The sequence below is a fragment of the Pseudoxanthomonas sp. GW835-FHT14C01 genome, assembly GCF_058793715.1.
Genome location: NZ_JBXAGB010000002.1, coordinates 1,100,635 through 1,157,122, shown reverse-complemented (window position 1 = coordinate 1,157,122; position 56,488 = coordinate 1,100,635). Strand labels below are relative to the sequence as shown.

Sequence of the window (56,488 nt, the reverse complement as noted above, 5' to 3'; positions counted from 1 at the left end):
AGGTCCAGCAGCGTGGACAGGTCGGGTTCTGGAGCCACCACCGCACCGCGTTCGCGCAGCACGCGGCGCAGTGCGAGCAGCACGTAGAACATCACGCCGACGCCGGCCAGCATCTTGCTGGGGAACGGATCGCCGCGCAGGTTCGGATTGACGATCACATCCGCCGGGGGCAACTGGTCGCCGGGCAGGTGGTGGTCGGTGACCAGGACCTGCCAGCCGCGCGCCTTCGCCGCCGCGATGCCGGCATGGCAGGCGATGCCGTGGTCCACCGTCACCAGCAGATCCGGTTGCAGCGCAGCGAGTTCGTCCACCAGCGACGGCGACAGGCCGTAGCCGTGGACCATGCGGTTGGGGACCGCCGGCGTGACCCGGCGGGCGCCCAGCAGGCACAGCCCACGCACGCCCACCGCGCAGGCGGTGGCGCCGTCGCAGTCGAAGTCGCCGACGATGACGATATGCCGGTCCTGCGCGATCGCATCGGCGAGCAGTGCGGTGGCGGCATCCAGCCCACCCAGCGAATCGGGAGGCAACAGGTGCGCGAGCCGCGGCTGTGCCTGGTCGATCGACAGCGCGCCGCGCGCCTCGTAGATGCGGCGCAGCAGCGGCGGCACGTTGTCCGGCCATTGCCCGTTCGCGGCGATGGCGCGGCGGCGGATCCGCGGTGACGACATCATGCCGGGACGTGGTCCGGGCGCACCGTATCCAGTCGTTGCAGGGGCGCGCGCCACAGGCGCCAGCGCTGTTCACGACGAAGGGAGAACAGCGCGCCGTCTTCGAAATCGAGGTTCAGCGCGTCGAGCTCGCGCTTGCGCAACGCTTCGAGCAAGGGACGCAGCGCGTCGCTGCCCAGCAGATCCAGGTTGCGCAGGTGGCGCAGGTCGATCAGCGCATCCACGCCGCCTTCGCCATTGGCATGCCCGGCCTCGACGCCGGCGACCTGGGCCAGCGACTGCAACAGCACGTCGTTGCCCTTCACCTGGCGGAAGCCGGTGCGTACGGCGTCCGGCAGCACGCCACCACCCCAGAACCACAGCGAGTTCACCGGCGGCTTGCCCTGCATCGCGCGCTGCGCGTTCCACGGATGGTTGTGCAGCAGCACCTGCGCCTCGCTGAGCAGGGCACGCCAGCGCCGACCCACATCGCCTTCGGGAAGATGGGCGAACAGATCGTCGCCCAGCACCTCGCTGGCAGGCGCGAATGCGGGCAACTTCGCCTCCACGGGAAGGCGCAGGTACCAGCGCGACGGGTTAGGCGCATCGATCAACATGCCGGCATCGCCGAACAGCGGCTTCAAGACCGGCAGCAGCTGCGCCGTGTCCTCATCGGTGAGCGCGAGCGCTTCGCCATAGGCCAGCATGCGGGCACCAGTCATGTCGGGCGATACGCGCGCCGGATCGGCGCGCAGCCAGGTGGCGCCGGCGGCGTCACGCGCATCGTGTTGCCGCGTCAGCGCGGCGACCGACCAATGGTCGGGTACCAGCTGGAACTGGCGCCGCAGCTGGGCTCGCTCGCCGGCGTCGCCCTGGCTGCGATCGGCGCGCCCGAGCGCCTTCGCGATATCGGGCGGCAGCACCTGCCCGACGAGGCGGGTGCGTGCGGGCAGCAGCAGCGTGGCCTGGGCCATCAGGGCCGTCAGTCGGCGTAAGAGACGCTGACGATTTCGTACTCGCGCTGGCCGGCTGGCGCATCGATGGTGACGCTGTCGCCCTCGTGCTTGCCGATCAGGGCACGGGCCAGCGGCGAGGAGATCGCGATCAGTCCGAGCTTGATGTCGGCCTCCAGGTCGCCGACGACCTGATAGCGCTTCTCTTCGTCGGTATCCACGTCGGCCAGCACCACCTTGGCGCCGAACACGATGCGCGAACCGGCATTTAGCTTGCTGACGTCGATGATCTCCGAATGCGACAGCTCGCCTTCCAGCTGCTTGATGCGGCCTTCGATGAAGCCCTGCTGCTCGCGCGCGGCGTGGTACTCGGCGTTTTCCTTGAGGTCGCCGTGCGCACGCGCTTCGGCGATGGCGGCGATCACTTCCGGACGCTTGACCGTCTTCAGCAGGTCCAGTTCCTGGCGCAGGCGCTGCGCGCCTTGCATGGTCAATGGGGCTCTCACCCTTGAAGCTCCTTGTGCAGTTCCTGCAACGCCAGCACCGGGCCCGTGCCGCGGTATTCCAGCGAATGCACCAGCGCCTTGGCGCCGGCGACGGTGGTTGAATAGGTGACGCGGTGCTGCAGGGCCTCGCGCCGGATCGAGAAGGAGTCGGCGATCGCCTGGCGTCCTTCCGTGGTGTTGACGATATACACGATTTCGCCGTTCTTGATCAGGTCGACGACGTGCGGACGGCCTTCCAGCACCTTGTTGATCTGTTCGCAGGCGATGCCGTGCTCGCCCAGCCATGCGGCCGTGCCCGCCGTGGCCACGATGCTGTAGCCGCGGCCGACCAGTTCCTGGGCCACCGGCAGCACGCGCTTCTTGTCCGGGTCGCGCACCGAGATGAATACCTTGCCCACCGGCGGCGCCTTGATGCCGCCGGCCTCCTGCGCACGCGCCATCGCCGCGCCGAAGCTGCGGCCCACCCCCATCACCTCGCCGGTGGAGCGCATCTCCGGGCCGAGGATCGGATCCACGCCCTGGAACTTCGCGAACGGGAAGATCGCTTCCTTGACCGAGTAGTAGTCCGGCACGATCTCCTTCGTCGCGCCCTGCCCGGCCAGCGTCTTGCCGGCCATGCAGCGGGCCGCGATCTTGGCCAGCGGCATGCCGGTGGCCTTGGACACGAACGGCACGGTACGCGACGCGCGCGGATTCACTTCCAGCAGGTAGACGATGTCGTCGCTGCCGTCCTCGCTCGCCTGGATGGCGAACTGGGTGTTCATCAGACCGACGACCTTCAGCGCCTTGGCCAGCTCGACCACCTGGCGGCGCAGCTCGTCCTGCGTCTTCGCCGACAGCGAGTACGGCGGCAGCGAACACGAGGAGTCGCCGGAATGCACGCCCGCTTCCTCGATGTGTTCCATCACGCCGCCGATCAGGACGTTCCCCTCGGCGTCGGCGATGATGTCGACGTCCACTTCCACCGCATTGTCCAGGAAGCGGTCCAGCAGCACCGGCGAATCGTTGGAGACCTTGACCGCATCGCGCACGTAGCGCGCCAGGTCGGATTCGCCGTACACGATCTCCATCGCCCGGCCGCCCAGCACGTAGGACGGACGCACGACCAGCGGATAGCCGATCTCGCGCGCCAGCAGCAGCGCTTCCTGGTCGTTGCGGGCGATGCGGTTCGGCGGCTGCTTCAGACCCAGCGAATCGACCAGCTGCTGGAAGCGCTCGCGGTCTTCGGCCAGGTCGATGGAGTCCGGGCTGGTACCGATCACCGGCACGCCATTGGCTTCCAGCGCACGTGCCAGCTTCAGCGGCGTCTGGCCGCCGTATTGCACGATGACGCCCTTCGGCTGCTCCAGTTCGACGATCTCCAGCACGTCTTCCAGCGTCAGCGGCTCGAAGTACAGGCGGTCGGAGGTGTCGTAGTCGGTGGAGACGGTTTCCGGGTTGCAGTTGACCATGATGGTCTCGAACCCGTCCTCGCGCAACGCCAGCGCGGCGTGCACGCAGCAGTAGTCGAACTCGATGCCCTGGCCGATGCGGTTGGGACCGCCGCCGAGGATCATGATCTTCTCGCGGCCGGTCGGCTGCGCCTCGCATTCGTCCTCGTACGTCGAGTACAGATAGGCGGTGCTGGTGGCGAACTCGGCCGCGCAGGAGTCCACGCGCTTGTAGACCGGCTTCACGCCGAGCGCCTTGCGCAGCACGCGCACCGCGGTTTCGTTGGTGTTCGCCAGCTGCGCCAGGCGCGCGTCGGAGAAGCCCATGCGCTTCAGGCGGCGCATGCGCGCCTTGTCGAGCGAGCCCATACCGTCGGCGGCGAGTTGCTGCTCGGCGGCGATGATCTCTTCCATCTGGTCGAGGAACCACGGATCGATGAACGACAGCGCATGCACCTGCTCGACCGTCATGCCGGCGCGGAACGCATCGGCGACGTAGAACAGGCGCTCCGGACCCGGCGCCTTCAGCTCGCGGCGCAGCGTGGCCAGGTCGTCTTCATCGGCCAGGTCCAGGCCGGTCGGATCGAGTCCGACCTTGCCGGTCTCGAGGCCGCGCAGCGCCTTCTGCAGCGATTCCTGGAAGGTGCGGCCCATCGCCATCACCTCGCCCACCGACTTCATCTGTGTAGTCAGGCGCGCATCGGCCTGCGGGAACTTCTCGAACGCGAAACGCGGGATCTTGGTGACCACGTAGTCGATCGCCGGCTCGAACGAGGCCGGCGTCAGGCCGCCGGTGATCTCGTTCTTCAGTTCGTCCAGCGTATAGCCGACCGCCAGCTTGGCCGCGACCTTGGCGATCGGGAAGCCGGTGGCCTTCGACGCCAGCGCGGACGAGCGCGACACGCGCGGGTTCATCTCGATGACGACGACGCGGCCGGTCTGCGCATTGATGCCGAACTGCACGTTCGAACCGCCGGTATCCACGCCGATCTTGCGCAGCACCGCGATGGAGGCGTCACGCAGGCGCTGGTACTCCTTGTCGGTCAGGGTCTGCGCCGGTGCCACGGTGATGCTGTCGCCGGTGTGCACGCCCATCGGATCAAGGTTCTCGATCGAGCAGACGATGATGCAGTTGTCCGCGGTGTCGCGGACCACTTCCATCTCGAACTCCTTCCAGCCCAGCACCGACTCTTCCACCAGCACTTCGGTGGTCGGCGACAGTTCCAGGCCGCGCGTCACGATGTCGACCAGTTCCTCGCGGTTGTAGGCGATGCCACCGCCGCTACCGCCCAAGGTGAAGCTGGGGCGGATGATGGTGGGATAGCCGACACGGGTCTGGATCTCCAGCGCTTCCTCCAGCGTATGGGCGACCGCGGCCTTCGGGCATTCCAGGCCGATTTCGCCCATCGCCACGCGGAACAGCTCGCGATCCTCGGCCATGCGGATGGCCTCGCGCTTGGCGCCGATCAGCTCGACGCCGTACTTCTCCAGCACGCCGTGGTCGGCCAGGTCGAGCGCGCAGTTCAGTGCGGTCTGCCCGCCCATCGTCGGCAACAGCGCATCGGGCTTTTCCTTGGCGATGATCTTCTCGACCGTCTGCCAGTTGATCGGCTCGATGTATACCGCGTCCGCCATGTCCGGGTCGGTCATGATGGTCGCGGGATTGCTGTTGACCAGCACCACCCGGTACCCCTCTTCGCGCAACGCCTTGCAGGCCTGCGCGCCGGAGTAGTCGAACTCGCAGGCCTGGCCGATGACGATCGGGCCTGCGCCGATGATCAGGATGGTTTTTAGGTCGTTACGCTTGGGCATGCTGTCCTCGGTCTGCTGCTTGGCCGACGCGCGCGACGCGCAGCGGAAGGCCGGTATTCGGGTGGGGCGGTGTCGTCGCGCGCTGTCTCAGCGCGCGGCTTCCATCGAAGCGACGAACCGGTCGAACAGGGGCGCCACATCGTGCGGACCCGGTGACGCCTCCGGATGTCCCTGGAACGAGAACGCCGGCGCGTCGGTCAGCTCGATGCCCTGGTTGGTGCCATCGAACAGCGAGCGGTGGATCACGCGTACGTTGGCCGGCAGCGAGGCCTCGTCCACGGCGAAGCCATGGTTCTGCGAGGTGATCATGACGCGGCCGGTGTCGATGTCCTGCACCGGATGGTTCGCGCCGTGGTGGCCGTGGCCCATCTTCATGGTCTGCGCGCCGGCGGCGAGCGCCAGCAGCTGGTGGCCCAGGCAGATGCCGAAGGTCGGGACCTTCTTCGCAATGAACTCGCGGATGGCGTCGATCGCGTAGTCGCACGGCGCGGGATCGCCCGGGCCGTTGGAGAGGAACACGCCATCCGGCTGCAGCGCCAGCGCGTCGGCGGCGCTGGTCTGCGCGGGCACGACGGTGACGTCGCAGCCGCGCTCGGCCAGCATGCGCAGGATGTTGTGCTTCACGCCGAAGTCGTACGCCACGACCTTGAACTTGGCAGGCGCCTGCACGAAAGCATTGCGGTCCAGGTCGAGCTGTCCATCGCGCCATGCATAAGACGTGCCGGTGGTGACCACCTTGGCCAGGTCCATGCCCTTCAGGCCGGGGAACTTGCGCGCCGCTTCCAGCGCCTTGTCGACATCGAGGCCGTCGCCGGCCATCAGCGCGCCGTTCTGGGCGCCGCGCTCGCGCAGGATGCGGGTGAGCTTGCGGGTATCGATGCCGGCGATGGCGACGATGCCGCGCGTGGACAGCCACTCCGGCAGGGCCTGCTGGTTGCGCCAGCTGCTCGGGCGGCGCGGCACGTCGCGCACGATCAGGCCGGCGCACCAGACCTGGGCGGCTTCGTCGTCCTGCCCGGTGCAGCCGGTGTTGCCGATATGGGGATAGGTCAGGGTGACCAGTTGGCGGGCGTACGACGGGTCGGTCAGGATTTCCTGGTAGCCGGTCATCGCGGTGTTGAACACCACTTCGCCGACCGAAAGGCCGTCTGCGCCTACGGATTCGCCCTCGAATACGGTGCCGTCTTCGAGTACGAGAATTGCGGGTCGAGTCACGGGGTTCGCCTTGGGGTGAAGGAACCCTGTCCCACCGGCTTGCGGCTGCAAGAAACCGCGAACGCGGCATTGATCCGGTCCGTAGCGATGGGTAACAGGCGAGCGGGAATTGTACGGAAACGGCCTGTTCAGCGCCACCGTTTTTTTCCTCGCCAGACCATTGGCAGACCGCTGGCGGCGCGTGTTCAGGTTTCGGCGCGACATCGCGCGCCCTCGTGCCTTCAGTCCAGCAGGTCGCGCACCCGGTAGTCGCCGGCGGGCCGGTCGACGAGTTTCCGCGCCACATGCAGGGCGCCGCGGGCGAACACATCGCGATGCGTCGCACGGTGGACCAGTTCGACGCGCTCGCCGAGACCGGTGAACTGCACCGTGTGCTCGCCGACGATGTCGCCTGCACGCAGGCTGGCGTAGTGCACCTGCGCGCCCGCACCGGCCGCCGCCTGCCCCAGGGTCAGGGCGGTGCCGGACGGCGCATCCTTCTTGTGCACGTGGTGCGATTCGACGACATCGATGTCCCAGCCCGGCAGCGCCGATGCCGCACGCTCCACCAGTTCCGCGAGCACGGCGACGCCCAGGCTGAAGTTCGTCGCCCACACCAGCGGGATGCGGGTGGCCGCCTGCGCCAGTGCCGTCGTCTGGCCCTCCGAAATGCCGGTGGTCCCCGACACCAGAGGAACGCCGCGCTCGACACACAACGCGAGGATCGGGTCGAAGCCGTCCGGCAGGCTGAAATCGATGGCGACATCGAACGCCGGCACGCCCGCCAGTTCAGTGGCGGCGAAGCACGGCACGCCATCCACCACGCGCGGCGACGGTGTACGGCGCGTCACCGCCGCAACGACCCGGTAACGCTCGGGCTGTTCGGCCGCGAGACGGAGCAACGCCTGGCCCATGCGGCCGGACGCACCATGGATGAGGAGACGGAGAGCGTTCATGGCCGCATGGTAGCCGCCGGCCAGCAGCCGCGCGACTGTCGGACCCCGCCCTGCTCAGGAGACCTGCGGTTTGCCCAGGTAGTACCCCTGCGCGAACGGCACGCCGAGCGCTTTGAGCGTCTGCAACTGCGCTTCGGTTTCGACTCCTTCGGCAACCAGTTCGGCATGCGTGCCACGGGCGAACGTCAGCAGCGCCGCGATCAGCGCCTGCATGCGGGGACGGTGGTCGACCTCGCGCACCAGCGTGCAGTCGAGCTTGATGATGTCGGGCGCCAACCGCAGCACGTGGCGCAGGCTGGCGAAGCCGGCGCCGGTGTCGTCCACCGCGATGCGCACGCCCAGCGCCTGCAGCGCGGAAAGGCACGCGTTGAGCTGGCCGTAGTCCTCGACGGCATTGTGCTCGGTGATTTCCAGGACCAGCCGATGGGGCGCGTGGCCCGCCAGCAGGGGCGGCAACGCGCCGCTGCACGCCGTCTCGGGCGAGACATTGAGCGCCAGGTAAGCGTTCTCCGGCACATGGCGCAGCTGCGCGAGTCCGGCTTCCAGGGCCGCCAGTTCCAGCGGCACGCTCATGCCATGCCGGGCCGCATCTTCGAACCAGCGGGCGGTCGACAGGTCGTATTCCACCGGGAAGCGGGCCAGCGCCTCGTAACCCACGATGGCGCCATCGGCGAGCCGCACGACCGGCTGCAGCGCAGCGGTCACGCTGGCGCCGCGCAACACTTCCTCGATGCGTGCACGCACGTCGCTCGAGCTTTGGCGGTCGCGCTCCCCATGGCCCTTGCGCGTCTCCAGCGCCGCGCGCATCTGCGCATGCTCGATGGCCTTGTACAGGCTGGCGGCGACCAGCGTGCTGAGCTGCTCCAGCGTGCGGCAGTCGGTGTCCTGGTAGGCGGAAGGAAACGTCGAGACGACTTTGAGCACGCCGACGGCCTGGTTGCGGAAGTTGAGGGGCGCCACCAGCATCGAACGCAGGCCGACGTTGCGGCAGGCTTCGCGGTTGACGCGCGGGTCGGTCTCGCTGTCGTCGCAGCGCATCACCCGACCTTCGCTGATGCAGCGCCCCGACAGGCTGCCCTGCACGGGCAACGCCAGGCCGACCTGGTTGCGGGCGATACCGCTGGCCGACCAGTAGCGCATCGTGTCGCCATCGCGGATTTCGAGCACGGCGCCCGACGAACGGGTCAATTCCTGCGCACGATGGGTGATCGCGTCGACGACATCCTGCGGGTCCGGTCCCGCCGCCGCGATCTCGCTCTGCGCCGCCACGATCTTCGTCAATAGCGCCACCGCATCCTCGTCGGCCACCGCAGGTAGCTGCCGCGCCGAGGAAAGCGAAACCAGTCTGTTGTCGCGAGTCATCTCCCGTCACTCCTTGCGGACGATGAGGGATGCGGATCATGCGTGCACCCCGGTGACCGGATGCTAGGCCGCTCATCTCACACTTGTCGAGTAAACGGGTTTACGTGCTGGCCGCTTGTCCAGAATCGCTTACCAACATCAGTCGAGGGGACGGCCAAGCCCCTGTTCGACGATGTCGAGGACCGCCTTCTGGAGGGCGGCAGGATCGGCGTCATCGAACCCGATCCGGAAGTGGACCTCGCCGTCGGGCGTGCGCGAGGAGTGGATCGACGACAGGCTCACTGCGTGCCGTTCGAAGACATGCAGCAAGGCACGCAGCGCGCCAGGACGATCGTCCGGCAGATGCACGCTCAGCGAGCGCCCCGCCGCGAGATCGGCGAGCAGGTAGCCGATCCGTTCGTAGCCGTAGTTGCCGTCGGCCAGTGCGGCCGTTCCCATGGCCTCGCGGTTATCGCGCAGGAATTCCTGGCGGAATGCCGCACGCGCCGTATCGCTACCCTCTCCCACCAGCGTCGCCATCCGGCTGATCTGCTCGCCCAGCGCGTGGAGGATCTCGCCCGCGTGGGGATTGCCGAACTGGATGTCTTCGTAGATTGCCGGATTCAACGACAGGATGCGCGCGATGATGGCGGCGTCCATCTCGAAGGACGCGGACCGGAACGGCATCACCGCCGCGAGATCGCCCACGTGACCCGCCTGCCCCCTCATCACACCCGCCTGCGCCAGATGCGTCGCATGGACCATGGCCTGCACCAGCGCCATCACCCGATCGTGCTGGCCGGGCGAGGCGTGCACGCACTCGGCTTCCAGCGCGGCGAGGAAGCCCTCCAGCCAGCCGCGCCAGCGGTCCAGGCGCGCCTCGCACACCACCATCACCCGGCCCTTTAGGGTCGGCGCCTTGGGTGGCGCGGTCATCGGATGCAGGCCGACGACCTCTGCGCGTGAGCGCAGCATCGCCGCCACCGGCAGCGACTTGATCGACGTGACGTCCAGCCACAGCCTGCCGGCGTCGCGTTCATCCGCCAGCGCGACGTAGTGCTCGATCAGCGCCACGGTGTGGCGGATCGGCGCGGAAAACACCAGCACATCGGCGCGACGCACCAGTTCCGACGCGTCGACGGACGAGGCGTCGGCCGGATCGTGGCCAATGACCTCCAGGCCCATCCGCTCACGGAAGAATCGCTGCAGCCAGCGGCCATAGGCGCCGGCGCTGCCGACGATACCGATCAGGGGTCCGGACACGAAGAGGGCTCCACGAAGGAGCCCTATTCTAGAAGCATGCTCGGCTGGTCGGCCTCAGGACGTCATGCGGTCCCAGAATCCCTTGACCCCGTCGAGGAAGGTCGCCGACTTCGGCGAATGCTTGCGCGCTTCCTCGCCGCTGAAGGTCGCCTCGAACTTCTCCAGCAACTCGCGCTGCTCGGCCGTGAGGTTGACCGGCGTCTCCACCACCACGCGGCAGTACAGGTCGCCTTCGCTGCGGCTGCGCACGGATTTCACGCCCTTGCCGCGCAGGCGGAACAGCTTGCCCGTCTGCGTTTCGGCCGGAATGCGGATCTCGGCTTCGCCTTTCAGCGTCGGTACGCGCACGGTGTCGCCCAGTGCGGCCTGCGAGATGCGGATCGGCACCTCGCAGTGCAGGTCGTCGCCGTCGCGCTGGAAGATATCGTGCTCGCGCACGCGAACTTCCACGTACAGGTCGCCCGGCGGCGTGCCCGGCGGGCCGGCTTCGCCTTCGCCGGTCAGGCGGATGCGATCGCCGTTGTCCACGCCGGCCGGAATCTTGACCGACAGGACCTTCTCTTCTTCCACGCGGCCCGCGCCATGGCACTCGGCGCACGGATTCTTGATGGTCTGGCCGCGACCGCCGCAGGTCGGGCAGGCCTGCTGCATCGCGAAGATGCCACGCTGCATGCGCACGTTGCCGCGACCGCCGCAGGTACCGCACGTATCGACCTTGCCGTCCGCCGAACCAGAGCCCTTGCAGGGCTCGCAGGCCACCAGCGACGGAATCTCGATGCGCTTCTCGATGCCGGCGACCGCTTCTTCCAGGTCCAGCTCCATCACATAGCCGACATCGGCGCCGCGGCGGGCCGCGCGTGCACCGCCGCCACCGAAAATGTTGCCGAAGATGTCCCCGAAGATGTCGCCCATGTCCGGGCCGCCCGGACCGCCTCCGCCCATTCCGTGCTCGAAGGCAGCATGGCCGTGCGCGTCGTAGGTACGGCGCTTGGCGCCGTCCGACAGGACTTCGTAGGCTTCCTTGCATTCCTTGAAGGCCGCCTCCGCCGCCGCGTCGCCCGGATTGCGGTCCGGGTGATGCTTCATCGCGCAGCGGCGATACGCCTTCTTCAGATCTTCATCGCTGGCGTCCCGGGCCACGCCCAGGACTTCGTAGTAATCGCGCTTGCTCATGTGTCGTCAGGCTGGTCTCGCAGGGTCGCCGGATGGCAAAACGGGAGGCCGTGGCAGGCCACGTCTCCCGTTCGCCGCATCCCGTGGGCCGGGATTACTTCTTGTCGTCCTTTACTTCGGTGAACTCGGCATCGACCACGTCGTCGGCAGGCGCCGACGCGCCGCCGGGCTGGCCGGCACCGGCCTGGTCGGTCGCGGCCGCCGCTGCGTACAGCGCCTGGCCCGCCTCTTCCAGCACCTTGGCCTTGGCTTCGATCTGCGCCTTGTCGTCGCCCTTCATCGCGGTCTCCAGGTCGGCCAGCGCCGCCTCGACCTTGCCGATCACGTCGCCCGAAACCTTGCTGCCGTGCTCGGTGATGGCGCTGCGGGTGGCATGGATCAGGCCGTCGGCATGGTTGCGGGCCTGCACCAGTTCCTGGAACTTCTTGTCTTCCTCGCGGTGCGCTTCGGCGTCGGCGACCATGCGCGCGATCTCGTCCTCGGACAGGCCGGAGCTGCCCTTGATCTCGATGCGCTGCTCCTTGTTGGTCTTCTTGTCCTTGGCCGTCACGTGGATGATGCCGTTGGCATCGATATCGAAGCTCACCTCGATCTGCGGCATGCCGCGCGGCGCGGCTTCGATACCCGACAGGTCGAACTTGCCCAGCGACTTGTTGAAGCGCGCCTGGTCGCGTTCGCCCTGCAGCACATGGACGGTGACCGCCGTCTGGTTGTCCTCGTAGGTCGAGAACGTCTGCGAGGCCTTGGTCGGGACCGTGGTGTTCTTCTCGATGATCTTGGTGAACACGCCACCCGCCGTCTCGATGCCCAGCGACAGCGGGGTCACGTCGAGCAGCAGCACGTCCTTGACGTCGCCGGCCAGCACGCCGCCCTGGATCGCGGCGCCGAGGGCGACGGCCTCATCCGGATTGACGTCCTTGCGCGGCTCCTTGCCGAAGAACTCGGCCACCGCCTGCTGCACCTTCGGCATGCGGGTCTGGCCACCGACCAGGATGACCTCGCCGATGTCGCTGGCGCGCAGGCCGGCATCGTTCAGCGCGATGCGGCACGGCTCGATGGTCTTCTTCACCAGGTCTTCGACCAGCGCTTCCAGCTTGGCGCGGGTCAGCTTGATGTTGAGGTGCTTCGGGCCCGACGCATCGGCCGTCACGTACGGCAGGTTCACTTCGGTCTGCTGCGAGCTGGACAACTCGATCTTGGCGCGCTCCGCCGCATCCTTCAGGCGCTGCAGCGCCAGCGGATCCTTGCGCAGGTCGATGCCCTGGTCCTTCTGGAACTCCTCGACGAGATAATCGATGACGCGCTTGTCGAAGTCTTCGCCGCCCAGGAAGGTGTCGCCGTTGGTCGCCAGCACTTCGAACTGCTTCTCGCCGTCGACGTTGGCGATCTCGATGATCGACACGTCGAACGTACCGCCGCCCAGGTCGTAGACGACGATCTTGCGGTCGGCACCGCCTTCACCCTTGTCCAGGCCGTAGGCCAGCGCGGCGGCAGTGGGCTCGTTGATGATGCGCTTGACGTCCAGGCCGGCGATCTTGCCCGCGTCCTTGGTCGCCTGGCGCTGGCTGTCGTTGAAGTAGGCCGGCACGGTGATGACGGCTTCGGTGACGGTCTCGCCGAGGAAGGCTTCGGCCGTCTTCTTCATCTTTTCCAGGATGCGCGCGGAGATCTCCTGCGCCGACAGCTTCTTGCCGTCGCTGGTCTGCACCCAGGCGTCGCCGTTCTCATGCGCGATGATGTCGTACGGGACCAGGTCCAGGTCCTTCTTCACTTCCGCATCGGTGAACTTGCGGCCGATCAGGCGCTTCACCGCGTAGAAGGTGTTCTTCGGATTGGTCACGGCCTGGCGCTTGGCCGAGGCGCCAACCAGCACTTCACCGTCCTTCGTGTAAGCCACAATGGAGGGCGTGGTGCGGTCGCCTTCCGAGTTTTCGATGACGCGGGCCTTGCCGCCGTCCATGATCGCCACGCACGAGTTCGTCGTGCCCAGGTCGATGCCGATGATCTTGCCCATGATGGATCTCGCTCCCTAGCAAATGCTGATGTTGGACCCGGCGGTCAGCCGGGCGATGGTCCCGATATAGGGGTGCGATGGCGCCGTTCAAGCGCCTTCGCCGAGGCGTTCAGTCGTGCTTCGCGACCACGACCAGGGCGGGCCGCAACAGGCGTCCGTTGAGCACGTAGCCCTTCTGGAATACCTGCACCACGCTGCCGGGTTCGGCGCCGGGCGCGTCGGCCTGGCTGATGGCCTGGTGGTGCTCGGGGTTGAACGCTTCGCCGGCCGGATCGAGGAGGCTCAGCCCGTTGTCGCCGGCCACCTTGAGCAACTGCTTGAACGTCAGCTCCAGGCCGTCCTTGAGGGGGCTGGGCTCCGTGCCCGCGGCGGCCAGGCCGGCATCCAGGCTGTCGAACACCGGCAGCAGGTCGCCCAGCAGGCGCTCGTTGGCGAACCTGCGGGCCTGCTCGATGTCGCGGGCGACGCGCTTGCGCTGGTTCTCCAGGTCCGCGCGCTCCAGCAGCGTGGTCGCGCGCAGCTGGTCCAGCTCGTTGCGCAGCGTTTCCAGTTCGGCCAGCAGGGCGGCATCGGTGTCGGAAGCCTCGGGCGACGGGCCCGGGGGAAGGTCGTGTTCGTGCTGTTCGTTCATTTCGGTTCCCTGGCGGCAGGTCCAGCCGCCCAACCCGGGAACCTATGGGGCCGTGGATTCGGGATTCAAGGCCGCGCCCAGCACATCGGCCGCCGCCTGCACCACCGGAATGACGCGGTCATAGGCCATCCGCGTGGGGCCGATCACGCCCAGCACCCCCAGCACCTGCCCGCCCGCCATGTAAGGCGCGGTCACCACCGACACGCCATCGTGCGGCGCCAGCCCGGTGTCTTCGCCGATGAAGATGCGCACGCCGGGCGCGCGGATCGTCCGCTCCAGCAGTTGCAGGATCTCGCGTTTGCGGGCGAAGGCTTCGAACAGATCGCGCAACCGTTCGAGGTCCGACAGCTCCTGCACGCCCATCAGCCGGGTCTGTCCGGCCAGCACCACATCGTCGCCCGGCGGCGTCAGCGCCTGTTCGGCCAGCTCGATGGATTCGGCCAGCAGCCCTTCCATCTCCGTCTGCGCCCGGCGCAGGTCGCGCAGCAGGTTGGTCCGGATCTCGGACAGCGGACGGCCGGCGAACTGGGTGTTCAGGTAGTTGGCGATGCGCTCCAGTTCGGAGCGCTCGTAGGGGCGCCGCGTCTCGATGACCCGGTTCTGCACGTCGTTGTCGGCGAACACCAGGATGGCCATCACCCGCTGGCCGTCCAGCGGCACGAAGTCGATGTAGCGGAAGGCGAACTGCTCGCGCCGGGGCACGCTGACCACGCCGACGAAATGGGTCATCGCCGACAGCAGCTCGGAGGCGTTCCCCAGCAAAGCCTGGGTGCCGGCGCCGGCCGACAGCTCGGCGCGCAGCCTGGCGACTTCGCCGTCGCCCAGCGACTTCACCTGCACCAGGCTGTCGACGAACACCCGGTAGCCCTGCGCGGTCGGGATGCGGCCGGCGGAGGTATGCGGCGAGCTCAACAGCCCGACCTCTTCCAGTTCGGACAGGATGTTGCGGATGGTCGCCGGACTGACTTCCAGCCCGGCGTGCCGGGCCAGGGTCTGAGACCCCACCGGTTCGCCGTCACGGATGTACCGCGAGATCAGCGTGCGCAGCAGTTGGCGGGCGCGCGGATCCAGCGGGGGGGATGGCGAGTTCATGCCTGCTAGATAACGTCGTGTCCGGACCTTTGCAAGCCGGCCCTGCCGGTGTCTCAGTCGGTGAGCCGGCTCCGCTTACAATCCGCCGCATGCTCAGACATCTCGCCCTGAAGGATTTCGCGGTCGTCCGCGCTGCCGAACTGGAATTCGGCGACGGCATGACCGTCATTTCCGGTGAAACCGGTGCCGGCAAGTCGCTGCTGGTGGACGCGCTCGGCTTCCTGTCCGGCCTGCGCGCGGACAGTGGCGTCGTCCGTCACGGCGCCGAGCGCGCCGAACTGTCCGCCGAATTCGCCGCCGCCCCCGGATCGCCGGCGCAGGCCTGGCTGGCGGACAACGAACTGGACGACGACGGCCAATGCCAGCTGCGCCGGGTGATCCGCGCCGACGGTGGCTCGCGCGCCTGGATCAATGGACGCAGTGTCACGCTGTCGCAGCTGACCGACCTGGCCGGCCGTCTGGTCGAAATCCACGGTCAGCACGAGCACCAGGCCCTGCTCGCCCGCAACAGCCAACTGGACCTGCTCGACGCGTTCGCCCGCAACGACCGCGAGCGCAGCGCGGTACGCGAGGCCGCCCGCCGCTGGACGGCACTGCTGCGCGAACGCGACCAGCTGTCAGGCCAGGGCGATGTCTCCGACAGGATCAATTACCTGGAACACCAATTGGCGGAACTGCAGCGCGAAGATCTGGCGCCGGCCGCGCTCGAAGCGCTGGTGGCCAGCCACCGCCGGCAGGCCCATGCCGCCAGCCTGATCCAGGCCTGCGATGCCGCGCTGGGCGAACTGGCCGGCGACGACACCCCTTCGCTGACGCGGCAGCTGCAGCAGGTCCGCGTCGACCTCACTCGCCAGGCCGAGCACGAGCCGCGCCTGCGCGACGTGGACGCGCTGCTGGACGGCGCTTCGATCCAGATCGAGGAAGCGCTCTCCCTGCTGGGCCAGGTCCGCGACGATCTCGATGGCGAGCCGCTGCAGTTCGATGCGCTGGAACGAAAGCTCGCCCGCGTGCACGACCTCGCGCGCAAGCACCGGGTGCCGCTGGAGGGCCTGCAGGAGCAGCATGACCGCCTCGCGGCCGAACTGGACGCGTTGCGCGGCGCCGGCGAACGGCTGCTCCTGCTCAATGGCGAGATCAACCGCGCCAGGGAACAGTGGCGCAATGCCGCTGCCGCGCTGACGCGCACGCGCCAGCGCGCCGCGAAGACGCTGGGCGACACCACTACGGCGCTGATCGCCGAGTTGGGCATGGGCGGCGGCCGGTTCGACATCGCACTGGAGGCGCAGGACGGCGAACGTCCCGATCCTGCAGGTGCCGAACGCGTCGAATTCCTGGTCTCCGCCAACGCCGGCCAACCTCCGCGCGCCCTGCGCAAGGTCGCCTCGGGCGGCGAACTGGCTCGCATCTCGCTGGCCATCGAAGTCGCCGCGCTCGGCCTGGATGCCGTGCCGACCATGATCTTCGACGAGGTGGACACCGGCATCGGCGGCGCCGTGGCCGAGATCGTCGGCCAGAAACTGCGCGCGCTGGGCGCGCAGCGGCAGGTCCTCTGCGTCACCCATCTGCCGCAGGTCGCGGCACAGGGCCATGCCCATTACCGGGTCAGCAAGGCCCCGGTGGACGGCATGACGCAGAGTGCAGTCGAAAAGCTCGGGGCGAAGCAACGCGAGGAAGAGCTCGCCCGCATGCTGGGCGGCGTGGAAGTCAGCAAGGAAGCGCATGCGGCGGCCAAGCGGCTGCTGGCCAACGCGGTCTGAAGCCAGAAGCACCCTGCCTGTGGGAGCGACGTAAGTCGCGAAGGGACATCGCCGACCCTGTCTCGCGACTTACGTCGCTCCCACACTTATGACCACGGATCTCCGGCTGTCAGCGCTTTTTGCGCACGTAGAGCACCAGCGAGTGCTCTTCCAGCTCATACCCGTGTTTGGCGGCGATCTCGCGTTGAAGCTTCTCGATCTCGGCGCTTTCGAACTCGATGATCTTGCCGGTGTCCACATCGACCATGTGATCGTGGTGGCCACCGCGATCGAGTTCGTAGACGGCCTGGCCGCCTTCGAAGTTGTGCTTCAGCACCAGGCCCGCCGCCTCGAACTGTGTCAGCACGCGGTACACCGTGGCCAGACCAATCTCGTCGCCATGGTCCAGCAACTGCCGGTAAATGTCTTCCGCGCTGAAATGGTGCTGGTGGTTCTTCTGTTCCAGCAATTCCAGGATGCGCATGCGCGGGTGGGTGACCTTGAGGCCGACTTTGCGAAGGTCCTGCGATTCCATGGCGTCTCCGTTCACTCTCGGTTTAGCGCCAGCTGCCTGAAGCGCGGTTGCGGCGGTCTGCGGGAGTGTATCATCGGCCCGGTTTCCCACCGTACCTGTCCCAATGCGCAAATTCCTGCTGGTTGCCGCCCTCGCTTCCGCCACCGCCGGCTGCGGCATCCTGTACAAGCAGCCGATCTACCAGGGCAACCTGATCGAGAAGACGGCCGTGGACCAGTTGCAGGCGGGACAGAGCAAGCAGCAGGTGCAGTCGTTGCTCGGCAGCCCGTCGATCGCCGATCCGTTCCACGCCGACCGCTGGGACTACACCGCCAGCAACCGTACCAACCGCCGCGGCACCACCGAGATCAAGAACCTTACCCTGATCTTCAATGGCGGCGTGCTGGCCAGCTGGGAAGGCGAATACTTCCCCGAGGCCGACTCGCAGCTGGCGCGCGACGTGCGCAAGTTCGGTCCGAACCTCGCCAAGGACAAGAAGAAGGGCGGCGGTCGCCGCCGCTGATCGCGGGCGTTCAACCGCGCGCCCGACGCCGGCGCGCTTCCTTGGGATCGATCAGCAGCGGCCGCAACACCTCTACGCGGTCGCCTTCGCTCAGTACCGTACCCCCCGTGGCATTGACGCCATGGATCGCGACGGCTGCACGCTCTTCACCCGCGAAGCCACTGGCCGCCAGCGCGTCGGCCACGGTGGCGCCCTCGGGCAGATCCAGCCGCACGGACTCGAACCGGTGCGGCCAGGCGCGGATCACTTCCACCTTCACCTCATTCTCCGCGGTCGGCGGCGCGCACGAAGTCGTCGACCATGCGATCCGCCAGCCCCTGGAAGCCCAGCGCCATCGCCGGCGCCAGCAGGCGGCTCGACGGCTCGAACTCCAGCGTCAGCGTCACTTTGCAGGCGGACTCGTCCAGCGCGTGGAAATCCCAGCGCCCGTGCAGCTTGCGGAACGGACCATCGACCAGGTCCATGTCGATGCGGTGCGGGCGGTCCAGCGTGTTCTCGGTGGTGAACCAGGTGCGCAGCGAGCCGAGGCCCAGATCCAGCCGGGCGACCAGTCTCGCTTCGCCCTGCTCGATCAGTTCGGCCGCGCTGCACCAGTCGAACCGGCGTGGGTAGGCCGCCACGTCGTTGACCAGGTCGAACATCCGGGTGGCCGAGTGTTCGACCAGGGCGCTGCGGCGGATCGTGTGCATGTGGCTCGCGTAGGGTTCCGCCTTCGGCGACAATAGGACGGATGGCAAAGAAACCGGACAAGAATAAAGCAACGGGCACGATCGCGCTGAACAAGCGCGCCCGGCACGAATACCACTTCGAGGAGCGCTACGAGGCGGGCCTTGCCTTGCAGGGATGGGAACTGAAGGCGATCCGCGCCGGCCGCGCCAACATCACCGAGGCCTACGCGATCGTCCGCCATGGCGAAATCTTCCTGTTCGGCGCGCAGATCACGCCGCTGATCCAGGCCTCCAGTCATGTGGTGGCCGACGACCGTCGCACCCGCAAGCTGCTGCTGCACCGGAACGAGATCGACAGCCTGATCGGCAAGGTCGAGCGCGACGGCTACACGCTCGTACCGACCTCGCTCTACTGGAAGGGCAACAAGGTGAAGGCCGAGATCGCCCTGGCCAAGGGCAAGCAGACCCACGACAAGCGTGCGAGCGAGAAGGACCGCGACTGGGCGCGCGAGAAGTCGCGCGTGATGCGGCGGCACAACAAGGATGCGTGAGGCCTCGAGGTGCCGGCTGTGGGAGCGACGCAAGTCGCGATCGCTGTTTCCGGCAGCCCCTTGGAAGCGGAAGCGCGGTGAAATGCAGGGCCCTCGTCGGAGAGCTCGCGACTTACGTCGCTCCCACATCAAGCATCCCGAGGTGAAGCACGGTTGACCCCGGCGCACCGCGAACCTTGTCACCTGCCTACCCCGCCCCTACACTGGCCTTTGTCAGGACGTTTCTGACTCCCGGGGGTGCACTGGCTTCGACGGGGGTTGCGAAGTTGCCTGGTGCATGCCGAGGGGGCAGCTTTCCTCGTAAATCCAGCGGCAAAACTCTAGTTGCCAACGACGACAACTACGCTCTCGCCGCTTAAGGCGTAAGCCCTGAAACTGCTTGTGTCCGTGCTCGCAGCGTAAGGTCATTATCACGGAATCGCCGGGAGTGGCTGCCTGTCAGCACCCGGTCAACCTGAAACAGGCTGGTCCTGCGGTGCGCTTCGCCCACCGTGCTGTCGCAGGACGAGATCCAACGGTGGGATAAGCATGTAGTACCGGGGATGGAGTACCTTCGGACGGCGGTTCAATTCCGCCCACCTCCACCATTTGAAGAGAAGCCGGAACCGCGAGGTTCCGGCTTTTTCTTTGCCCGGCGCCGGATCGTCGGCTCAGATTGGCGGCGAGGCGGACCAGTGGGCTTGGCGCTTCCTGTAAAATCGCCGTCTTTTTTGAGCTTCAGCGTGGCATTAGCGCAATCCCGGGTGGCCGTGTCGGCCCCCGCCTTCGTCCGGCGCCTCGCACGGCTCGGCGACCTCCACATCCCGTCCGCAGGCCCCGGCCTGTCCGAACGGCTGGGCCAGTGGGTCGACTGGAACCGGGCCATCGCGCTGTCGCGCGCGCTGGACGGAGCGCCGGCGGCCGGTGCGGCGGGGATTCCGGTCGAGGGCGAAGAAGCCGCCTGTGCCCGCGTGCGCGCCACCCTGCAGGCCGCCATCTTCCGCACCGACACCTTGGACGCGCTGACCGGCGATGACACCGCCCCCTTCCGTCGTCATTGCCTGGACTTGCAGCGGTCAATGCAGGCCGCCACCGGCCAGTTGCGTGGACGGCTGCGCGATGCGCTGGCCACCGGCTCGCCGGCGCAGGCGCGGCTGGCCGAGGTCGACGCCGTCATGGAAATGACGCTCAGTCCGCGCGAACAGGCGTTGCTCGCGGCCACGCCCGCCCTGCTCTGCACGCACTTCGACCGGCTGAAGCTGGCCTACGCCGACGACCCGGACGCCGCCTGGCTGGCCGGCTTCCGCCGCGACCTGCGGGACGTACTCCTTGCCGAGCTCGACGTCCGCTTCCATCCCATCGAGGGGCTGCTCGCCGCGCTCCGTTCTCCGCCTGTCTCCGGAACACCATGAACCGACACCTGCTTCCCTCCGCCCTGTTCCTGCTGGGCCTCGCCATCGTCATCTGGATCGGCGCGGGCTACGTCGGCACACATGCGCTGGGCGTGGCGGTCACCCTGGTGATCGGTACGTGCTACATCGCCGGCGCGCTGGAACTGCATCGCTACCGGCAGGCCACCGACACGCTGCTGCGTGCCGTCGCCGATACCTCGAGCGCGAACACGGGCCTGGCGGCCTGGGTGTCGTCGCTGCACCCGAGCCTGCGCCCCTCGGTCCGCCAGCGCATCGAAGGCGAGCGCGTGGCGCTGCCCGCGCCGGCACTCACGCCCTATCTGGTCGGCCTGCTGGTGCTGCTCGGCATGCTGGGCACGCTGCTGGGCATGATGGCGACGCTGCGCGGCACCGGCCTGGCGCTCGAGAGCGCTACCGACATCGACGCGATCCGCGGCTCATTGGCCGCCCCGGTGAAGGGCCTCGGCTTCGCCTTCGGCACGTCGATCGCCGGCATAGCCACCTCCGCGGTGCTCGGCCTGCTGGCCGCGCTGTGCCGGCGCGAGCGCCAGCACGCCGTGCACCTGCTGGACGCCGAGATCGCAACTTCCCTGCATATCCACTCGCGGTCGTTCCAGCGCGAAGAGTCCTTCCGCCTGCTGCAGCAGCAGGCCGCGCTGATGCCCGACCTGGTCGAGCGCCTGCAGGCGATGGTGGCGTCGATCGAGCACCAGAACACCGCCGCCGGTGAGCGCCTGGTCGCCAGCCAGAACGCCTTCCACGAGCGCACGGAAGCGACGCAGACGCAACTGGCCGCGTCGCTGGAAGGCGTGCTGAAGCACGGTGTCGATGCGAGCGCACGTGCGGTGGTCGCCGCGCTACAGCCCTCCACCGAGGCGACCCTTGCCGGACTCGCTCGGCAGGCCGCCGCGATACACGACACGGTCAACCAGGCGGTGCAACGCCAACTGGATGGCCTGAATGCCGGTTTCGGCGCAGCCGCCGCGGCCGCGGCCGCCAGTTGGACGGCAGCCGTTGAGCAGCAGCAGCGCTCGAACGCCACGCTCACGGGCGACATGCAGGCGCTGACCGAGCGCCTGGCCAGCGCGTTCGACGCGCGCGCGTCCGTGCTGGTCGAGAGCGTGTCGTCGCAGCTCGAGCGCAATGCCGCGACACTGTCGGAGCGCTGGGACCAGGTACTCGCACGGCACGAGATCTCCAGTGCCGGTATCGCCGCGCGCAACGAGCAAGCCCTGGCCGCCAGCGCCGCCGACACGCAGCGCCACGCCGCCACGCTCCTCGACGCGATCTCCGCATCGCATACCGGCCTGCAACAGGCGCTCGCCGCGCAGGACGAACGGCGCCTCGCCGCCTGGGCCGAACGGCTGACGGCGACCGGTGCCATCCTGCAGGCGCAATGGGAACAGGCCGGTGCGCGCACCGCGACCCTGCAGCAGGAGATCTGCGAGGCGCTGGCGCGCAGCGCGCAGGACATCACCGCGCAGGCGCAGGCGCATTCCACGCAGACCATCGCCGAGATCTCGCAACTGGTGCAGGCGGCCTCGGAAGCACCGCGCGCGGCGGCCGACGTCATCGCCGAACTGCGCCAGACGCTGTCCGACAGCATGGTCCGCGACACCGCCATGCTGGAAGAACGCAACCAGCTGATGGAAACGCTGCAGACCCTGCTCGATGCGGTGAACCATGCGTCCACCGAACAGCGCGGCGCCATCGATGCGCTGGTCGCCACGTCGGCCGACCTGCTGGACCGCGTCGGCACCCGCTTCACCGACCATGTCGAAGCCGAGACCGGCAAGCTCGGCGGCATCGCCGCGCAGGTCGCGGCGGGCGCCACCGAGGTCGCCAGCCTCGGCGACGCGCTCGGCACGGCCGTGCAGCTGTTCGGCCAGTCGAACGAGGCGCTGCTGGTGCGTCTGCAAGCCATCGAAGGCGCGCTGGACCGCTCGCTGGCGCGCAGCGATGACCAGCTTGCGTACTACGTGGCGCAGGCGCGCGAGGTGATCGACCTGAGCCTGTCGGCGCAGCGGCAGATCACCCTCGACCTGCAGCAGTTGGGCGGCATGCCGCCGGCGGTAGCCGCGTGAGCGTCGAGACCGGAGACGACGCGGACCTCGGCGCGCCCGTCTGGGCGAGCTTCGGCGATCTGATGTCGGTATTGCTCGGCGCGTTCGTGCTCGTGCTGGTCGGCGTGATCGCCGTGCAGGCGCAGCTGTCGCAGCGGCTGGACGAAGAAGTGAAGCGGCGCGAGCTGGAAGCGCAGCAGCGCAAGGCGCTGGAGGAAGCGCTGGCCGAACCGCTGGCCGAAGGCCGCGTCACCCTGGTCGATGGGCGCATCGGTATCCGCGGCAACGTGCTGTTCGCGCTGAACTCCGACCAGTTGCAACCCGAAGGCCGCGAATTGCTGAAGGGTCTCGCTGCGCCGCTGGCCGGTTACCTGCGCACCCGCGACGAGATCCTGATGGTCAGCGGCTTCACCGACGACCGCCAGGTCAGCGGCAACAACCGCCTGTTCGCCGACAACTGGGAACTGTCGGCGCAACGGTCGCTGACCGTCACCCGCACGCTGATCGCCGATGGCGTACCGTCGTCGTCGGTGTTCGCCGCGGCATTCGGCGCCGAGCAGCCGGTCAGCGCGAACGACAGCGAAGAGGGCCGCGCCCGCAACCGCCGCGTCGAGATCGCACCGATCCCGCGTCCCGCCAAGCGCGATGCCGCTGCCGATGGACGGTGACGCGCTGGCCGCACCCGCGCAGCTGCAGGCCTGGCGTGCGCACGGCGCCGACCGCATGGATCCGGTGCGTTTCGCCTTCATCGACGCGCTGGCAGCGCGCGCACAAGCGCATGCAGGCGACGCGCGGCGCCTGCTGGACGCGCGCCTGGCCACCCTGATCGCCACGTACGCTGGCGATCTCGCCGGCTGGACGCCGCCTCTCCCGCAAGGCGAGGCCCGATCCGTCGATGCCAGCGCGTTGCGCGCGCTGGCCGCCGCATTGCAACGGTGCACACCGGTGCAGACAGGAACCGCACCGGCGACGGATGCGCCTGCGCATCCGTCGCCGGCAGCACTCGAGGAGGCGCGCCGCGTGTGGACGCAGGTACGCACCGACAGCCAGCTGCGCGCGTCGCTCGACGACCTGCCCGCCGACGCCGGGCCGCTCAATTCCGGCAAGCTGATCCACCGCGCCCTGCACTTCATGCGTGAGGTGTCGCCGGGCTACCTTCAGCACTTCATCGCCTATACCGACACGCTTTCGTCGCTGGAGCGCCTGCAGCAGGGCCTTCATCCGGCCACGGTGGGCGCCGAGAACAGCAGGCCTGCCGGACGCAGCCGGACCCGCAAACGCCGTGCCTGACGTCCCGCACTAGCCGCCACCGCCGTGCCGATGGTCGCGATGAACCGTGCCGGACAGCCGATTTCCCTGTACGTCACGCCTATCGCCCGACCTCCGGATACAGCAGATGGCGCTGCCTCATCGCCCGGAACTGTTCGAGCGCCGGCGTCCAGCGCGCCTCGATAGCGTCGACCGTGTCGCCGCGCGCAATGGCATCGCGAAGCCAGGGCACACCGGCGAGCCGATCGAAGAACGGCGGCTCGCCGGCAAGGAAAGCGAAGTCCGTCGGATGCTGGTCGTGCAACGCCTTCAGTACCGCGATGCCGGTGCGGACCGGGCGGAACGCGGCGCGGTCGTTGACATGCAGCTGCACGCCGGCGCACGCCTTTCCTGCATGTTTGGAGAACGTCGGCGTGAACCAGGTCGGACGGAACTGCACACCCGGCAAGGCCATCGCATTGAGCCGTGCGGCTAGCGCCGGCGCGTCCACCCAGGGCGCACCGACCGTCTCGAACGGCCGGGTGGTGCCGCGTCCTTCCGACACGTTGGTGCCTTCCAGCAAGCCCATGCCCGGATAGACGAGCGAAGTGTCGGGGGTGGGCATGTTAGGCGAAGGCGGTACCCACGGCAGCGGCCCGCGCAGCGGTTCGTCGCCACGCCGCCAGTCCTGCATCGCCACCACATGCAGGTCGGCGCCGATGCCGAATTCGGCGTTGAACAGCGTGGCCAGTTCGCCGAGGGTCATGCCGTGGCGTAGCGGGATCGGGAACAGGCCGACGAACGACGCCAGCGACGGTTCCAGTACCGGCCCCTCGACCAGCATGCCGCCGATGGGATCGGGACGGTCGGTCACGACGACGGGAATACCGGCCCGCTTCGCCGCACGCATCACGCCGGCCAGGGTGTAGGGATAGGTGTAGAAGCGCGTGCCGACGTCCTGGATGTCGAACACCAGTACGTCGACACCGTCCAGCATGGCCGGGGTCGGTTCGCGGTGTTCGCCGTACAGACTGTGCACGGGCACGCCGGTGGCGGGATCGCGCGACGAGGCCACCTTGTCGCCGGCCTGCAAGTCACCGCGCACGCCATGCTCGGGGCCGAACAGCGCGACCAGCCTGAACGCCGGATGCGCGGCGAAGCGGTCCACGTTGCTGCGCAGCCGGCCATCGACGCCGGTGGCGTTGGTCACCAGGCCCACGCGCTTGCCGCGCATCAGATCCAGCCGCTGCTCCAGCAGCACCTCGATGCCCAGGCGTGGCGCCCTCGCGGCGCAATCGCAGGCGACGCCTGCAGCGACACGGTCGGCCGCCATGACGGGGCCGATCATGCCGAGCAGGAGCAGCGCGGCGATGCGTCGGCGGCGCCCGGGGCGCAATGCAGCATGCAGCGGACGCAGGAATCGAGGCATAGTGTCACGACCGTTTGCTATCGTTGTCGCGACGATAGCAGCCTGCGTGGAGGGCCGTGCGAGGGGATCTTCCGCCGGTATCGACGCATTCTTCCGTTGTCAGGTGAGGAATCCGATGTCCCGTATGGCGAAACGCATCATGCGCAGCATGTCTTTCTTGGTCATGGCCGGTGTGGCAATCCCCGCAGCGACCCAATCCGCTCCGAATCGCCTGGGCGTAACGCCGTCGGCGCAATCGCAGGATTTCGTGGAGAACAAGCAGCAGTTCCAGCTGCACAGCCTGCTGACCGAGCAGCGCCATCCGCGCAGCTTCGACCTGAGTACGCGCATCGCCGCCGACACGGCCGATGGACTGTCCTCGCTGCTCGCGGTGGACGAGGACATCGCGAGGGCGCTGCAGGGTGTGGCCGATGATCCGGCCCGCCTGGCCACACTGGAGGCGGCGTCGCGGGAGATCGCGCGTGCGCTGCGCGAAGGCCACCGCCTGTATTTCTACGGCACCGGCTCCACCGGCCGCCTGGCCGAGACGATCGAAAGCGGGTTGTGGCGCCCGTTCTGGCAGCGCACGGCGCAGTCGCCGCTGGCAGCGAAGATCGAGGCGCGCTATCCCGCCCTGGGCGAGCGCGTGCGCGGCGAGATCACCGGCGGCGACCGCGCGTTGATCGCCTCGCTGGAAGGCTTCGAGGACGTTCCCGAGATCGGCCGCCTGCAACTGCAGGACAACGGCATCGGACCGCAGGATGTGGTGTTCGCCGTCACCGAGGGCGGCGAAACCTCGGCGGTGATCGGCACCGCGCTCGCCGCCGCCGACCAGGCCGGCGCGGAAGCGCGGCGCACCTGGTTCGTCTACAACAACCCGGACGACGTGCTGCGTCCGTTCGAACGCAGCCGGCGCGTGCTGGACGATGCGCGCATCATCAAGGTCCCGCTGCCGACCGGACCGCAGGCGATCACCGGCTCCACCCGCATGCAAGCCACCACCACCAGCCTCTACGTGTTGGGCGTGGTGCTGGAAGACGCCACGCGCGCCGTGCTTCGCGACGTGCTGTCGGCCGAGGAACTGGCCTCGCTGGGTTTCGGGGATGCCGGCATCGCCGACCGCCTGCGCGGCTTCACCGTCCTTCAGCAGACCGCCGCGGCCGCCGCACCGAAACTGGCCGCGTGGACCGACCGCGAAGCGGCGAGCTACGCGAATGGACGGCGTGCGACCTACCTCGCCACGCGGGCGCTGATGCCGGTGTTCGTGGACGTCACCGAACGCGCGCCGACCTTCCGGCTCGGCCCGCTCGATCCGGTGAATGCGACCGAACGGCGCTCCTGGATCCAGGTGTGGACGCCGGCCGCCGACGGCGCGCAGGCCTGGCAGGCACTGTTGCACCGGCCCTTCCATGGGCTCGACAAGACGCTGTACCTGCCGCCGTTCGAGAACGGCATCCACGATCCCTACCTGAAAGAGGCCGCGCTGCGTGGCCTCGCCAATGCCGGCGACGAACAGCAGGCGCTGTATGACCTGTCTTTCTCGGACGCGAACATGCAGCGCAACGCGCCCGTGGCCGGCGATTCCGGCGCGCTGATCCTGCTGGGCGACGAACCGCACCAGGATGCGAACCGCGCATGGCTGGACACCGCTGCCGCAGCCGGCGCCGAGCTGGCGCTGGTGTCGGTGTCCGCGCGGCCGCTCGCCCCGGAGGTGTTGCGCGATGTCGCCGCCCTGCCCCGGCCCGTACCGGTCATCGCGGTGACCGTGCCGCAGCGCGATGCCTTCGAACTCAACCAGACCATCGTGTTGAAGATGCTGCTCAATGCCCACTCCACCGGCGTGATGGCCAAGCGCGGCCGGGTGGTCGGCAACACGATGACCAGCGTGCAACCCGGCAACCTGAAACTGATCGGCCGCGCGACGTGGCTGATCCTGTCCCACGTCAACGGGGTGCTGGAGACCCCGGCATGGCGCGCTGCGCATGGCACCACGGCGCCACTGACGTATGCGGAAGCCAATGCCGTGCTGTTCGACGCGATCGAACAGCGCCGCAACGCCGCGGGCGCGGCAGGCTTGCCGGAAGTCGAACTGTCCGTCGTGGCGACGCTCGAGGCCTTGAAGCGCGGCCAGCCGATCGACTGGATGTCCGCCGCAGCACAACTGCGCGCGGAAGGCTTGAGCCGCTATCTCACGCCCTACGCCGCACGCTGACCCGGATCCATGGCGATGCCGGTGAACATCGGCCTCGCATCGCTGACGACTGTAGGAAAACCCTGATTTTTCATGAATACGGGGCGTAACGGACGTGCACGTGTCCGTCGCGCCTGGAGCGCGGCGTTATTCCTGGTGCAGGAGGGATCCTCAGCCACTCAGCCAAGGACAGCACCATGCCCATCATCGATACACCCCTGACGATAGAGAACCTGCGCCATCTGGAACTTCGCGAGCGCTTCCGCGACGACTGGCGCCTCACTCCCGAGCTCTACTGGCCGTTCCTGCGGCCCTGCACCGTCAAGCTGCTGCTGGTAGCCGACGGCGGCCTGGACTTCTCCGAAGGCGACTTCGGCCTGTCCACCTTCGTGCGCTCGCTGCTCGCCATGCCGGGACGCCATGCGCGCTTCGAGATCACGCTGGCGCATATCAACAACGTGGCCAGCAGCCAGCTGATGTCGGCGGAAACCCGCATCGCCCAGCGCATCCCGTCCTTCAAGTTCGACAATGCCGCGCATTTCGGGACCGGCATGTACGACGCGGCGTTCCTGTTCGGCATCAACACGGCGTACGGCGGCGGGCGCGGCGCCGGATATCCGTCGGATCGACTCTCCGACAACGAGTTGCGGGCGTTGACCCAGTTCATGAATGCAGGCGGCGGCGTGTTCGCCACCGGCGACCACGGCGCGCTCGGGAAGGCGCTGTGTCATGCGATTCCGCGTGCACGCGGCATGCGCCGCTGGGACTCCACGACCGGCGGCGAAGATGAAGTCAGCATGGCCGGACCGCGTCGCAACGACACCAACCGGCCGCCGGGCGTGTCGTCGTTCGAAGACCAGTCCGACGATGTGCCGCAGACCATCCAGCCGCGCATGTATTCGCGCCGCAACGGGCTGTTCCGCTACACCTACCCGCACCCGCTGCTGTGCGGTCCGCGCGGCGCGATCCGGGTGATGCCCGATCATCCGCACGAAGGCGAATGTCTCGAACCGACGGCCACCGGTGCCAACCTCAATTTCGGTGGCGCACTGGGCGCGGAATATCCGGCGGCCACCGACGGCGGGCCGCGCCCCTTGCCTGAACTGATCTCGTGGAACAGTGTGCTCGGCGGTACCCGCTCGGGCGGCAAACAGCCGACGCAGTCGCAGACCTTCGGCGGCATCTGCGCCTACGACGGTCACCGCGCCGGCGTCGGCCGGGTGGTCACCGATGCGACCTGGCACCACTTCGTCAACGTCAATCTGATCGGCCTCTTCAGCGACGGCGGCCTGCCGCCGGGGCACGTATGGCGCAACGGCTTCCTGTCGTCCGCCAGCGGGCAGGCCCACTTCGAGGAGATCAAGGCCTACTACCGCAATCTGGCGGTCTGGCTGTCGCGGCCCGAACGCATCCGCTGCATGAACTCGCGCCTGTACTGGACGCTGTTATGGGACGAGCGCGTGATGGAAGCGGTGCTGACGGCAACCGACATTCCGCTGGCCAAGCTCGACCTGGGCGCGATCCGCCTGATCGGCCAGCACGCGCGCGACGTGCTCGGCCGCTTCGCCGGACGCTGCCAGGGCGTTCGCCTGGCACTCGACCTGCTGTACGAACGCCTGCCGCCGCTGATCCCCGAAATCGATCCGTGGTGGCCGGAGCCGGATCCGCTGCGCGAGAAGTTCGATGGCGTGGAATGGCTCGATGGCACGCAGTTGTTCGACATCGCGATCGGCAGCGCGCTGGTGGCGCTGCGCGAAGCCTTCCCCGAGCCCGACGAGAAGACGGTACGCAAGCTGGAGGGCGACCAGATCGAGAAGGTGCTGCGCGATGGCGCCCACGCCGGGCTGCAGCGTGCGATGGACTCGATGGTCGCGTCGGCGGAACTGCTGGCGTCGGTGCCGAAAGCGGTCGCGACGCAGAAGCCGCGCAAGAAGCGCTGAAAAACGCCGGGGGACATCGGCGATCGATGTCCCCCGTCAGGGATCAGGACTTGTCGCGGGCCCGCGCGAAGGCGGCGGCCAGCGCGTTGTCGGACGGCGGCGACGCGGGCTTGGCCGGTGCGGCGCCACGGCGCTGGTCGCGCGGATTGCCACGCGGCGAACGCGCGTCGTTCGTCCGCGCCTCGCGTGGCGCCTGCGGTGCCGGCGCGTCATCGAGGCGGCGCGTCAGTGCGATGCGCTTGCGCGCCACGTCGACCTCCAGCACTTTCACCTTGACGATGTCGCCGGCCTTCACCACCTCGCGCGGATCCTTCACGTAGCGGTCGGCCAGGGCGGAGATGTGGATCAGCCCATCCTGGTGCACGCCGATGTCGACGAACGCACCGAACGCGGCCACGTTGCTGACCACGCCTTCCAGGATCATGCCTTCGCGCAGGTCCTTGATGTCCTCCACGCCATCGGCGAAGCGGGCGGCCTTGAACTCGGGACGCGGGTCGCGGCCGGGTTTTTCCAGTTCCTTCAGGATGTCGCGGATCGTCGGCACGCCGAACCTGTCGTCGGTGTACTGCTCGGGCTTCACGCCGCGCAGGAACACGATGTCACCGACGATCTGCTTCACCTGCCGGCCACTGCCGGCGAGGATGCGCTCGACCACCGGATAGGCTTCGGGGTGCACGGACGAGGCATCGAGCGGCTCGTCGCCATCGGCGATGCGCAGGAAGCCCGCACACTGTTCGAACGTCTTCTCGCCCAGGCGCGGCACGCCCAGCAGCGCCTTGCGCGTACGGAAGGCGCCATGCTCGTCGCGGAAGCGCACGATGTTCTCCGCCACGGTCGACGACAGGCCGGACACGCGCGTCAGCAGCGCCGCCGACGCGGTGTTGACGTCCACGCCCACCGCATTGACGCAGTCCTCGACACGCGCATCGAGCGCGCGCGCCAGGCGGAACTGGTCCACGTCGTGCTGGTACTGGCCGACCCCGATCGCCTTGGGCTCGATCTTCACCAGTTCCGCCAGCGGATCCTGCAACCGGCGCGCGATCGATACCGCGCCACGGAGGCTGACATCGAGGTCGGGGAATTCCTTCGCCGCGAATTCGGACGCCGAGTAGACCGATGCGCCGGCTTCGCTGACGACGATCTTGTCCATCTTCAGGTCGGACGCCTGCTTGATGAGGTCGCCGGCCAGCTTGTCGGTCTCGCGGCTGGCGGTGCCGTTGCCGATCGCGATCAGGTCGACCTGGTGCTTCGCGCACAGGGCGCGCAGCACGTGCAGGGATTGATCCCACTGGCGCCTGGGTTCGTGCGGATAGATCGTCGCGGTGTCGACCAGCTTGCCGGTGCGGTCCACCACCGCCACCTTCACCCCGGTGCGCAGGCCGGGATCGAGGCCGAGCACGGCCTTCGGCCCCGCGGGCGCGGCCAGCAGCAGGTCCTTGAGGTTGTCGCCGAACACGGTAATGGCCTCGGCCTCGGCCTTCTCGCGTGCCTGGTTGAACAGGTCGAGCAACAGGTGCATGTGCAGCTTGGCGCGCCAGGTCAGGCGGCAGGCATCCAGCAGCCACTTGTCGGCGGCGCGACCCAGCGCGGACACGCCGGCGTGCACGGCGACGCGGCCTTCGGCCAGCAGGTGGCCGGCCTCGGCGTCCATGCCCGGATCCAGATCGAGCAGCAGGATCTCCTCACGACGCGCGCGGAACAGCGCCAGCAGGCGATGCGAGGGAATCCTGGCCAGCGGCTCGGCGTGGTCGAAATAGTCGCGGTACTTCGCGCCTTCGTTCTCCTTGCCGGCGGCGACCTTCGCGCGGATCACGCCGACGTCGCTCATCCACCCGCGCAGTTCGCCGACCAGCGCGGCGTTCTCGCCCCAGCGTTCCATCAGGATCGCGCGCGCGCCGTCCAGCGCGGCCTTCGCGTCGGCGACGCCCTTCCCAGCATCGATGTAGGCCACCGCTGCGGTTTCCGGCACCTGGGTCGGATCGGCGAGCAGCCCGTCGGCCAGCGGTTCCAGGCCGGCCTCGCGGGCGATCTGCGCACGGGTGCGGCGCTTGGGCTTGTACGGCAGGTAGAGGTCTTCCAGCCGCGCCTTGCTGTCGGCGGCCTCGATCTCGGCACGCAGTTCGCCGGTCAGCTTGCCCTGCTCGTCGATGCTGGCGAGCACGGCGGCGCGGCGGTCTTCCAGCTCGCGCAGGTAGGTCAGGCGGACTTCCAGGTTGCGCAGTTGGGTGTCGTCCAGGCCGCCGGTGACTTCCTTGCGGTAGCGCGCGATGAAGGGCACGGTGGCGCCCTCGTCGAGCAGGGCGATAGCGGCCTTGGCCTGGGCGGTCTGCGCACCGATCTCGGCGGCGATGGTGGCAGCGATGTGCTGGGCGATCTGGGGATTGCGGTCTTGCATTGCGTCCGTACTGGAAAAACCCGATGGACCGGGTGGGACGCCGATTGTGGCAACGGATGGCGATGCTGGAAACGGGTTGACAGCGCGCGGCGGACGCACCAAAGAGAAAGGACCGCTTGCGCGGCCCTTTCTCTCGTCCATGCGGTGATGGCTTACGACCGCACGGGCAGCACACGCACCTCGACACGACGGTTCATCGCGCGGCCGGCGTCGGTATCGTTGCTGGCGACGGGATAGCGCTTGCCCATGCCGACGATCTCGAAGCGCTCGCGCTGCAGGCCCTGGCCGATCAGGTAGTTGCCGACCGCAGCGGCACGCTGCTCGGACAGGCGCTGGTTGACCGCATCCGACCCGATGCTGTCGGTATGGCCGCTGACTTCCACAATGGTCTGGTTGTACTCGCGCAGCGTGGCGGCGACGTTGTTGAGCGCAGGATAGAACTGCGACTTGAGGTCCGCCTTGCCGAAGTCGAACGTCACGCCGTCCGGCAGGTTGAGCTTGATAACGTCGCCGTCGCGGCTGACGTCGATGCCCGTGCCTGCGGTCTGGCGACGCAGTTCGGCTTCCTGGCGGTCCTGGTAGGCACCGATCGAACCACCGGCGAGACCGCCGATGCCCGCGCCGACCAGGGCGCGCTGGCGGCGTTCGGTGGCGTCGCTGCCGCTGAGCAGGCCGGCGACCGCGCCGATGCCGGCACCGATCAGGGCGCCGGTGCGGGTGCGGTTGGGATCGTTCGGGTCGTTGGTCTGGCCGGTGTAGCTGGCGCAACCGCCCAGCATCGTCACGGTGAGCGCCGCGAGGGCGCCGGTCTTGAGCATCGCGTTCATGGGTATCTCCTGGGTGGCTTGCGGTGCGGAACGGGGGCAAGCCTAACCAGCGAAATGTTCACAACACGCGATTTGAGCCCTGTTCATTCAGGTGGCGGCGGGGAATCAGGACAGCAGGGCGCTGGCCGCCGGCGCGTCCAGCGTTTGCTCCCAGTCGCCCATCAGTGACAGGTACAGGAGCTTCTCGAACTCCGGGCCGAAGCGTCGGATCACCGCATCCGGATCGGGAATCAGCTTGGCGTCGGCGATCAGGCCGAAATGCACGCGGCCGTTGTAACTGAGGATGGACACGCCGATCCCGATGGACCCGGTCTGCGGAACCCAGAACATCATGTCCCGCAGTCGCGCGCCGCCCATGTAGAGCGGCTGCTGGGGGCCGGGCACATTAGTGGCCACCGCCGTCGCCTTCCGCGAAAACAACTCCAGCGCCACACCCTGGATGGCGGAAGGCGCCATACCGAGTGCTGCAAGAAGTCCAAAGGCGACAATGGCTTGGCGAGAATTCTTCAAGTCACGCATGCACTCCGCTACCCGCTCGAGGCGGCGGATCGGGTTGTCCTCGCCGACCGGCAGGTCGAGGAACACGAGGCCGAAATGGTTGCCCAGCTTGCGGGCGTGCTCCAGCGGACGCAGGTTGACCGGCACCGTCGCGCGCAGGGTCACGCCATCGAGCTGCTCGCCGCGTTCCAGCATGTAGCTGCGCAGCGCACCGGCAGCGGCGGCCATCAGCACGTCGTTGACGGTGCAGTCGCAGGCGCGGCCGACCGCCTTCACTTCCTCCAGGTCCAGCGGCTCGGCCCAGGCCACGCGCTTGCTCACACCCAGTTTGCCGCGCAACAACGTCGGCGGATCGTCCGACAGCGACAGGGCATGCAGCAGTTCGCGGCCGATTTCGCCGCCCTCCTTCGCCAGCATGGTCGCCAGCGTTGGGTCCTGCATCATCTCCATGCCCTTGCCCAGCACCTTGCCGCCGATCTGGACGTAGCGGTCGATGGCGCCGACGCGGCGCACGACTTCGGCGCCATCCTTCTTCAGCCAGGCGGAGCGCAGGTCCTTGCCGGCATCCGGCTTGCGGCTGGTATCGGTCAGCGACAGCAACACCTGGACCAGCGCGATGCCGTCGGCATAGCTGTGGTGGATACGAGCGACCAGTGCGGAACCGGTGCCGTAGCGCTCGATCAGGTGGAACTGCCAGAGCGGCTTGGTCTTGTCGAGCGGCGAGGAAGCCATCTGGCTGGTGAAGCGTTCCAGCGCCTTCTTCTCGGACTTCGGATCATGCCGGCCCGGCAGTGCCGACAGCCGCACGTGCCAGTCGAGGTCGAAGTCCGGATCGGTGACCCAGGAGGCGCCCGCCGGCGTGTCGACCGCCTTCTGCAGGAAGCGCGGATAGGCGAGGAACCGCTTCCTGATCACCTGCTTGAGCGTCTCGAGCGTCATCGGCTCGTCGAACATCAGCACGCCGGTGATCATCATCGGGTTGGTCGGACGGCACATCCGCAACCAGGCGGTATCCACTCGCGACATCGGCTCGCGACGCGGCTTTGCCGGCGCTCTCTTCGTGGCCATGCTTGCCCTCCTCTCCCGCGCCGAGTGAAGCATGCGGCGCCGAAAGGCGTCAACGCGGCTCAGTCGCCCGTCTTGCGATAGGCGGCCAGCGCGCCCTCCCGGCCGGCGGCCAGGTCGGCGATCGGATGCCGCGGATAGTCGGGCGCGAGCTTCGCCAGCATGTCGGGCTTCTGCCATGGCGCGAAACGCACCGGCACCGGCAGATCCGAGAGCTCCGGCACCCAGCGCGCGATGTACGTCCCCTTGGGATCGAACTTCTCGGCCTGCGTGACCGGGTTGAACACGCGGAAGTACGGCGCCGCGTCGGCCCCCGTGCCCGCCACCCACTGCCATCCCAGCGTGTTGTTGGCCAGATCGGCATCGACCAGCGTCTCCCAGAACCAGCGCGCGCCGTGCAGCCAGTGGTAGCGCAGGTGTTTGGTGAGGTAGCTGGCGACGATCATGCGCACCCGGTTGTGCATGTAACCGGTCGCCCACAGCTCGCGCAGCCCGGCGTCGATGATCGGCACCCCGGTGCGTCCCCGCTGCCAGGCTTCCAGCGCAACCGGATCCATCTTCGCCCAGTCGAAGTGTTCGAAGCGCGGGTTGAGGTTCTGCGTGGTGGTCTGAGGGAAATGGTGCAGCAGGTGGTAGGCGAATTCGCGCCAGCCCAGTTCGCGGATGTAGCCGTCCATGTCGGCGCTGTTGGCGGCCGTGCGTGCGCGCTCCAGTCCCGCCACGATGCGCCAGGGCGCGATCTCGCCGAAATGCAGGTGCGGCGAAAGGCGCGAGGTGCCTGTGCGGTCGGGACGGTCGCGATCGCTGCGGTAGCCGTTGAGCGCGCCGTCGATGAAAACTTCCAGCGCTTCGCATGCGCCCGCTTCGCCCGGTCTCCAGACGTCCCAGAAGCCTGCATCCCAACCCAGAGCCGGTCGCAACCCCAGCGCGTCGAGCGCCTCGCTGTCCACCGAGGCCTCCACGGACGGCATGCGCGAAGGCGCACGCCAAGGTTCCGGCGCGCGCCACTTCGTCAGCGCCGTTCGCCAGAACGGCGTGAATACCTTGTACGGTTGGCCTTGCTGGGTAGCGATGTCCCAGGGCTCGATCAGCAGGCTGCCATTGAAGCTTTCCACGCGCAGTCCGCGTTCGCGCAGTGCCTTCTTGATGGCCGCATCGCGCGGCTGCGTCGCCGGTTCGTACTTGCGATTCCAGAACACGGCTTCGGCGCCGGTCTCCGCCAGGACGTCATCGAGGACGTCTAGGCTGTGACCGCTTCTTAGCAGCAGGCGCGAACCGCGCTGACGCAGGTCGGCGTCCAACGCGGCCAGCGAGCGATGCAGCCACGCATCCGATGCACCGCCCGGCACCCATTCACCCTCTTCCGCGGGTGCACGGAGATAGAGCGGGATCGGCGTAAAACCCTCGTCGAGTGCGGTACGCAGCGCCGGATTGTCGTCCAGGCGGAGGTCGTGGCGGAACCAGACGATGGCATTCGGCATGCGGTGAACCCGGACGGTGGCAGCGTTGCTTACGCGATTGGTGCCGTGCCGGATGCACCACCGACGTACTCGCGCGGGATGCGGGCGTTGAGTCCGGTGAGGATTTCGTAGGGAATCGTCCCGGCGGCCAATGCCACGGCTTCGCAGGAAATCGCGTCGCTGCCCTGCCGGCCGATCAGCACGACTTCGTCTTCGTTGTAGGCGCTGCCCCCGGGGCCGAGATCGACCATGAACTGGTCCATGCAGACGCGGCCGACGATCGGATGGCGCTCGCCGCGCACCAGCACCTCGCCCCGCGACGACAGCGAGCGGGGATAACCGTCGCCATAGCCGATCGGCACGGTGACCACGCGCGTATCGCTCGTGGCGGTCCACGTGGCGCCATAGCTGACGGTGCGGCCCGCCTTGACCACCTTGAAATAGACCACCCTCGAGACCAGGGACAGTGCGGGCCGCAGATCCACCGTCGCGTGCGACGCGGGATCCGGCATCACACCGTACAGCGCGATGCCAGGACGCACCATGTCCAGGCAGGTCTCAGGAAAATGCAGCACGCCTCCTGAGTTGGCCAGATGGCGGATCGGCATGGGCGCACCGATGCGATCGAAGTGTCCGCACGCATGCAGGAAGCGCTGCAGTTGCTCTTGCGTCATCGGCGAAGCCGGGTCGTCCGAGCAGGCCAGATGCGAGTAAATACCTTTGACCGAGCACCAGGGCGACGCCAGCGCCGCATCGATCAATGGCGCGGCGTTCTCGCTGTGCACGCCGATGCGCTCCATGCCGGTGTCGATCTTCAGATGGACCACGGCTTTCCGTCCCGTCGCCTCGGCCGCCTCTTCGACCTGCCGCAGCTTGGCGATCGAAGACACCGTCACTTCCAGATCGTGGGCAAGGAACTGCGCCACCTGTGGCGCGTGGATGCCGCCGAGCACCAGGATCGGAACCGTGATGCCGGCACGGCGCAGCGCGATGCCTTCCTCGACGAACGCGACGCCCACCTGGTCCACGCCCTGCGCCTGGAGATGACGCGTCACCGGCACCAGGCCGTGGCCGTAGGCATTGGCCTTGACGATGCCCATCACCGGCACGCCGACATGGGACTGGATCGCACGCAGGTTGTGCGTCAGCGCATCCAGGTCGACATGGATGCGCGTGGGGCGGTCGTTCGCCTCCGGACGTGTGTGCGGGTCTGACAAAGCGGTGTCCACCGGGGCATCCATGCGGTGATTGTAGCGTCGGCGCCTTCGCTCCCGTTCATGCCGTCACGTGAAAGCCTGCGGTAGGCTGGCGGCGGGTTCCAGAAATCGGCTCCGATGGCGCTACGCTCGAAGTCCATCACGATGATCGTCGTTGGCGTGATCGCCCTCGCCGCTGTCGGCGCCTGGTGGTGGACACGCACGCTACACATGGACGCCACGTCGCCCTCCGCCGGCCCCTCCCCTGCCCTGGCGCCCGCGCCGATGTCCTCCCCGCCGGCAGCCGCCACCGATACACCGGCCATATCGACCGGCAGGCACGCCACAGCCAAGAGGCCTGTTGCGGAGGCAGTCGACACCGCGCCCGCGCTCCTGCCCACATCGGCCATCGGTGTGCGGGTGGGTGCGCGCCCTTTGTCTGCCGAAGGGGAACGCCGACTGGACAAATTCCTGGCCGGACTGCGGAACACCAGCTCCGACGTCGGCGACTTCGAGCTGCTGGGCCGTTCGGAGCCGGCGGACCCCGACTGGTCGCCGCGACTGGAGGCACTCATCCAGCAGGTGATCGACCGCCGTGGCCACGAATTCGGTCAACTGGAGATCGGTCGGCCACGCTGCAGCAAGAGCCTGTGCATGCTGACGGCGGTGGCGACCACGCGGAGCCCGCAGCAACCGGCCCAGGCCGACTTCCAGCGCCTCGTCTACACCTACATGGTCGCGGAACCCTGGTTCCGCGAATCCTTCTTCGACGCCAGCACCACCGTGGCTGCCGATGCGACGGGCAATGTCTTCGTGACCTACTTCATCCGTAAGTAGCGCTCATTCGAACGCGCCGATGTTGTCGTGGCTCAGGTTGTCGAAGCGCGTGTACTCGCCGAAGAACCGCAGCTTGCACGAGCCGGTGGGACCGGAACGCTGCTTGCCGATGATGATCTCGGCCAGACCCTTGTCCGGCGAGGTTTCCTTGTTGTAGTAGTCGTCGCGGTAGATGAAGACGATCATGTCGGCGTCCTGCTCGATGGCGCCCGATTCGCGCAGGTCGGCCATCACCGGGCGCTTGTCGGTACGCGTTTCCAGTGAGCGGTTGAGCTGCGACAGCGCGATCACCGGTACGTTGAGCTCCTTCGCCAGGCCCTTCAGCGAGCGCGAGATCTCCGAGATTTCGGTGGCGCGGTTCTCGCTGTTGCCGGGCACCGACATCAGCTGCAGGTAGTCGATGACGATCAGGCCCAGGTCGTGCTCGCGTTTCAGGCGGCGCGCCTTGGAGCGCAGCACGTCGGGCGACAGGCCGGGGGTGTCGTCGATGAAGACCTTGGCCTGGTCCTTGAGGATACGGATGGCGCTGGTGACGCGGCTCCAGTCCTCGTCCTCCAGTTGGCCCGTGCGCAGGCGGGTCGCATTGATGCGACCCACCGACGAGATCAGGCGCATCGCGAGCTGGCCCGCCGACATTTCCATCGAGAAGACCGCGACCGCCTTCTTCGACTTGATCGCCGCGTACTCGGCGATGTTCAACGCGAACGTGGTCTTGCCCATCGCCGGACGCGCCGCCAGGATCACCAGATCGGTCGGCTGCAGGCCCGCGGTCATCATGTCAAACTCGGTGTAGCCGGTCGGCAGGCCGGTCACCGTGCCGCCGCTCTCCGAGCGCACGCGCAACACCTCGAACGCGTCCTTCAGCGCATCGTTCATCGCCACGAAGTCGGTGCGCCCGCGCGCGCCCTGCTCGGCGATGGCGAACACCTTCTGCTCGGCGACCGCCAGCATCTCGTCACTTTCCTTGCCGTCGGGCTGGAACGCGTCGTTGACGATCTCGGTGCCCACCTCGATCAGCTGGCGCATCACCGCCTTGTCGCGGACGATCTCCGCATAGGCGGTGATGTTGGCGGCAGACGGCGTCGTGCTGGCCAGTTCGACCAGATAGGCGCCGCCGGCGATCAGCTCCAGCTGGCCCTGCGATTCGAACCATTCGCCCAGTGTCACCGCATCGAACGGCCGGTTGCGCTCGGCCAGCTCGCCGATGGCGCGGTAGATCAGCTGGTGGTCGCGCCGGTAGAAATCGTTCGGCGTCAACTTGTCGTTGATGCGGTCGTAGGCTTCCGGCGCCAGCATCAGGCCGCCCAGCACCGCCTGCTCCGCCTCGATGGAGTTCGGCGGCACGCGCAGCTGTTCGATGCGCGCATCGTGGGGATCGGAACGGAAGCCGGGACGTGCGGACATGGGCAGTGACAACCAGAGCGATGGAAGGCCGGACCGGACATGCTAGGAGCCCAGCCTGTGGGCTCGCGACGGAACAACCTGTGGATAAGTGACATCACGCTGACCGCGTTCCGTCTCGCCAGCTGCGACGGTGACGGCCGCTGGTCGGCGAACGCTGCGCCTCAAAATAGGACGGGCGCCTTTCGGCGCCCGTCTGTTGGCATCACGGATGATGCGCGGGAGTGGATCAGGCTTCGGCCTGCACCACGACCTTGACGGTCGTCTGCACGTCGGCGTGCAGCTTCACGACGATGTCGTACTCGCCGATGTTGCGCAGCGCGCCTTCGCCCATGATGACTTCGCTCTTCTCGAGCGGCAGGCCGGCGGCGGTGAACGCCTCGGCGATGTCGCGCGGGCCCACCGAACCGAACAGCTTGCCTTCGGTCGCGGCATTGGCGGTGATCGTGACGCTGGCGCCTTCCAGCTTGGCGGCGCGGCCTTCGGCCTCGTCGTGCACGGCCTTGGCCTTGGCTTCGTACTCGGCGCGCTTGGCTTCGAACTCGGCGACGTTGGCGGCGGTGGCCGGCACAGCCTTGCCCTGCGGCACCAGGAAGTTGCGGCCGTAGCCCGGCTTCACGTTGACCTTGTCGCCCAGGACGCCCAGGTTGGTCACTTTCTGCAGAAGAATCAGTTCCATCGTATTGCTCCGTATTCGTTAGCAGGCGGGGCCTGCAGCGATTGGCTGTCCGAATGACAGTGGGAAAGAAGAACCTCCCCGTTCGGGGAGGTCCTGGATTACACGTCGTGGTTGTCCGTGTACGGGATCAGCGCCAGGAAACGGGCGCGCTTGACCGCGGCGGACAGCTGACGCTGGTAGCGGGACTTGGTGCCGGTGACGCGGCTCGGCACGATCTTGCCGTTTTCGGTCAGGTACTGGCGCAGGGTGTTGAGATCCTTGTAGTCGATCTCTTTCACGCCTTCGGCGGTGAACTTGCAGAACTTGCGGCGACGGAAGAACTTGGACATGGGGGTGCTCCTCAGGCGGCTTCGGCGGTGTCGGAATCGGTCGAGGCTTCGGTACCCGCCTCGTCGTCGTCACGGCGGCGACGCTCGCCACGTTCGGGCTTGTCGCCCTTCTCGTCCTTGTTCTTCATGATCAGGGACTGCTCGGTATCCGGACCATCGCGCTTGATGACCAGGTTGCGCAGCACCGCATCGTTGAAACGGAAGCTCTCGACCAACTCGTTCAGCACGGCCTGGTCGGCCTCGATGTTGAGCAGGACGTAGTGGGCCTTCACCAGGTTCTGGATCGGGTAGGCCAGCTGACGGCGGCCCCAGTCCTCCAGACGGTGGATGGTGCCGTTGCCGCCCTCGATCAGCGCCTTGTAGCGCTCGATCATGGCCGGCACCTGCTCGCTCTGGTCCGGGTGGACCAGGAACACGACTTCATAGTGACGCATCGTTTTTACCTTTCGGATGTAGGCCCGGCCACGGAAAACGGCCGGACGGGACAGCCCCCCGATGCCCGGATCGGACACGGTGGGGCGAGGAACCGGCGGCCAGGCTGGCCTCCGGGAGCCGGAAATTATGGCAGGTCAACCACTTAGGGGCAAGCCGTGCCCCGAACCGCCCTCAGGCGGCGTCGGCGGCCGTCGTGAAGCTCTCGCCGCAGCCGCATTCGGCCGCGGCGTTGGGGTTCCGGAAGAGGAAAGTTTCCGACAACCCCTGCTTGGCGAAGTCGATTTCGGTGCCGTCGACCAAGGGTAGGCTGGTGGCGTCCACATAGATCCTGACGCCACCGAATTCGAACACGGTGTCGCCCTCGCGCTCGTCGCGGGCCAAGTCGGCGACGTGGCCCCAGCCCGAACAGCCGGTGCGGGTCACGCCGAAGCGCAGGCCCAGCGCAGCCGGGGTCTGCTCGACGAAGCGCTGCACGCGCTCGAGTGCGACCGGGGTCAAGGTGATGGCCATGCGTGTCTCCTGTAAGACGCAGACGATTATAGAGCCGCCGGCATGCCGAGGGCTGCGCGGCTCTTGTAAACTCCGCGTTCCATTAATAAGTCTGTTATCGAAGGATTCAAGCCATGACGGTGGTGAGCGTCGAACATGCGCTGGCGGGCAAGCTCCCGGCCGGCGGCGAAGTCACGGTGCGCGGCTGGGTGCGCACGCGGCGCGATTCCAAGGCGGGCCTGTCCTTCGTCAACGTCAGCGACGGCTCGTGCTTCGCACCGATCCAGGTGGTGGCGCCCGATTCGCTGGCCAACTACGAATCCGAGATCAAGCACCTGACCACCGGCTGCGCGGTCGTCGCCACCGGCACCCTGGTCGCCTCGCAGGGCCAGGGCCAGAGCTTCGAGATCCAGGCTTCATCCGTCGAGGTGGTCGGATGGGTGGAAGACCCCCTCACCTACCCCATGCAGCCCAAGCAGCACTCGCTGGAATACCTGCGCGAATTCGCCCATCTGCGCCCTCGCACCAACCTGTTCGGCGCGGTGACCCGTATCCGCAACGCGCTGGCGCAGGCGGTGCACCGATTCTTCCACGAGAACGGCTACTTCTGGATCAGCACGCCGATCATCACCACCTCCGATGCCGAAGGCGCCGGCCAGATGTTCCGCGTGTCCACGCTGGACCTGGTCAACCTGCCGCGCGACAAGGAAGGCGCAGTGGATTTTTCGCGCGACTTCTTCGGCAAGGAGACCTTCCTGACCGTGTCGGGCCAGCTCAACGCCGAGGCCTACGCGCTGGCGATGAGCAAGGTCTACACCTTCGGCCCGACCTTCCGCGCCGAGAACAGCAACACCACGCGCCACCTGGCCGAGTTCTGGATGATCGAGCCGGAGGTCGCCTTCAACGACCTCGCCGCCAACGCCCAGCTGGCCGAAGACTTCCTGAAGTACCTGTTCCGCGCCGTACTCAGCGAACGCGCCGACGACCTGGCGTTCATCGCCGAGCGCGTCGAGCCGACCGCGCTGACCCGCCTGGAAGCCTTCGTCAATTCGCCGTTCGAGCGCATCGACTACACCGATGCGATCTCGCTGCTGCAGAAATCGGGGCAGAAGTTCGAGTTCCCGGTCGAATGGGGCCTGGACCTGCAGACCGAGCACGAGCGCTGGCTGACCGAACAGCACGTCGGCCGCCCGGTGGTGGTGACCAACTATCCGGAGCACTTCAAGGCGTTCTACATGCGCCTGAACGATGACGGCAAGACCGTCGCCGCGATGGACGTGCTGGCGCCCGGCATCGGCGAGATCATCGGCGGCAGCCAGCGCGAGGAGCGCCTGGATGTGCTGGACGCGCGCATGGCGCAGTTCGGTCTGGATCCGGCGCATTACGGCTGGTACCGCGACTTCCGCCGCTATGGCTCGGTGCCGCATGCCGGCTTCGGCCTCGGCTTCGAGCGCCTGGTGGTGTACGTCTGCGGCCTGAGCAACATCCGCGACGCCATCGCCTACCCGCGCGCACCGGGCAACGCGGAGTTCTGATGATCCTGTTCTTCGCCCTGTGCTTCGTCGGCGTGGCCATCGCCGGGTTCTGCGCGTTCGTGATCTTCTGGCCGCTGACGCTGGTGCACGTGCGCGACCGTCATGGCGCGCTCAGCGCGCAGTGGGGCGAAGGCGCCTTCCTCAAGCCCGTCGCGCTGCGCTGGCTGCTGGCGGGCGACTACCGCCAGGTTGCCGACACCTCGCTGTCCGGCCTGGCGACGCCGGCCCGCATCTCGCTGTGCGTCATCATGTTCGGCCTGCTGATGGCCGGCCTGCTCGCGCTGTGGGCGGAGGCGTTCGCATGAATCCGTTCCTTCGTGAAGACTGGTATATCGCCTCGCTCGGTCGCACCCTGATCTGGGCGCGTCTGCGCCTGCTGGAAGCGGGCACCGCCGAGGTGCTGGACAGCGACGGCAACACCCTGGCCTACGACAGCGAGGACAGTGCGCGCGCAGCGCTGTTCGACGCCGAGTTCGTCGCGTTCGATGGCCTGGATGAAGACGATGCGCTGGCGCGCGGCTTCTCGCTGGCCGGCATGCAGCCGCCGCAGGGCGACGACGATGCCGCGCTGGTGCCGCAGATGGTGCAATCGCTCGGCGCGCGCGCCTGATCCGTCCATGTACACGCCACGCGCGTTCGTCGAAACCGACTTGGCCGAACTGGATCGGCTGATCGCGCGCGATGCGTTCATCACCCTGGTCACCGTGGCCGATGGCGTCCCTTTTGTCAGCCATCTCCCGGTGCTCTACGCACGCGACGGCGGCCGGATCGTCATCGAAGGCCACTGGGCGAAGCCGAATCCGCAGTCGCGCCATGCGGGACCTGCCCTGCTGATCGTGCACGGCCCGCATGCCTATCTGTCCCCGGGCTGGTACGCAGACAAGGAAGAGGCAGCCCGCGTGCCGACGTGGAACTACGCAGTCGCGCACCTGCATGGCGTGCTGGACACCACCGACGACACGGCCGCGCTGGCGTCGATCGTCGACCGGCTCAGCCAAGTGAACGAGGCCCATGTCGGCAACGACTGGCGCTTCGAGCATGACCGCGACGACCATGTCCGGCAGCTTCGCGGGATCGTCGGTTTCCGTTTCGAAGTGGAACGCGTCGAACTGAAGTTCAAGCTCAGCCAGAACCATCCGGTCGCCAATGTCGAGGGCGCGGCCGCCGCGCTGCAGCAGCTGGGGGGCGAAGACAATGTGGCGGTGGCCGACCTGATGCGCGAGCGACTGGCCCACCGGAAAGAGGGTGTGGGAGCGACGTAAGTCGCGAAGCGGATCGCTGCCCCGACCCCGAGCGGAAGAAAGCATCGCGACTTACGTCGCTCCCACATCCACATCCAGGACCCCGCAGTCCATGCTCCGCGGGGCTAAACTCGACGCCTTGCCATTACCGGGAACGAAGCATGGACCTCAACCTCGCCGGCAGGCACGCGCTGGTTTGCGGCGCCTCCGAAGGCATCGGTCGTGCCGCCGCGCATGAACTCGCCCTGCTGGGCGCCGACGTCACCGTGCTGGCCCGCCGTGCCGAGGTACTGGCGGACGTAGCGACCGCACTTCCCCGCCTGACTGAAGGACAGTGCCACGATGCCATTGCTGCCGACATGTCCGATGACGCGGCATTGCGTGAGAACGTCGGCCGCCTCGTGGAGGCACGACCCGTGCACATCCTCGTCAACAACACCGGCGGCCCGCCGGGTGGACGCGCCGTCGATGCCGGTGCGGACGACTACCTGGCGGCATTCCAGCGCCACCTCCTGGCCAACCAGGCGCTCGCGCAGCTGACAGTACCTGCGATGCGCGCCGCCGGCTGGGGCCGCATCGTCAACGTCGTCTCCACGTCGGTGAAGGAACCCATCGCCAACCTGGGCGTGTCCAACACCGTCCGCGGCGCCGTCGCCAGCTGGGCCAAGACGTTGTCCAAGGAACTGGGTGCCGACGGCATCACCGTCAACAACGTGCTGCCCGGCTATACGCGCACGCAGCGGCTGGAGCAGATCCTGCACGATCGCGTACGGTCCACCGGCAAGGACGAGGCCGCCATCGGCGCGGCGATGCTCGCCACCGTCCCCGTCGGACGGTTTGCCGAGGCCAGCGAGGTCGCCGCCGCCATCGCCTTCCTCGCGTCGCCCGCCGCCGGCTACATCACCGGCGTCAGCCTGGCCGTGGACGGCGGCCGCATGCAGTCGATCTGAGAGCGCGGGACGAGGGGCTTGCCAGCCGGGTTAAGCTAGTGGGCATGGACCGCTTCGGCCACTTCATCGACGGCGAACCGCGCCCCGGCAGCGCCTGGCGCCCCGTGTTCGAACCGGCGTCCGGCGACGTCTATGCCGAGGTCGCGGATGGCAGCGAAAGCGACGTGCTGCTGGCCGTGCAGGCGGCCGAGGCCGCCCTCCCCGGCTGGTCCGGATTGGCGACGAGCGAACGATCGCGCTGGCTGGAACGCCTGGCCGATGCGCTCGAGCAGCAATGCGATACCTTCGCCGCTGCGGAATCGCGCGACACCGGCAAGCCGCTTGCGCTGGCGCGCGACATCGAGATTCCGCGCGCCGTCGCCAACCTGCGCTTCTTCGCGCATGCGGCCACCCAGTTCGCCAGCGAATCGCACCACGGCGAGGCCGGGTTGAACTACACCTTGCGGCCGCCGCTGGGCGTGGTCGCGGCGATCTCGCCGTGGAACCTGCCGCTCTACCTGTTCACTTGGAAGATTGCGCCTGCGCTGGCGGCTGGCAACACCGTCGTCGCCAAACCGTCCGAGATCACACCGGCCACCGCCACGATGCTCGGCGAACTGGCGGCCGAGACCGGCCTGCCGCGCGGCGTGCTGAACATTGTGCATGGCGCCGGCCCGGCGGTGGGCGAACCGCTCGTGCTGCATCCGGCGATCAAGGCGGTCTCCTTCACCGGCAGTACGGCGGTGGGCCGGCGCATCGCCGGGCTGGCCGGACCGCAGCTCAAGAAGGTCTCGCTGGAACTGGGCGGCAAGAACGCCACGCTGGTCTTCGCCAACAGCGACTGGCGCGCGCATCTGGATACCCTGCTTCGCTCTGCCTTCCAGAACGCGGGCCAGATCTGCCTGTGCGGTTCGCGCCTGCTGGTGCAGCAGGCGATCTACGACGAGTTCCGCGAGATGCTGGTCGGACGCGCTGCCACGTGGAAGGCAGGCCCGCTCGATGATCCGGAGACGCGTCTTGGCGCGATGGTGTCGCAGGCGCACTTCGACAAGGTGCTGGGATGCATCGCGCGGGCGCGCTTCGAAGGGGGCCGAGTGCTGACCGGTGGTCATGCGCTGGACCGGCCGGGCTGGTACATCGCGCCGACGGTGATCGAGGGCCTGGGCCCGCAGGCGTCCACCAACCGCGAGGAAATCTTCGGGCCGGTGGTCACCTTGCAGCCGTTCGCGGATGAAGCCCATGCGCTGGCGCTGGCCAACGCCGGCGATTACGGTCTGGCGGCGACGGTGTGGACGCGCGACCTGGACCGCGCCCATCGCCTGGCCGCGCGACTGCGCGCCGGCATCGTCTGGATCAATACCTGGATGACGCGCGACCTGCGCACGCCGTTCGGCGGCACGGGCGCGTCGGGCCTCGGCCGCGAAGGCGGCCTGGAGGCCATGCGTTTCTTCACCGAACCCAAGAACGTCTGCGTGGCGTTGCGCTGAGGACCGATACTCAAGATGTCTGATCAATCCGAACTCGAAAAACTGCTGCAGAACAACCGCGACTGGGCCGACCGCATCAAGCAGGAGGATCCCGGCTTCTTCAAGCGGCTGTCGCAGCAACAGTCGCCGCGCTACCTGTGGATCGGCTGTTCCGATTCGCGCGTGCCGGCCAACCAGATCCTGGGCTTGGACCCGGGCGAAGTCTTCGTCCACCGCAACATCGCCAACGTGATGTCGCACGGCGACCTCAACGCGCTGTCGGTCGTGCAGTTCGCCGTGGACATCCTGAAGGTGGAGCACATCCTGCTGGTCGGCCATTACGGGTGCGGCGGCGTGCATGCGGCCATGACCGGCCTGCGCGTGGGCCTGGCCGACAACTGGCTGAGGCACGTGGCGGACGTGGCGATGAAGCATGCGGACCTGCTGGAACAGGTCGATACCGAATCCCTGCGCCACGCGCGCCTGTGCGAACTGAACGTCATCGAGCAGGTCTTCAATGTCTGCCAGACCACCGTGGTGCAGGACGCATGGGCGCGCGGCCAGCCGCTGGCGATCCACGGCTGGGTCTACAGCCTGTTCGACGGTCGCGTCCGCGAACTGGGCATGGACGTGACGGCGCAGGACGAGTTGCAGCCTTCCTACCAGCGCGCCCTCGCCGGCGTGCCGCCCAAGGGCAAGCGCGATGAATGAGGTCGTGCAGGCCGGTGGTGCGCCGAAGCCGGTGGGACATTACCCCCACGCGCGGCGCGTGGGCGACCTGCTGTTCCTCTCCGGCATCGGCCCTCGCGATCCGGCCAGCAATGCCATCGTCGGCAACGTGCACGATGCCGAGGGCCGGTTGATCAGCTACGACATCGATGCGCAGTGCCGCGCCGTCTTCGCCAATGTCCGTGCGGTGCTGCAGGCCAGTGGCGCACGCTGGGAAGACCTGGTGGACGTGACGGTGTACCTCACCGACATGACCCACGACTTCAAGGCTTACAACCGGGTGTGGGCGGAGTATTTCCCCGACGCAGCGAGTGCCCCCTGCCGGACCACGCTGGGCATCAGCGCCCTGCCGACCCCGATCGCCATCGAACTGAAGTGCATCGCGCACCTGCCGGAGCGCCGCTGACATGCTGCCGAATCCGCTCGACTTCCAGGCCTGGATCGACGAGCACCGCCACCTGCTCAAGCCACCGGTCGGCAACAAGGTCATTTACGACGGTGACTTCATCGTGATGGTGGTGGGTGGTCCGAATGCCCGCACCGATTACCACTGGGATGAAGGTCCTGAGTGGTTCTACCAGTTGGAAGGCGAGATGGTGTTGCGCATCCAGGAGGACGGGGCCGTCCGCGACATCCCGATCCGGGCGGGCGAGATCTTCCTGCTGCCGCCCCGCGTGCCGCATTCGCCGCAACGCATGCCGGGTTCGGTCGGGCTGGTGATCGAGCGCCGGCGCCTGCCGCACGAGGACGACGGCCTGCTCTGGTTCTGCGAGCGCTGCAACCACAAGGTGTACGAAGAGTACTTCCACCTCAACGACATCGAGCAGGACTTCTTCCGCGTCTTCGAAGCCTTCTACCGCAACGACGACCTGCGCACCTGCAAGGCGTGTGGCCACCTGAATCCCCGCCCGAGCCGCTACGAAATGCAGGCGGACTCGCAGGCTGACATCACCTGACACCTCTCGGATCGAGGACACCCGATGCGCGTCTCCACCTGCCTGTTGGTTGTGTTCTCACTGCTCTCGGCGGCGCTCCCGGCGATGGCTCGGAATCCGGAGTTGGCTGCGATCTATGAGGCCGACCAGGCGGCGCGGTCCAAACCCGCAGAGATCGACTGGACCGTCCTCCTACCCGAAGACAGGAAGCGTCGCGAGCGAGTCATGGAACTGCTGCGTAGCGGCGAAGTACGGGCCGCTGAGGATTACCATCACGCAGCGATGGTCTTCCAGCACGGTGAGAACCTGGACGACATCCGGCTTGCCCACGCCCTGTCGACCATCGCCATGTCGCTGGCTCCCGACGAGACGCGCTATCGCTGGCTCACCGCAGCCTCATGGGACCGGATCATGACCACCCAGCTCCAGCCGCAGTGGTACGGCACCCAGTTCCAGTCCGACGATACCGGGATGTTCCTCTATCCCTTGGCCGACGGTGCGGTCAGCGACGATGAGCGCAGGGCGATGCAGGTTCCAACGCTGGCCGAGACGGAAGTCCGGCTTCAGGAAATCGCCAGGATGCATGGCCAGGCGGTGAATCCGGATCCTCCGACCATCGAGCAGTTGCGCAAGACCAGACGGGCTGCGCCCCAGGAGTGATGGAGCAGCACGCACTGGCGCTGGCCGGCTCCCCTGCACGACCTCCAGCCGGGCCGCCGCAGGTCGCCCACGCTTGCACTTGCCCAATCTGGGCATTATCGTGCCCGATATGGGCATGAACGACACCCCACGATCCGGGAAAGTCAGTGAGGCAGCGGCGCGCTATGCCAGCGCCAGCCTGTCGGGCGCCCTGTTCACCACCACCCAGCAGCGCGTGCTGGCCTGCCTGTTCGGCGCATCCGGCCGCAGCTACGCGGTCAACGAACTGATCCAGGCGACCGGCGCCGGCAGCGGAGCCGTCCAGCGCGAGCTGGCCCGGCTGGCCGGCAGCGGGCTGCTGACGGTCGAGCATGTCGGCAACCAGAAGCGCTACCGCGCCAATCCCGATGCACCGATCCACGACGAACTGGCCTCGATCGTCCGCAAGACCTTCGGCCTGGCCGAGCCGGTGCGCGAAGCGCTGGCACCGCTGGCCGACCGCATCCACGCCGCGTTCCTCTACGGTTCGATCGCCAAGGGCCACGATACCGCCCGCAGCGACATCGACCTGATGCTGGTCGCCGAGGATCTGCCTTACGCCGAGGTGATGCTGGCGCTGCATCCGGTGGCGGAACGGCTGGGCCGGCAGATCAATCCCACCGTCTACGACCGCGACGAACTGCGCAGCCGCCTCGATGCCGGCAACAGCTTCGTCACCCGGGTCATGCAACAGCCGCGGCAATGGCTGATCGGGGACGAAGATGACCTCGCCGCTTGAAAAGCTGTCCGCCCACAGCGGCCCGCTCAGTGCCGAAGCACCCGACAAGAAGGAAACCGCCGGCCTGCTGCGCTCCGGTCTCGCGCGGCTGGCCGATGCGCACAACGACGCGCTGTCGCTGGAGAGCCGGTTCGACCTTGCGTACAACGCCGCACACGCACTGAGTCTGGCTGCGCTGCGTCGCGCGGGTTTCCGGGCACGCCACCGCTACATCGTCTTCCAGGTGCTGCCGCACACGCTGGGGCTCGGCCCCGAGGTCTGGCGCGTGCTGGCCAAGGCGCACGACCTGCGCAACCTGGCCGAGTACGAGGGCCACGTCGAGGTGGACCGCCGCCTGGTCAACGACCTGATCGCCGCCTGCGAGCGCGTGTCCGACGCGCTGGAACGATGAACGCAGACACCGCGCACGTTCCTGCCACATCGCGGCACTGCAGCGCGAAACCCCGGCAAGGCAGCGCCTACAATCCGACGATGCTGAAGATCGACACCCACGCGCATTTCCTGCCCCGCGACTGGCCCGACCTGGCGGCCAAGTACGGCGACCTGCGCTTTCCGGTGATCCACCACGGCGACGACGGCCGCCACCGCATCTACAAGGACGGCAAGTTCTTCCGCGAGATCTGGCCCAAGACCTGGGATCCGGAAGAACGCATCGCCGACTACGCCCGGTTCGGCGTGCAGGTGCAGGTGATCAGCACGGTGCCGGTGATGTTCAGCTACTGGGCCAAGGCGCACCACGCGCTGGAACTCCACCAGGCGCTCAATGACCACACGGCCGCGGCCTGTCGCGACTATCCTCGCCACTATGCGGGCATCGGCACCGTGCCGATGCAGTCGCCGCGACTGGCCGTGCAGGAGCTGGAGCGCTGCATGGACCAGCTGGGCCTGCAGGGCGTGCAGATCGGCAGCCACGTCAACGACTGGAACCTGGACGCGCCTGAGCTGTTCGAGTTCTTCCAGGCCGCCAGTGAACTGGGCGCCGCGATCCTCGTGCACCCGTGGGACATGATGGGCGCCGCGTCGATGCCGAAATACTGGCTGCCCTGGCTGGTCGGCATGCCGGCCGAGCAGTCGCGCGCGGCCTGCAGCCTGATCTTCGGCGGCGTGCTGGAACGCCTGCCGGAGCTGAAGGTCTGCTTCGCGCACGGGGGTGGCAGCTTTCCCTACACGATCGGCCGCATCGAGCACGGCTTCAACATGCGGCCGGACCTGGTGGCCACCGACAATCCGCGCAACCCGCGCGACTACCTGGGCCGCGTGTACTTCGATTCCTGGGTTGCCGATCCGCGCGCGCTGCGCTATCTGCTGGACACGGTCGGCCACGAGCGCGTCATGCTCGGCACCGACTATCCATTCCCGCTGGGCGAACAGGAACCCGGTGCCGGCATCGCCGCGCTGGGCCTGGACGACGCGCAGCAGGCGCGCCTGTATCACGGTACCGCGCTGGAATGGCTGGGCTTGTCCGCGGCGAGGTTCCTGTGAACAGGTTCCCTGTAGGAGCGATGTCAGTCGCGACCGCACGGCATGGCCGCGTCGAAACCGCGCTATCCATCGGAAAGCACTGCCACACCACTATTCCACCTCAACCGCCAGATTCCGGTCGCGACTGACGTCGCTCCTACAACCAACCGCTCATTTTCAAACCCGCCTCCATGACCGACCCGTTGTCCCGCACCCACATCATCGCCCTCGACGCCGCCGACCCGTTGCGTCCGCTCCGCAACGACTTCCTGATCCCGCGCCACAAACACAACGACCAGGTCTACTTCTGCGGCAACTCGCTCGGCCTACAGCCGAAGGGCGCACGCACCTACATCAACGAAGTGCTGGACAAGTGGTCCACCGAAGCCGTCGAAGGCCACTTCACCGGCAACGCGCAGTGGATGACCTACCACGAGCTGGTGCGGGAGCCGCTGGCGCGCGTGGTCGGCGCGGAGCCGGCCGAGGTGGTGGCGATGAACACGCTGACCACCAACCTGCACCTGATGATGGTCAGCTTCTACCGCCCCACGGCGGAGCGGCCGGCGATCCTGATGGAAGCCGGCGCATTCCCGTCCGACCGCCACGCGATGGAATCGCAGGTGCGCTTCCACGGCTTCGATCCGGCGACCGACCTGATCGAAGTGGAACCGGACCAGCCCGACGGCACGCTGTCGATGACCGCGATCGAGCGCGCCATCGCCGAACACGGCCCGCGCCTGGCGCTGGTGCTGTGGCCCGGCATCCAGTACCGCACCGGGCAGGCGTTCGACCTGGCCGAGATCGCGCGTCTGGGCCATGCGCAGGGCGCTGTCGTCGGCGTCGATCTCGCGCATGCGGTGGGCAACCTTCCGCTGCAGCTGCACGACAGCGGCGTCGACTTCGCCGTGTGGTGCCACTACAAGTACCTGAATTCCGGTCCCGGTGCGGTGGCGGGCTGCTTCGTGCATGCGCGCCATGCCCACACGGACCGCCCGCGGTTCGCCGGCTGGTGGGGCCACGAGAAGGAAACCCGCTTCCGCATGGCGCCCGAGTTCGTGCCCACGCCGGGCGCCGAAGGCTGGCAGCTCAGCAATCCGCCGATCCTGGGCCTGGCGCCGCTGCGCGCCTCGCTGGAGCTGTTCGAGAAGGCCGGCGGCATGGAGGCGATCCGCACCAAGTCGCTGAAGATCACCGGCCTGCTGGAAGCGCTGATCCGGGCGCGGCTGTCGGACGTGCTGCAGATCATCACGCCCGCGGACACGGCGCAGCGTGGCGCGCAGCTGTCGTTGCGCGTGATCGGCGGCCGTGAGCGGGGCCGCGAGCTGTTCGAGTACCTGCTGTCCGTCGGCACGGTCGGCGACTGGCGCGAACCGGACGTGATCCGCATCTCGCCCGCCCCGCTCTACAACCGCTACATGGACGTCCACCGTTTCGTCGAGGAAGTCGAGACGTGGCGGGGATTCTGATCCGGAGACATGCGCTTGGGCACTGACACCCCGCAACACATCACCATCATCGGCGCCGGCCTCGCCGGTGCGCTGCTGGCCACGTTGATGGCGCGCGCAGGCTGGCGTGTGGAGGTGTTCGAGAAGCGCGGCGATCCGCGCGTGCAGGGTTACGCCGGCGGCCGTTCGATCAACCTGGCGCTGACAGAGCGCGGGCGCCACGCCCTGCGCATGGCGGATGCCGACGAGGCGGTGATGCGCCAGGCCGTGATGATGCGTGGGCGCATGGTGCATGCGCTCGACGGGCGCCTGCAGCTGCAGCGCTATGGCCGCGACGACAACGAGGTGATCTGGTCGATCCATCGTGGCGACCTGAACATCACGTTGCTGGACCTGGCCGAGAAGGCGGGCGCGACCATTCGCTTCAACCACCGGCTTGAGACGGTGGACTTCGACCATCGCATCGCGACCTTCGCCGACGATCGGGACGGCAGCCAGCATCCGACCTCCTTCACGGCGCTGGTCGGCGCGGACGGCGCCGGCTCCTCCCTGCGCGGCGCGATGCTCTCGCAGCAGGATCTCGGCGAACGTACCGAGTTCCTCGACCATTCCTACAAGGAACTGGAAATCCCGCCGTCCGCCGACGGCAGCTTCATGATGGAGCCCAACGCGCTGCATATCTGGCCGCGCGGGCACTACATGTGCATCGCACTGCCGAACGACGAGCGAACGTTCACGGTCACGCTGTTCCTGCCCAATCAGGGCGACCCCAGCTTCGCCAGCGTACGCTCTGGCAAGGATGCCAAGGCGCTGTTCCTGCGCGACTTCCCCGATGCGATTCCGTTGATCCCTGATCTGGAGCAGGATTGGGAAGCCAACCCCACCGGCCTGCTGGCGACGCTCTATCTCGATCGCTGGTACCTGCAGGACCGCGCCGTGCTGCTGGGCGATGCCGCGCACGCGATGGTGCCGTTCCACGGCCAGGGCATGAACTGCGCCTTCGAGGATTGCGTATCGCTCGCGCGCCATCTGCAGGCTACCGAGGACCTCGCGACCGCGTTCGCCGCCTTCGAGGCCGAGCGCAAGCCGAACGCGCTGGCCATCCAGGAAATGGCGCTGGAAAACTACGTGGAGATGCGCGACAAGGTCGACGACAGCGGCTTCCTGCTGCAGCGCGAACTGGAACTGGCCCTGCAGCAGCGCCATCCGCAGCGCTTCGTCCCGCATTACACCATGGTCAGCTTCATGCGCATTCCTTATGCGGTGGCGCAACACCGCAGCCACGTGCAACGCGACCTGCTGGTGCGGCACACGGGCCAACGATCCTCGCTTGCGGGAATCGACTGGGAGGCGGTCGACGCCGATGTGCTCGCCCTGCTTCCGGCGCTGGAGGATGCGGTGGCGTGAGCGCCAGCTTCCTCTTCTACGATCTCGAAACCTTCGGCGCCGACCCGCGCCGCAGCCGCCTGGCCCAGTTCGCGGCCGTGCGCACCACCCCCGCCCTGGAAGTAGTCGACGAGCCGATCAGCTTCTTCGTGCAGCCGGCCGACGACCTGCTGCCCTCCCCCATCGCTACGCTGATCACCGGCATCACGCCGCAGCTCGCCCGGAGCGAGGGCGTCAACGAAGCAGAGGCCTTCGCCCGCATCGCCGACGAGATGGGGCGCCCGGAGACCTGCACGCTGGGCTACAACAGCCTGCGCTTCGACGACGAGTTCGTCCGCCACGGCCTGTTCCGCAATTTCCACGAGCCCTACGAACGCGAATGGCGCGGCGGCAACTCGCGCTGGGACCTGCTGGACGTGATGCGGCTGATGCACGCGCTGCGGCCGGACGGCATCGTCTGGCCGAAGCGCGAGGACGGTGCCACCTCGTTCAAGCTGGAACAACTCGCGCTGGCCAACCACGTGCGCGAGGGCGACGCGCACGAGGCGCTGTCGGACGTGTACGCCACCCTCGGCCTGGCGCGGCTGATGCGGCAGGCGCAACCGCGCCTGTGGGAGTACGCGCTGCAATTGCGCGACAAGCGCTTCGCCGCGCGCCTGCTCGATACCACCGCCATGCTGCCGGTGCTCCACGTATCGCAGCGCTATCCCGCGCACCGGCTGTGCGCCGCGCCGGTGCTGCCGCTGGCCCGCCACCCGAGGATCGACAGCCGGGTGATCGTGTTCGACCTGGACAGCGACCCGACGCCGCTGCTGTCGATGGCACCCGAAGACATCGCCGACCGGCTCTACACGCCCGCCGCCGATCTGCCCGAGGGCGAACAGCGCATCCCCCTGAAGGAAGTGCATCTGAATCGCGCGCCGGCGCTGGTCGCCTGGTCGCACCTTCGGCCGGCGGACATGGATCGCCTCGGCATCGATCCCGCCCGCTGCGAGCGCCACGCCGCGATCCTGCGCGACGCCGGCCCCGAACTGGCCGAAACCGTGCGACGCGTGTTCGCCAGCGAGCGGACGTTCGAAAGCGGCGACGTCGATGGCTCGCTGTACGACGGCTTCCTGGCCGACGCGGACAAGCGCCGCTTCACCGACGTGCGTACGACCCCGCCCGCGCTGCTCGGCCAGCGTGATTTCGGCTTCCGCGACGCGCGGCTGCCGGAACTGCTGTTCCGCTTCCGCGCGCGCAACTGGCCCGAGACCCTGTCCAGTGCAGAGCGCCAGCGCTGGGACGACTACCGCCGCCAGCGGCTGGCGACGGACAGTGGATGGTCCGAGTACACCTTCGAGCGCTTCGATGCGGAAGTGGCCGAGTTGCGGCGCACGCAGGCCGGCCACCCCGACCGGCTGGCGTTGCTGGACAGGATCCAGCAGTGGCGCGACGACCTGCAGGCCAGCCTGTAGCGCCACATCGAGGGCAGCGTTGCCGGATCCATGACACCGGCTTGTCTAGAATGGCGACCATGGCTACCTACTTCTCCGATGCCAGTTTCAAGTTCCTGCGCGGGCTGGCGCGCCACAACGACAAGACCTGGTTCAACGACCACAAGGCGCAGTACGAAGACCACGTGCGCCAGCCGTTCCTGCGGCTGCTGACGGACCTGCAGCCGGACCTGGCCGCGGTCAGCCTGCATTTCCGCGCCGATCCGAAGACCGTCGGCGGCTCGCTGTTCCGCATCTACCGCGATGCGCGCTTCTCCAACGACAAGTCGCCTTACAAGTCCTGGCAGGGTGCGCGCCTGTACCACGAGCGCCACAAGCAGGTGCCCGCGCCCTCGTTCTACCTGCACCTGCAGCCCGGCGAGTGCTTCGTCGGCGCCGGTCTGTGGCATCCCGAACCGGACACGCAGCGTCGCGTCCGCCAGTTCATCCTGGACAATCCCGGCAGCTGGAAGAAGGCCGCGCACGATCCGGCCTTCCGCCGCCGCTTCGAGTTCGAGGAAAGCGAGAAGCTGGTGCGTGCGCCACGCGGATTCCCGGCGGATTTCGAGTTCATCGAAGACCTGAAACACCGCAATTTCGTCTTCTGGCGCTCGCTGGACGATGCCACGATGATCGGACCTCGGCTGCGGCAGACACTGGCCGGCGATCTGAAGACGCTGGGGCCGTTCGTCGATTACCTGTGTGCCGCGCTGGACCTGGAATTCTGAGCCGGAGGACGGACCGATGAAGTGTGCGCCGATGAAGACATGGCTCGTGGGCAGCGTGCTGCTGGCGGTCGTGCTGGGACTGGCCGCCTATGTGGTCGCCGGCCCCTACCTGGCCATCCATGGCATCCGCACCGCGCTGGCGGAACAGGACACGGCCAAGCTGGAACGGCATGTGGATTTCCCCGCCCTGCGCGTGAACCTGCGCGCCCAAGTGGAGGACTATCTGGCGCGTCGCGCAGGGCCGGAGGTGTCGTCCAACCTGTTCGGTGCGGCCGCGCTGTCCATCGCCAACCAGGTCCTCGGACGTGGCGTGGACACGCTGGTCACGCCGATGGGCATCGCCGCCGTGCTGCAGGGCCGCGCAACATGGAAGCGCGCGATCGGCGAGACGGTCGGTGGCGACACCTACGCACCTCCCGTGCCTGCCGAACCGTTGAAGGAGGCCGAGCATCACTACGAATCGCTGTCCCGCTTCACCGCCACCGTGCGTGACGAAAACGGCGATCCGGTCGTGTTCGTGCTGACGCGGCAGGGACTGCGCTGGCGCCTGACGGATATCCGGCTGCCGCTCTGATCCTGTCTAGCATGCGATGGTCAGGCACGGACCGTCGGAGCGCCAGCCGGAACAGGTCGGCTACCGTCCACGGGTGTCGGGTACCCGTCGGAATCGGTCGGCGTCGGCGTCCAGGACGCATGCGCCTCGACAATGGATACGCCCTCCCCTGCGTGCGAAATGCGGCGATAGGACTGCCAGTTGTCGATGGCCGCGCGCGCCACACGCATCACCCGGATCTTGTTGGGATGCTCAGCGCAGCGGCGGAGCGGCTTGTGCCAGTCGCTATCGGCGAGCCCGCCACTGCCCGGACAGGCGCAGCGCGATGG

54 protein-coding genes and 1 other RNA gene (1 of these 55 cut by a window edge) are annotated in these 56,488 nt (G+C 67.7%); 29 read left to right on the top strand and 26 right to left on the bottom strand.

Annotated features, from left to right (window positions below):
- The 12 genes from recJ to hrcA all read right to left on the bottom strand — a co-directional run.
- Positions 1-674, bottom strand: partial view of a single-stranded-DNA-specific exonuclease RecJ gene (gene recJ / locus AC1Q5B_RS12285; protein WP_492631938.1) — the start only. Its footprint begins 1,054 nt before the window's first position; the window shows 674 of its 1,728 coding nt (coding positions 1-674); it begins with the start codon at positions 672-674; the stop codon falls past the left edge of the window.
- Positions 671-1,624 (bottom strand): phosphoglycerate mutase, encoded by a 954-nt coding sequence (locus AC1Q5B_RS12280; protein ID WP_492631937.1) that lies wholly within the window; start codon positions 1,622-1,624, stop codon positions 671-673. The genes recJ and AC1Q5B_RS12280 overlap by 4 nt, the downstream gene beginning before the upstream one ends.
- 8 nt (positions 1,625-1,632) lie before the next feature.
- Positions 1,633-2,097, bottom strand: coding sequence for a transcription elongation factor GreA (gene greA / locus AC1Q5B_RS12275; RefSeq protein ID WP_492631936.1), 465 nt, complete (start codon positions 2,095-2,097; stop codon positions 1,633-1,635).
- A gap of 8 nt (positions 2,098-2,105) precedes the next feature.
- Positions 2,106-5,351 carry a carbamoyl-phosphate synthase large subunit gene (gene carB, locus AC1Q5B_RS12270; RefSeq protein WP_492631935.1) on the bottom strand — a complete coding sequence of 1,082 codons (3,246 nt, stop codon included), beginning with the start codon at positions 5,349-5,351 and terminating at the stop codon, positions 2,106-2,108.
- An 87-nt stretch (positions 5,352-5,438) separates the two neighbouring features.
- A complete protein-coding gene (gene carA, locus AC1Q5B_RS12265; protein WP_492631934.1) occupies positions 5,439-6,566 on the bottom strand; it encodes a glutamine-hydrolyzing carbamoyl-phosphate synthase small subunit in 1,128 nt (375 codons plus the stop codon).
- A gap of 221 nt (positions 6,567-6,787) precedes the next feature.
- Positions 6,788-7,501 carry a 4-hydroxy-tetrahydrodipicolinate reductase gene (dapB, locus tag AC1Q5B_RS12260; RefSeq protein WP_492631933.1) on the bottom strand — a complete coding sequence of 238 codons (714 nt, stop codon included), beginning with the start codon at positions 7,499-7,501 and terminating at the stop codon, positions 6,788-6,790.
- 54 nt (positions 7,502-7,555) lie between these two features.
- A complete protein-coding gene (locus AC1Q5B_RS12255; RefSeq protein WP_492631932.1) occupies positions 7,556-8,863 on the bottom strand; it encodes a sensor domain-containing phosphodiesterase in 1,308 nt (435 codons plus the stop codon).
- Between the two features lie 138 nt (positions 8,864-9,001).
- Positions 9,002-10,105 (bottom strand): prephenate dehydrogenase, encoded by a 1,104-nt coding sequence (locus AC1Q5B_RS12250; protein ID WP_492631931.1) that lies wholly within the window; start codon positions 10,103-10,105, stop codon positions 9,002-9,004.
- 54 nt (positions 10,106-10,159) lie between these two features.
- Positions 10,160-11,278 carry a molecular chaperone DnaJ gene (dnaJ, locus tag AC1Q5B_RS12245; protein WP_492631930.1) on the bottom strand — a complete coding sequence of 373 codons (1,119 nt, stop codon included), beginning with the start codon at positions 11,276-11,278 and terminating at the stop codon, positions 10,160-10,162.
- 94 nt (positions 11,279-11,372) lie between these two features.
- Positions 11,373-13,292 carry a molecular chaperone DnaK gene (gene dnaK, locus AC1Q5B_RS12240; RefSeq protein WP_492631929.1) on the bottom strand — a complete coding sequence of 640 codons (1,920 nt, stop codon included), beginning with the start codon at positions 13,290-13,292 and terminating at the stop codon, positions 11,373-11,375.
- A 109-nt stretch (positions 13,293-13,401) separates the two neighbouring features.
- Positions 13,402-13,923 carry a nucleotide exchange factor GrpE gene (gene grpE, locus AC1Q5B_RS12235; protein ID WP_492631928.1) on the bottom strand — a complete coding sequence of 174 codons (522 nt, stop codon included), beginning with the start codon at positions 13,921-13,923 and terminating at the stop codon, positions 13,402-13,404.
- Positions 13,924-13,965: 42 nt separating this feature from the next.
- Positions 13,966-15,015: a heat-inducible transcriptional repressor HrcA gene (gene hrcA / locus AC1Q5B_RS12230; RefSeq protein WP_492631927.1), complete on the bottom strand. Its 1,050-nt coding sequence runs from the start codon at positions 15,013-15,015 to the stop codon at positions 13,966-13,968.
- Between the two features lie 89 nt (positions 15,016-15,104).
- Between hrcA and recN the strand changes: the two genes are divergently transcribed.
- Positions 15,105-16,772, top strand: a complete 1,668-nt coding sequence (recN, locus tag AC1Q5B_RS12225; protein ID WP_492631926.1) for a DNA repair protein RecN — start codon at positions 15,105-15,107, stop codon at positions 16,770-16,772.
- Positions 16,773-16,881: 109 nt separating this feature from the next.
- On the opposite strand, the gene fur is transcribed toward recN, so the two are convergent.
- Entirely contained in the window at positions 16,882-17,286 is a 405-nt protein-coding gene (fur, locus tag AC1Q5B_RS12220; RefSeq protein WP_492631925.1) for a ferric iron uptake transcriptional regulator, read from the bottom strand.
- A gap of 103 nt (positions 17,287-17,389) precedes the next feature.
- On the opposite strand from fur, the gene AC1Q5B_RS12215 reads away from it, so the two are divergent.
- Entirely contained in the window at positions 17,390-17,788 is a 399-nt protein-coding gene (locus AC1Q5B_RS12215; RefSeq protein ID WP_492631924.1) for an outer membrane protein assembly factor BamE, read from the top strand.
- 10 nt (positions 17,789-17,798) lie between these two features.
- Here AC1Q5B_RS12215 and AC1Q5B_RS12210 read toward each other — a convergent pair whose 3' ends face one another.
- Both AC1Q5B_RS12210 and AC1Q5B_RS12205 read right to left on the bottom strand, forming a co-directional pair.
- Entirely contained in the window at positions 17,799-18,047 is a 249-nt protein-coding gene (locus tag AC1Q5B_RS12210; RefSeq protein WP_492631923.1) for an RnfH family protein, read from the bottom strand.
- Between the two features lies 1 nt (position 18,048).
- Positions 18,049-18,477, bottom strand: coding sequence for a type II toxin-antitoxin system RatA family toxin (locus AC1Q5B_RS12205; RefSeq protein ID WP_213604918.1), 429 nt, complete (start codon positions 18,475-18,477; stop codon positions 18,049-18,051).
- A gap of 41 nt (positions 18,478-18,518) precedes the next feature.
- Between AC1Q5B_RS12205 and smpB the strand changes: the two genes are divergently transcribed.
- The 6 genes from smpB (at position 18,519) to AC1Q5B_RS12175 (ending at position 23,751) form a co-directional block, all read left to right on the top strand.
- Positions 18,519-19,007: an SsrA-binding protein SmpB gene (gene smpB / locus AC1Q5B_RS12200; protein ID WP_492631922.1), complete on the top strand. Its 489-nt coding sequence runs from the start codon at positions 18,519-18,521 to the stop codon at positions 19,005-19,007.
- A gap of 233 nt (positions 19,008-19,240) precedes the next feature.
- Positions 19,241-19,594, top strand: a transfer-messenger RNA (tmRNA) gene (ssrA, locus tag AC1Q5B_RS12195).
- Between the two features lie 123 nt (positions 19,595-19,717).
- Complete coding sequence (locus AC1Q5B_RS12190) at positions 19,718-20,398, top strand: DUF3348 family protein (RefSeq protein WP_492632093.1); 681 nt, start codon at positions 19,718-19,720, stop codon at positions 20,396-20,398.
- A complete protein-coding gene (locus AC1Q5B_RS12185) occupies positions 20,395-22,482 on the top strand; it encodes a DUF802 domain-containing protein (protein ID WP_492631921.1) in 2,088 nt (695 codons plus the stop codon). The genes AC1Q5B_RS12190 and AC1Q5B_RS12185 overlap by 4 nt, the downstream gene beginning before the upstream one ends.
- Positions 22,479-23,129: an OmpA family protein gene (locus AC1Q5B_RS12180; RefSeq protein WP_492631920.1), complete on the top strand. Its 651-nt coding sequence runs from the start codon at positions 22,479-22,481 to the stop codon at positions 23,127-23,129. Before AC1Q5B_RS12185 ends, AC1Q5B_RS12180 begins: the two co-directional genes overlap by 4 nt.
- The gene (locus AC1Q5B_RS12175) at positions 23,119-23,751 is read left to right on the top strand and encodes a DUF2894 domain-containing protein (protein WP_492631919.1); all 633 of its coding nucleotides are present in this window, start codon (positions 23,119-23,121) and stop codon (positions 23,749-23,751) included. Before AC1Q5B_RS12180 ends, AC1Q5B_RS12175 begins: the two co-directional genes overlap by 11 nt.
- Positions 23,752-23,830: 79 nt before the next feature.
- Here AC1Q5B_RS12175 and AC1Q5B_RS12170 read toward each other — a convergent pair whose 3' ends face one another.
- Positions 23,831-25,138 (bottom strand): exo-beta-N-acetylmuramidase NamZ family protein, encoded by a 1,308-nt coding sequence (locus tag AC1Q5B_RS12170; RefSeq protein ID WP_492631918.1) that lies wholly within the window; start codon positions 25,136-25,138, stop codon positions 23,831-23,833.
- Between the two features lie 139 nt (positions 25,139-25,277).
- Between AC1Q5B_RS12170 and AC1Q5B_RS12165 the strand changes: the two genes are divergently transcribed.
- Positions 25,278-27,329, top strand: coding sequence for a hypothetical protein (locus tag AC1Q5B_RS12165; protein ID WP_492631917.1), 2,052 nt, complete (start codon positions 25,278-25,280; stop codon positions 27,327-27,329).
- A gap of 176 nt (positions 27,330-27,505) precedes the next feature.
- The gene (locus AC1Q5B_RS12160) at positions 27,506-29,248 is read left to right on the top strand and encodes a hypothetical protein (protein WP_492631916.1); all 1,743 of its coding nucleotides are present in this window, start codon (positions 27,506-27,508) and stop codon (positions 29,246-29,248) included.
- Positions 29,249-29,291: 43 nt separating this feature from the next.
- On the opposite strand, the gene AC1Q5B_RS12155 is transcribed toward AC1Q5B_RS12160, so the two are convergent.
- The 5 genes from AC1Q5B_RS12155 to alr form a co-directional block, all read right to left on the bottom strand.
- Positions 29,292-31,643, bottom strand: a complete 2,352-nt coding sequence (locus tag AC1Q5B_RS12155; protein ID WP_492631915.1) for a Tex family protein — start codon at positions 31,641-31,643, stop codon at positions 29,292-29,294.
- A 152-nt stretch (positions 31,644-31,795) separates the two neighbouring features.
- Positions 31,796-32,470 carry a YiaD family glycine zipper/OmpA-like lipoprotein gene (locus AC1Q5B_RS12150; protein ID WP_492631914.1) on the bottom strand — a complete coding sequence of 225 codons (675 nt, stop codon included), beginning with the start codon at positions 32,468-32,470 and terminating at the stop codon, positions 31,796-31,798.
- 105 nt (positions 32,471-32,575) lie between these two features.
- Positions 32,576-34,036: a WS/DGAT/MGAT family O-acyltransferase gene (locus AC1Q5B_RS12145; protein WP_492631913.1), complete on the bottom strand. Its 1,461-nt coding sequence runs from the start codon at positions 34,034-34,036 to the stop codon at positions 32,576-32,578.
- A 59-nt stretch (positions 34,037-34,095) separates the two neighbouring features.
- A complete protein-coding gene (locus AC1Q5B_RS12140) occupies positions 34,096-35,514 on the bottom strand; it encodes a cryptochrome/photolyase family protein (protein WP_492631912.1) in 1,419 nt (472 codons plus the stop codon).
- A gap of 29 nt (positions 35,515-35,543) precedes the next feature.
- The gene (gene alr, locus AC1Q5B_RS12135; protein WP_492631911.1) at positions 35,544-36,734 is read right to left on the bottom strand and encodes an alanine racemase; all 1,191 of its coding nucleotides are present in this window, start codon (positions 36,732-36,734) and stop codon (positions 35,544-35,546) included.
- Positions 36,735-36,827: 93 nt separating this feature from the next.
- Here alr and AC1Q5B_RS12130 point away from each other — a divergent pair, with 93 nt between their 5' ends.
- Positions 36,828-37,526: a hypothetical protein gene (locus tag AC1Q5B_RS12130; protein ID WP_492631910.1), complete on the top strand. Its 699-nt coding sequence runs from the start codon at positions 36,828-36,830 to the stop codon at positions 37,524-37,526.
- A 3-nt stretch (positions 37,527-37,529) separates the two neighbouring features.
- On the opposite strand, the gene AC1Q5B_RS12125 is transcribed toward AC1Q5B_RS12130, so the two are convergent.
- The 5 genes from AC1Q5B_RS12125 to AC1Q5B_RS12105 form a co-directional block, all read right to left on the bottom strand.
- Positions 37,530-38,930 carry a replicative DNA helicase gene (locus tag AC1Q5B_RS12125; protein ID WP_492631909.1) on the bottom strand — a complete coding sequence of 467 codons (1,401 nt, stop codon included), beginning with the start codon at positions 38,928-38,930 and terminating at the stop codon, positions 37,530-37,532.
- Between the two features lie 226 nt (positions 38,931-39,156).
- Complete coding sequence (gene rplI / locus AC1Q5B_RS12120; RefSeq protein WP_492631908.1) at positions 39,157-39,606, bottom strand: 50S ribosomal protein L9; 450 nt, start codon at positions 39,604-39,606, stop codon at positions 39,157-39,159.
- A gap of 98 nt (positions 39,607-39,704) precedes the next feature.
- On the bottom strand, positions 39,705-39,935 hold the full coding sequence (rpsR, locus tag AC1Q5B_RS12115; protein WP_056880329.1) for a 30S ribosomal protein S18: 231 nt from the start codon (positions 39,933-39,935) through the stop codon (positions 39,705-39,707).
- Positions 39,936-39,946: 11 nt separating this feature from the next.
- Positions 39,947-40,369 (bottom strand): 30S ribosomal protein S6, encoded by a 423-nt coding sequence (gene rpsF, locus AC1Q5B_RS12110; RefSeq protein WP_296280725.1) that lies wholly within the window; start codon positions 40,367-40,369, stop codon positions 39,947-39,949.
- A 172-nt stretch (positions 40,370-40,541) separates the two neighbouring features.
- Positions 40,542-40,880: a HesB/IscA family protein gene (locus AC1Q5B_RS12105; protein ID WP_492631907.1), complete on the bottom strand. Its 339-nt coding sequence runs from the start codon at positions 40,878-40,880 to the stop codon at positions 40,542-40,544.
- A 113-nt stretch (positions 40,881-40,993) separates the two neighbouring features.
- On the opposite strand from AC1Q5B_RS12105, the gene asnS reads away from it, so the two are divergent.
- From asnS to AC1Q5B_RS12015, 18 genes are all read left to right on the top strand, one after another.
- Entirely contained in the window at positions 40,994-42,394 is a 1,401-nt protein-coding gene (gene asnS, locus AC1Q5B_RS12100) for an asparagine--tRNA ligase (RefSeq protein ID WP_492631906.1), read from the top strand.
- Positions 42,394-42,699 (top strand): hypothetical protein, encoded by a 306-nt coding sequence (locus AC1Q5B_RS12095; protein ID WP_492631905.1) that lies wholly within the window; start codon positions 42,394-42,396, stop codon positions 42,697-42,699. The genes asnS and AC1Q5B_RS12095 overlap by 1 nt, the downstream gene beginning before the upstream one ends.
- Positions 42,696-43,004: a hypothetical protein gene (locus AC1Q5B_RS12090; RefSeq protein WP_492631904.1), complete on the top strand. Its 309-nt coding sequence runs from the start codon at positions 42,696-42,698 to the stop codon at positions 43,002-43,004. The genes AC1Q5B_RS12095 and AC1Q5B_RS12090 overlap by 4 nt, the downstream gene beginning before the upstream one ends.
- Before the next feature lie 7 nt (positions 43,005-43,011).
- On the top strand, positions 43,012-43,656 hold the full coding sequence (locus AC1Q5B_RS12085) for an FMN-binding negative transcriptional regulator (protein ID WP_492631903.1): 645 nt from the start codon (positions 43,012-43,014) through the stop codon (positions 43,654-43,656).
- A gap of 140 nt (positions 43,657-43,796) precedes the next feature.
- The gene (locus AC1Q5B_RS12080; RefSeq protein WP_492631902.1) at positions 43,797-44,585 is read left to right on the top strand and encodes an SDR family oxidoreductase; all 789 of its coding nucleotides are present in this window, start codon (positions 43,797-43,799) and stop codon (positions 44,583-44,585) included.
- Positions 44,586-44,629: 44 nt separating this feature from the next.
- A complete protein-coding gene (locus AC1Q5B_RS12075; protein WP_492631901.1) occupies positions 44,630-46,051 on the top strand; it encodes an aldehyde dehydrogenase in 1,422 nt (473 codons plus the stop codon).
- Positions 46,052-46,066: 15 nt separating this feature from the next.
- Entirely contained in the window at positions 46,067-46,741 is a 675-nt protein-coding gene (gene can, locus AC1Q5B_RS12070; protein ID WP_492631900.1) for a carbonate dehydratase, read from the top strand.
- Positions 46,734-47,165: a RidA family protein gene (locus tag AC1Q5B_RS12065; protein ID WP_492631899.1), complete on the top strand. Its 432-nt coding sequence runs from the start codon at positions 46,734-46,736 to the stop codon at positions 47,163-47,165. The genes can and AC1Q5B_RS12065 overlap by 8 nt, the downstream gene beginning before the upstream one ends.
- Position 47,166: 1 nt before the next feature.
- Positions 47,167-47,715, top strand: a complete 549-nt coding sequence (locus AC1Q5B_RS12060; protein WP_492631898.1) for a 3-hydroxyanthranilate 3,4-dioxygenase — start codon at positions 47,167-47,169, stop codon at positions 47,713-47,715.
- Positions 47,716-47,739: 24 nt separating this feature from the next.
- Entirely contained in the window at positions 47,740-48,354 is a 615-nt protein-coding gene (locus tag AC1Q5B_RS12055) for a hypothetical protein (RefSeq protein WP_492631897.1), read from the top strand.
- A gap of 115 nt (positions 48,355-48,469) precedes the next feature.
- The gene (locus tag AC1Q5B_RS12050) at positions 48,470-49,111 is read left to right on the top strand and encodes a transcriptional regulator (RefSeq protein WP_492631896.1); all 642 of its coding nucleotides are present in this window, start codon (positions 48,470-48,472) and stop codon (positions 49,109-49,111) included.
- The gene (locus AC1Q5B_RS12045) at positions 49,095-49,502 is read left to right on the top strand and encodes a hypothetical protein (RefSeq protein ID WP_492631895.1); all 408 of its coding nucleotides are present in this window, start codon (positions 49,095-49,097) and stop codon (positions 49,500-49,502) included. The genes AC1Q5B_RS12050 and AC1Q5B_RS12045 overlap by 17 nt, the downstream gene beginning before the upstream one ends.
- A gap of 80 nt (positions 49,503-49,582) precedes the next feature.
- Positions 49,583-50,593, top strand: coding sequence for an amidohydrolase family protein (locus tag AC1Q5B_RS12040; RefSeq protein ID WP_492631894.1), 1,011 nt, complete (start codon positions 49,583-49,585; stop codon positions 50,591-50,593).
- A 170-nt stretch (positions 50,594-50,763) separates the two neighbouring features.
- On the top strand, positions 50,764-52,038 hold the full coding sequence (kynU, locus tag AC1Q5B_RS12035; protein WP_492631893.1) for a kynureninase: 1,275 nt from the start codon (positions 50,764-50,766) through the stop codon (positions 52,036-52,038).
- A gap of 15 nt (positions 52,039-52,053) precedes the next feature.
- Positions 52,054-53,424 carry an FAD-dependent oxidoreductase gene (locus tag AC1Q5B_RS12030; protein WP_492631892.1) on the top strand — a complete coding sequence of 457 codons (1,371 nt, stop codon included), beginning with the start codon at positions 52,054-52,056 and terminating at the stop codon, positions 53,422-53,424.
- Positions 53,421-54,860, top strand: coding sequence for an exodeoxyribonuclease I (gene sbcB, locus AC1Q5B_RS12025; protein ID WP_492631891.1), 1,440 nt, complete (start codon positions 53,421-53,423; stop codon positions 54,858-54,860). The genes AC1Q5B_RS12030 and sbcB overlap by 4 nt, the downstream gene beginning before the upstream one ends.
- A 59-nt stretch (positions 54,861-54,919) precedes the next feature.
- Positions 54,920-55,606: a DUF2461 domain-containing protein gene (locus AC1Q5B_RS12020; protein WP_492631890.1), complete on the top strand. Its 687-nt coding sequence runs from the start codon at positions 54,920-54,922 to the stop codon at positions 55,604-55,606.
- 31 nt (positions 55,607-55,637) lie between these two features.
- Positions 55,638-56,180, top strand: coding sequence for a DUF2939 domain-containing protein (locus tag AC1Q5B_RS12015; RefSeq protein ID WP_492631889.1), 543 nt, complete (start codon positions 55,638-55,640; stop codon positions 56,178-56,180).
- Positions 56,181-56,488: the final 308 nt, after the last annotated feature.

Bases quoted from the DNA above. Each gene is read 5' to 3' on its own strand.
- AC1Q5B_RS12280 (WP_492631937.1), bottom strand. From the start codon at position 1,624: ATGGCCCAGGCCACGCTGCTGCTGCCCGCACGCACCCGCCTCGTCGGG.
- carB (WP_492631935.1), bottom strand. From the start codon at position 5,351: ATGCCCAAGCGTAACGACCTAAAAACCATCCTGATCATCGGCGCAGGC.
- dapB (WP_492631933.1), bottom strand. From the start codon at position 7,501: ATGAACGCTCTCCGTCTCCTCATCCATGGTGCGTCCGGCCGCATGGGC.
- AC1Q5B_RS12255 (WP_492631932.1), bottom strand. From the start codon at position 8,863: ATGACTCGCGACAACAGACTGGTTTCGCTTTCCTCGGCGCGGCAGCTA.
- dnaJ (WP_492631930.1), bottom strand. From the start codon at position 11,278: ATGAGCAAGCGCGATTACTACGAAGTCCTGGGCGTGGCCCGGGACGCC.
- dnaK (WP_492631929.1), bottom strand. From the start codon at position 13,292: ATGGGCAAGATCATCGGCATCGACCTGGGCACGACGAACTCGTGCGTG.
- grpE (WP_492631928.1), bottom strand. From the start codon at position 13,923: ATGAACGAACAGCACGAACACGACCTTCCCCCGGGCCCGTCGCCCGAG.
- hrcA (WP_492631927.1), bottom strand. From the start codon at position 15,015: ATGAACTCGCCATCCCCCCCGCTGGATCCGCGCGCCCGCCAACTGCTG.
- recN (WP_492631926.1), top strand. From the start codon at position 15,105: ATGCTCAGACATCTCGCCCTGAAGGATTTCGCGGTCGTCCGCGCTGCC.
- fur (WP_492631925.1), bottom strand. From the start codon at position 17,286: ATGGAATCGCAGGACCTTCGCAAAGTCGGCCTCAAGGTCACCCACCCG.
- AC1Q5B_RS12215 (WP_492631924.1), top strand. From the start codon at position 17,390: ATGCGCAAATTCCTGCTGGTTGCCGCCCTCGCTTCCGCCACCGCCGGC.
- AC1Q5B_RS12205 (WP_213604918.1), bottom strand. From the start codon at position 18,477: ATGCACACGATCCGCCGCAGCGCCCTGGTCGAACACTCGGCCACCCGG.
- smpB (WP_492631922.1), top strand. From the start codon at position 18,519: ATGGCAAAGAAACCGGACAAGAATAAAGCAACGGGCACGATCGCGCTG.
- AC1Q5B_RS12185 (WP_492631921.1), top strand. From the start codon at position 20,395: ATGAACCGACACCTGCTTCCCTCCGCCCTGTTCCTGCTGGGCCTCGCC.
- AC1Q5B_RS12175 (WP_492631919.1), top strand. From the start codon at position 23,119: ATGGACGGTGACGCGCTGGCCGCACCCGCGCAGCTGCAGGCCTGGCGT.
- AC1Q5B_RS12170 (WP_492631918.1), bottom strand. From the start codon at position 25,138: ATGCCTCGATTCCTGCGTCCGCTGCATGCTGCATTGCGCCCCGGGCGC.
- AC1Q5B_RS12165 (WP_492631917.1), top strand. From the start codon at position 25,278: ATGCGCAGCATGTCTTTCTTGGTCATGGCCGGTGTGGCAATCCCCGCA.
- AC1Q5B_RS12160 (WP_492631916.1), top strand. From the start codon at position 27,506: ATGCCCATCATCGATACACCCCTGACGATAGAGAACCTGCGCCATCTG.
- AC1Q5B_RS12155 (WP_492631915.1), bottom strand. From the start codon at position 31,643: ATGCAAGACCGCAATCCCCAGATCGCCCAGCACATCGCTGCCACCATC.
- AC1Q5B_RS12150 (WP_492631914.1), bottom strand. From the start codon at position 32,470: ATGAACGCGATGCTCAAGACCGGCGCCCTCGCGGCGCTCACCGTGACG.
- AC1Q5B_RS12145 (WP_492631913.1), bottom strand. From the start codon at position 34,036: ATGGCCACGAAGAGAGCGCCGGCAAAGCCGCGTCGCGAGCCGATGTCG.
- AC1Q5B_RS12140 (WP_492631912.1), bottom strand. From the start codon at position 35,514: ATGCCGAATGCCATCGTCTGGTTCCGCCACGACCTCCGCCTGGACGAC.
- alr (WP_492631911.1), bottom strand. From the start codon at position 36,734: ATGGATGCCCCGGTGGACACCGCTTTGTCAGACCCGCACACACGTCCG.
- AC1Q5B_RS12130 (WP_492631910.1), top strand. From the start codon at position 36,828: ATGGCGCTACGCTCGAAGTCCATCACGATGATCGTCGTTGGCGTGATC.
- AC1Q5B_RS12125 (WP_492631909.1), bottom strand. From the start codon at position 38,930: ATGTCCGCACGTCCCGGCTTCCGTTCCGATCCCCACGATGCGCGCATC.
- rplI (WP_492631908.1), bottom strand. From the start codon at position 39,606: ATGGAACTGATTCTTCTGCAGAAAGTGACCAACCTGGGCGTCCTGGGC.
- rpsR (WP_056880329.1), bottom strand. From the start codon at position 39,935: ATGTCCAAGTTCTTCCGTCGCCGCAAGTTCTGCAAGTTCACCGCCGAA.
- rpsF (WP_296280725.1), bottom strand. From the start codon at position 40,369: ATGCGTCACTATGAAGTCGTGTTCCTGGTCCACCCGGACCAGAGCGAG.
- AC1Q5B_RS12105 (WP_492631907.1), bottom strand. From the start codon at position 40,880: ATGGCCATCACCTTGACCCCGGTCGCACTCGAGCGCGTGCAGCGCTTC.
- asnS (WP_492631906.1), top strand. From the start codon at position 40,994: ATGACGGTGGTGAGCGTCGAACATGCGCTGGCGGGCAAGCTCCCGGCC.
- AC1Q5B_RS12095 (WP_492631905.1), top strand. From the start codon at position 42,394: ATGATCCTGTTCTTCGCCCTGTGCTTCGTCGGCGTGGCCATCGCCGGG.
- AC1Q5B_RS12090 (WP_492631904.1), top strand. From the start codon at position 42,696: ATGAATCCGTTCCTTCGTGAAGACTGGTATATCGCCTCGCTCGGTCGC.
- AC1Q5B_RS12085 (WP_492631903.1), top strand. From the start codon at position 43,012: ATGTACACGCCACGCGCGTTCGTCGAAACCGACTTGGCCGAACTGGAT.
- AC1Q5B_RS12080 (WP_492631902.1), top strand. From the start codon at position 43,797: ATGGACCTCAACCTCGCCGGCAGGCACGCGCTGGTTTGCGGCGCCTCC.
- AC1Q5B_RS12075 (WP_492631901.1), top strand. From the start codon at position 44,630: ATGGACCGCTTCGGCCACTTCATCGACGGCGAACCGCGCCCCGGCAGC.
- can (WP_492631900.1), top strand. From the start codon at position 46,067: ATGTCTGATCAATCCGAACTCGAAAAACTGCTGCAGAACAACCGCGAC.
- AC1Q5B_RS12065 (WP_492631899.1), top strand. From the start codon at position 46,734: ATGAATGAGGTCGTGCAGGCCGGTGGTGCGCCGAAGCCGGTGGGACAT.
- AC1Q5B_RS12060 (WP_492631898.1), top strand. From the start codon at position 47,167: ATGCTGCCGAATCCGCTCGACTTCCAGGCCTGGATCGACGAGCACCGC.
- AC1Q5B_RS12055 (WP_492631897.1), top strand. From the start codon at position 47,740: ATGCGCGTCTCCACCTGCCTGTTGGTTGTGTTCTCACTGCTCTCGGCG.
- AC1Q5B_RS12050 (WP_492631896.1), top strand. From the start codon at position 48,470: ATGAACGACACCCCACGATCCGGGAAAGTCAGTGAGGCAGCGGCGCGC.
- AC1Q5B_RS12045 (WP_492631895.1), top strand. From the start codon at position 49,095: ATGACCTCGCCGCTTGAAAAGCTGTCCGCCCACAGCGGCCCGCTCAGT.
- AC1Q5B_RS12040 (WP_492631894.1), top strand. From the start codon at position 49,583: ATGCTGAAGATCGACACCCACGCGCATTTCCTGCCCCGCGACTGGCCC.
- kynU (WP_492631893.1), top strand. From the start codon at position 50,764: ATGACCGACCCGTTGTCCCGCACCCACATCATCGCCCTCGACGCCGCC.
- AC1Q5B_RS12020 (WP_492631890.1), top strand. From the start codon at position 54,920: ATGGCTACCTACTTCTCCGATGCCAGTTTCAAGTTCCTGCGCGGGCTG.
- AC1Q5B_RS12015 (WP_492631889.1), top strand. From the start codon at position 55,638: ATGAAGACATGGCTCGTGGGCAGCGTGCTGCTGGCGGTCGTGCTGGGA.